Origin of the sequence: Corynebacterium sp. HMSC077D03 (assembly GCF_001808545.1) — a bacterium.
Classification (GTDB): Bacteria; Actinomycetota; Actinomycetes; order Mycobacteriales; family Mycobacteriaceae; genus Corynebacterium; species Corynebacterium simulans.
The window spans coordinates 249,721-296,645 of the sequence record NZ_KV793688.1; the positions used below are offsets into that span (position 1 = coordinate 249,721).

The following is a 46,925-nucleotide window of genomic DNA, read 5'->3' on the forward strand; positions in this document are numbered from 1 at the left end:
CAAGAAAGCCAACTGGCCCCGCCACCAGAAGCACCGCCGCATTCACCCGATACGGTAACTATCCACGCACCTGCGCCGGCTCCGCCACCACGGCGTCCAGCACCCGCACCAGTTCCAGGCCTGCCAAAGCTGCCGGAATTTCATATGCCACCGCCACCGCCGCCACCAGCGCCGCCGCGGATTCCCACAAAGGTTCCGATTCCGCCGGAGGTACAACAGGGAATCGATCAAATCCCGAAGCCGCCACCACTTCCACGCCCGGAGGAAATCTACATCCCGCTGCCCTAGGCCACCGTTTTCAGGCCTACGATGCCGCCGATGATTATCGCCAGCCCACACGGTGTGGGCGGTACCGACGGGATACGAACCACGGCGCTCTTCCGGTGGCACACCGAAGTTGACTGCGCGCCCGCAAACAAAAATGGCACACTGGTTTCCATGAAAATCGCATTCCTTGGAACCGGCCGAATGGGCAGCGAGCTTGCCCGCCACCTGCTTAAATCTCACGAGGTTACGGTGTGGAACCGCACCGCTGAGCGCGCGCAGCCTCTCGTCGAAGAAGGCGCCAGCTTGGCAGATACCCCTGAAGAGGCGGTGACAAACGCTGAGGTCATCATCACTTCCTTGTTTGGTCCTGATGATATTCGCGAGCGCATCATCGAGCCCGCGCTGATCCCCGCCGACGTTACCTGGATTGACACCACCACCGTTTCCCCGGAGGCCGCCCGCGAGTTTGCCGCTGCCGTGGATTCCTACGTTCACGCACCGGTCGTGGGTTCCCTGGGCCCAGCCCGAAACGGCGAGTTGGGCGTCTATGTGGGCACGCCTGACGACGACCGTCGCGAGCTCGCCATGGATATCGTCGAGCCATGGGCCGGTGAGAACAAGCTGATCGGCGTCGAGTCCGCAGCTACCGCCGCCCTAGGCAAGCTGCTGGCCAACCTCGCCCTGGCCGTAACGGCCGAGGGACTGCTAGAGGCACTGCAGCTTGGCGAATCCGAGGGCCTTGATTCCGAGGTCATCCTCGAAATGCTCGATATCACCGGCCTCGCGTTCATGAAGAACATGAAGGGCCCGTTCATCACGGGTGAGCGCAACACCACTCCGGGCGACTTCACTGTCGACGCCCTGTGCAAGGACGCCAAGCTCATAGAGGCTACTTCTTCTAAGCCGCTGCCAGCAGTGCACGCCGCCATCGAACGCTTTGAGGAACAGCAGTCCATGGGCCACGGCGACCAGGACTTCTCTTCTATCTTTGTATTCCGCAACAAGGGCTAGCACGAGCTAGCGGTTGCCGACGATTTCGCGCAGCACCCGCGCCAGCTGCGCGTTATCGCCTGTGTCCTGGCTATGAAAACGTGCAGCGATGAACCGCTCACGCAGTTCACTATCAACGGCTAGGCGCTCCACGTCCAAGGCAAACCCAGCATTATCCACAAGGAACGCGAAAAAGACGGTCTGCGTGCGGGTGTTTCCCTCGCGGAAGCTGTGCACAACGTTGAGTTCACCCCACACTTCCGCCAGCTTCGGGACGAACTCCTCAAGAGTCATATCGCACAACAGGTTATCGCGGGCAAGACCAGCAAAAATCTTGTTCGCGGCCTTGGTCAGCTCTGGACCCGCTGGGTAATAAGCATGACCGGCCTTCACCATGAACTGGTCAGTAGGAGCCGTACGCTCCTGCCCCGCCCATTCATAAACATCCTGGAAAAGGTGGCGATGGATGGCTTTGAAATGCTGATAATCAAAATTCCCCTCTAGGGGCTCATGCTGTAATTCCGAGATTCGCAGGAATACCAGTTTTTCTTCGAGTAATCGGAGCTCCTCAGCATCAGTTGCCCCCAATAGATTCTTCAGAACCGTTGTTCCTGGAATGAAGTAATCTTTCCAACCCCCGCTCATTTTCCCCTGCTTACTTAAATGCCGTCCGGCGAACTTGGGCTATTGCGTCCTCAGCAGACACCGTGCCAGCGGCTACGCGGCGGGCCAAGTCACGAACTTTCGGGTCACTAACGTCATGGCCGGCCAAACGCATTGCTGCGTCTCCCAAGGCCAACTTGTTATCCCTCGGTTTATCAATTTCGGTGTCTATGAACTCATTAGCGGGCTGTGGAGTAACCATTCTTTTTCTCCCCCAAAATAGCTGTTTGACGCTAAATTTTAGCAGCTCAAGGTACCAAAACCAAGGTCTTGAAAGCCTGCAAGCAGCAGAATTGATAGCCTTGCCGCATGCTGAACATCGATGCCACTTACGGACATACCACAGCCCTCGGCCATCTTGCCCGCGAGTTTGCCCCGGGCCGCATGTACGGCCTCAAGGGAGCTAACGGCTCAGGCAAGTCGACGCTGCTCGCCACTCTCGGTGGCGAGCTCGCGGCTCTCGAGGGCACCGTCCGTGTTGATGGGAAGGAGGTGGGAACGAGGGCGTCGGCAAGCGCGGTGCTCACCGTGGCCGACCCAATCTTCCTACCGGACCTCACCGTGGGCGAGCACATCGATCTCATCGCCCGGACCACTGGCGTTGACTTCGCTGAAATCATCGAATTGTGGGCGCTTGAGGAGCTCCTACCTCACCCCGCCACGCGTTTGTCCGCGGGCCAGCGCCAGCGCGTTTTCCTGGCCATCCAGCTCTACCAGCCCGCGCAAGTGCTGCTTATCGACGAACCCGAGCGCCACCTCGACGCCGAGTGGACGCAATTCCTCAGCAGCGAACTGCGCCACCTGGCGAAAGAAGGTCGCTGCATCATCGTGGCGTCCCACTCGCCTACCGTCACCGATGCGTGCGATGAGTTGGTGGAGCTATGATGCCTGACACCAACTCTCGTACTGGCATGACACGGGCCCTGTCGAAGTTCGGTGACGTCGTTGGAGCGATCACCATGTTTGGATGTCTCCTAGGCGTACTTTTTGGCGTATGGCAATACGCCGCCGACTATTTGCCTTTCGTCGTAATTCGCACCGACGTTGCTCCTCTACAGACAACGGGCGGCATCCTGGGATTGCTGGCGCTGATTGCGCTTCTGGAGGCGCTGTTCCCGCTGCGTGGGATGTCAGGCCCTCGGTGGGTTTACCACCTCCGCCCACAAGGACGCCTGCGGGGCATGGATTCAATTTCAGTTCTGCAGCTGCTCGGGGTCACTGCACTCGTGTTGCTGCTTTGCGTGTCCCTCGGCGCATCTCCTCTATTCGCACTGGCAGCGCCAGCATTACGCATGGCCGTGGGCTGGCGTTCCTTCACCGTTGCGTCACTGCTCGCTGCTGGCCGTTCCCGCCAGGTGAGCAGTTCAGGTGTGAACCTGCTCGACTCTGAGGTCAGCTCCGACGCCCTAGCCAGCCAAAGCATGTGGTTGAAACCGCAGATCGGTTCGTCCGCTTCTTTAGCTGGTCTTTTCGCGCGCCGTCTAGGCAGGCGTTGGTACATCGGCGTCGGCGCACTGGCAGTTGCTGGTTTGAGCCTCGGGTTCGCACCGCACCTGGGTTCGCTGGGCATTCTTGCATTTGCCACCGCTTGGTCCATGGTGGGTGCGGCCGTAAGCCGCGCAGGTTCCTTTGGGCGAATCGTGGAAGGGCCTTGGGCAGAGTGGGGTCTTCCTATGAGCGCTGCGATAGGCACAGCGATTATAGGAACGGTCTTTGTTGCCATCGTGTGGCAGCTTTCACTTGCTGCACTTGCAGTCATCGCGGTAGGCCTGGCGTGGGCCGGCTACACCAGGTCCCGCCCTGCCCGCGTGACGCAAATGAGCATGGTCGATACGGGCGGTTTCGGTGCTTCCTTTTCCCCTGAAGTGGTGGGCTACTTAAGCCGCGGTTGGAAAGGCCTCGCAGTAGTGGCAGTGGCACTTTTCTTGTAATTCCATTTCCTCACAAACTATGGACACCACGCACGCACGCTGCTAACCTTCCTTGCCATGAAGATCCGCTCTTAATTCGAAGCTCACATCAACACCTCTGACTCGAAGGCGGATCGATCCATGCCTATTTCTTTCGCTGACCTCACCATGGTGTGGCCTGACGGTAAACCCTGTTTCGCGAATCTCAATGGGACTTTTAGCGCTCAGTTCACCGGACTCGTTGGCACCAACGGCTCGGGCAAATCAACGCTGGCCAAGGTGCTGGCCGGGATACTCGAACCAACCTCAGGTACCGTCAGTGCCCCTAGCGTCGGGTACCTCGACCAAGACTTAGGCCTGAAAGTCTCCGATACTGTTGCCGACGTATTCCACGCCCGTGAAGTATTGGAGGCCATCGAGCAAATCGAAGCGGGACACTACACCGACGAGCTCGTCGAGGTCGTGGGCGAGCGTTGGGACCTCAAGGAAAAAATCAGTGCTGCGCTCGCGGCGTCGGAATTGCCCATTTCCTTGGATCGCACAATCGGTAGCCTATCGGGCGGCGAGGCCGTTACTGTCGCGCTTACTGCGCTCTTTTTCTCCGAACCTGACGTGATCATTTTGGATGAGCCTACAAACAACCTTGATGCGCAGTCCAAGGAACTTCTCCTTAGTTTGATCGCTGACTCGCCGGCCCAGGTTTTGGTCATTTCACACGACCGCGATCTACTTAATCACGCAGATTGCATCGCCGAGCTCTACCACGGCTCATTACGCATGTTTACTGGGAACTACGCCTCCTATGAGGAGGCTATTGACCACGAACAGGACACCGCGCTTGCCGACGTCCACCAGGCCAAGGCCGCCTTACGCAAAGAAGTCCGCCAGCGGTCAGCAATGCAAACGCGGCTAGCCCGGGATGAGCGTCGCGGAAAGAAGTACGCGGCTTCCAAACGCAAGCCTCCTATCGCATTGGGCCTGGACAAGAATCGCTCTCAAAACACAGCTGCCAAGCGCTCGCACGAAGCAGCCCAATCAGTGGCAAGCGCACAGCAGGAGTACAACAAAGCTCAGCTGCGGCTACGCGACGATTCTGCCGTCCATATCGAGCTTCCGAACACTCAACTGCCTAACGCAACCCAAGTTCTCCGCAGTGAGCTACTCAGCATCGTAGGCCCAGAGCGCGTCCGACTCGCAGGTCCCAACGGTTCCGGAAAGACAACGTTCCTCAACCGCGTGGCAAACGGCGACGTCGACTACGCACTAGCCTGTGGCTACTTGCGTCAGCGCATCACGCTTCCAGAACACTTGAGTATGTGGGAATTGGTAACCGCAGCCAATCCAAACGAAGATCCGCAGTTCCTCCGCAATCAGCTAGCTAAGTTGTTGTTCCAAAACGATAGCGTTCATGCCCCGCTCGGGCAGCTTTCAGGAGGCGAGCGCTTTCGTGCCGAATGTGCGAGAGTCTTGCTTTCTTCTCCAGCACCTAAATTCCTCCTTCTAGACGAACCTACGAATAACCTCGACATCCCCACTGTTGACTGGCTGGTAGATGTGCTCTCTGCCTATCGAGGTGCATTCATCTTAGTGAGCCACGACGAAGATTTTTGTTCGCGTCTTTCGATTAACCGCACTGTAGAACTCTAATCGCTTTGTATCGCTACAAGTAACACAATCTGTGCTATAGTCACTAATACAACGTTGTATTAGTTGAACCAACACAGAAAGGGGGTCGGCATGTTCCTCACCCTCAATCCAGAATCAGGTGTCCCGCTTTTTACGCAGCTTCACGACGCCATCGTTTCTGCCATCGCACATGGCGAACTACGAGACGGCGACAAGCTCGATCCAGTACGACGCGTCGCCGCAGACTTCGGCATTAATCCCGCCACCGTCAAGAAGGCTTATGACAAGCTCGTCGCCGAAGGCCTAGCCGAAACCGCTGGGCGCTCCGGCACGGTGGTTCGCCCTGGAGCCCGCACCGACGCACAAAACCAACAACTCGTTGAGGGCCTTCAGCGCGCAGCCTTGCTAGCCCGCGCACAGGGCTTCAACGATTCCGAAATCCGTTCCCACCTCGACGCAATTTTGAAGGATTTGCCATGATTTTCGCCCTCCTCATGGCGGCCATGACCCTCGCCGTCACTTGGACCATCGCCACCATCCCCGCCATCGCTTCCCTGCCGCTTGGTGTGAGCGTGCCGCAGGACAAGCGCCAAGACCCACAAGTTCAAGCCGCACTGCGTTCCTACCGCACCAAGGTCTGGATCTGCGGCATCCTCACTACTCTGCTCACCCTTGCCGCATGGAAGTGGCCTATCGTCGCCGCTTTCTCCTCGCTCATCGTGGTAGTCGGCGCCATGTTTAGCTACGTCACGGCACGTCGCCGCATCATCGATGCAAAGGCCGCTGGCAAGTGGTACGACGAGGTAGAAACAGCGATTTCCGCACGCATCACTCGCACCAGCTTTACGGAATCGCAACTCGCAGGTCTCAAGACCACTGTGCGCTTTCCATGGATTAGCGTGCTCGGCTCCTTACTCGTCACCGCTGTCGGCGCAATCGTTGTTGCGATGCGCTGGGACAACATCCCAGAAACCATCCCAACGCACTGGGGTGCCGGCTTGCAGCCCGACGCCTGGAGCGACAAGTCCGTCCCGAGCGTCTTTATAGGAACTTTTGTATCCCTCGGATTAATCGCACTCTTTGCCGTAATTTTCTGGGCAATGGCCGCCTTCCCGTCGCACTCCCGCAACGACCGCTCCATCAAAGGTCAGCTGCGCAACGATGCAATCCTGGCAGCTTCTAACGAAGGCATCGGCCTGCTGTTGCTGGCTATGTGCGTCCCCCTCACTATTGACCAAATCGCCGGTCCGCTCCCCGAATTCAGTGACTGGCTGCCCGTAGGATTCTACGGCCTGCTCCTCTGCAGCATCCTCGGAGTCATCGCGCTCTTGGTCCTCATCGCTCTCCGGGCGAGCCAGCTTGACGACGCCCTGCGTGGTGTCAGCTTCCCTGACGAGGGCAAGGAATCGCCAGATAACGACGAGCACTACAAGTGGGGAATGTTCTACTACAACCCCGACGACCCAGCAGTCCTCGTGGACAAGCGCTTCGGCGTGGGCGTTACCTTCAACTTCGCCACTTGGCAGGCGAAGGCATTCATGGCCTTCATCCTGCTAGTGACAGTTGTCCTCTGCGCCCTACCGGCACTGGCCTAATTCGCGGGAACGATGGCCTAATCCGCGAGCGCGTCGACCAAGGTCTTCGCAAGCTTCTTGGAAGATTGCGGGTTCTGACCGGTGTAGAGATTGCCATCTACCACGACGTGCGAGGGAAATGGCAGCAGGCCCTTGTCGTAGTCCAAGCCTCGCGCCACCAGCTCATCCTCCATCGGGCCATGGCCGCCGGGATAGAACACGAGGTCATAATCTTCCTCGTTCTGGTCATGGAGGTCAGCCGGGTTCTCCAGGACATCGGAGAGCTCCGCAAGGCGAGACTTCAGCTTCTTGGCCGAAAGCGGATCGGTTCCGCCGGAGATGCTCAAAGAGATTTCATCAACTACTGGCTTGACCCCGCGCGGGGTCGCCACGGTGATGTCATATCCGGCCTCAGTAAAGATGTCATAAGGAGCGATGAACTCCTCTGCCCAGAAGCCGGTGGGGGTGCTCCGTGCCGTCTTTAAGAGTCCAGACACGGGCACCACTTAGAACCATAAGTACGTGAGTCATGCCGCCGCATCGTACCGATTGTGTGCGTGTGAGAGCTTGGCTGCTCTACTACGCGAGCAGCCGCTCAACGGCACCGCGTGCATCTGCCACAACGGCTGGCACGCCCACACCGCCGGACCAGGCGCCGGTGGCCTCGATGCCGGGGACGTCGGCAAGCGCGGCGTGCGCTGCAGCGACTGTGTCCAGGTGGGTCTCGTCGTAGCGCGGGATGCCGCCGAACCAGCGTTGGGTGAAGATCTCGGAAACGCCGGCGGCGCGGCCATCGAAGCCGGTGATGTGCTGAAGATCGTCCAAGGCGTAATCAACCAGATCGTCTTCCTCCGCGCGGACGAGGGCGTCGTCGCCGAAACGGCCGAAGGAAGCACGCACCAGCGCGCCGCCGCGTTCAGCCAGGTGCGGCCACTTGCGCGAAGACAGCGTAAACGCTTTAGCGTGTACGTCCTCTTGATCCGTGCCCACCAAAATGCCGGTGTTATCCGGCAGGCGGTTGCCGTTCGGATCGGTATCGGAATCGAACTTGAAGCCGACGACCACAGAACCGGCCAGTTTGACCTTCTTCAGCGCGGCAGAAGCCGCAGGAGAAAGAGCCGGCAGAAGACGCGCGGTAGTGGGCGCCGGGGTGGCAAAAAGCACGCGGTCATAAAGGCCGGCCTCGTTCGGTGCGCCCTTGACGCGGAAGCCCTCGGACTCACGGGTCACGCCGGAGATAAAGGAATCGAGGTGAATATCGGCGCCGGACTTTTCCGCGAGCGCCTCGTAAACCTCAGCGTAGCCGCCGCGGAAAGTCTGGAAAGGCGCCCCCTTGCCCGGGGTGCGTGGGCGTGCCTGCTCCATTGCGCGGACGGCGTCGGAAAGCTTGACCGGGCCATCAGCTGCGAGCTTATCCAAGCTAGCGGCCAGCGCCGGGATCGTGGCGCGCAGGCCCAAGTCATCCGCAGTGCAGGAATAGACGCCACCCAGAAGGGCGGAGACCACGTGGTCCACCACGTCGTCACCAAACTGCTGACGGACCAGCTTGCCCACCGAAACATCGCCACCGATTTTCCACTCGAAAGGCTCTTCGTTGTCGATACGGCGCGCGGTCTCCGCAGAGACCAGCGGAGCGATGGACTCAGACGAGGACGGGATGCCCATCATGCCGCCGGAAGGCAGGGACTGCAGCTTGGAATCGACGTAGACCAGCGGGGATAGACCCGAAGGAGAAACAAAGGAATCCGCCAAGCCCAGCTTGGTGAAAAATTCCACTACCTCTTCGTTGCGGGCTAAGAAAGCCTCAGCGCCCATGTCTGTTGGGCCGTCATTAAACGGAACCGTGTAAAGCTTGCCGCCGATGCGGCCCTCAGCCTCATACACGTCCACCTTGTGCCCAGAGTCATGGGAAGCAATCTCCCACGCTGCTGTAAGGCCTGCCAAGCCAGCACCAATAATCGCGATCTTCATTAGCCCTCCTCGTGAATGATAGAGACGGCGCGGGTAACAGCCTCCGCCCCTGTGGTTGGCAAAACTCCGTGGCCAAGATTCCAGATATGCGTATCGATGTCGCCGGCTGCTTGGGCTGCCGCGACCTCGCCCTTGATGGTGCGCACCGCGCTGCGAATGGCGTCGTCGCCAGCAAAAAGCAGCGCCGGATCCAGGTTGCCCTGCAACACGCTGGCGTTAACACGGCCTGCAGCGGCATCCATGGGCACGCGGTAATCCACGCCCATGACCTCACTGCCAGCCTCCGACATCGCGCCGAGCAGCTCGCCCGTTCCCACGCCGAAGTGGATGCGCGGGATGCGGCCTTCCGCGGCCTTCAAAATCTCCGTGGAATAAGGAAGCACGAACTCGCGGTAGTCGCGCTCATTGAGGTAGCCCGCCCAGGAATCAAAAAGCTGCATCGCATCGATGCCCGCTTCCATCTGCAGTTGCAGGAAGTTGATGATGGTCGGCGTCAGGCGCTCCATCAGTGCGTGCCAGGTCTGCGGCTCCGCATGCATAAGGGCCTTTGTCTTCTCGTGGTTCTTGGAAGGACCACCCTCCACCAGGTAGCTGGCCAAGGTAAATGGGGCGCCGACGAAACCGATAAGCGCCTGGGTCTCGGTCAGCTCATCCAAGATGATGGCGATGCCATCGCGAACCTGCGGAACATCAGTGTCCAGGATGGGCAGCTTGGCGACGTCCTCTTTGGTGCGCACTGGCTGTTCCATCACTGGCCCGCGGCCAGGCACGATGTCCACGCCGACGCCAGCGGCCTTGAGCGGCACGACGATATCGCTGAACAAAATCGCGGCATCAACGTCGTGGCGGCGCACCGGCTGCAGGGTGATCTCAGCGAGCAGCTCCGGCATGAAGCACGAGTCGAGCATGTCGATGCCCTCCCGAACCTTGCGGTATTCCGGCAGGGAACGCCCTGCTTGACGCATGAACCACACGGGCGGACGGGACGGCGTGCGGCCAGCGGCGGCATCGATGAGAGGGGCGTTTCTAGTTCGTGACATGGTCTTCATTATGAATCAAAAGTTGGATTTAAATCTAGTTAGCTCTGCCTTGGACAGGCCCGCGAGCTAGAAGCGCGGATTACGCTCGCGCATAAACTGGTTCGAATCCGGGCGATAGAGCAACAACAACGCCACGGCCAGCACAACCGGGATGGCCACTAGGCCGAGCCCGCCCACGCCCAAGGCCATGGCGGCAATGTTGACAAACAAGCTAAAGGCAATCGCGATGGTGATGATCCGACGCGACCACTTGGAGCCATGCGGCAGTTGCGGCGCGCACAGCGCCATCACGAGCGCACACACGATGTTAGAAATAGCCACGAAGTTGCGGTTGCGGGACAAATAATCAGCAACCTGCTTTGAGGCAGCGACTTCTTCCGCGCCAGAGTCACCGAACATGCCAATCATGCCGGAAACCAGCATGATGATCGCCGCAATCACGAGCACCCAGTAGGCAAAGCGCAGCGACTTCGGCGCGCCGCCGGCACCCGCGGTGTCTACTTCGGACTGCTTGCTTCCAGCCTGCTTGCGGCCAGCGCGGTTGTAGTCCACCGGACCTGGGCGCGATGGGTCGCCCTTAGGCTGGCCACTTCCCTGGCCAGGGAACATGCTTGTCATCGGCGCGGCTCCTGCTCATCCTTGCCAGCCTTCGCATCCTGCTTTTGCTGTTGCTGCTTTTCCATCAGCTCTTTGCGCTCCTGTTCGCGGCGCTCGCGTTCCTTCTCGCGGCGTTCCTGCGCCAGCTCTTGCTCCAGCTTGCGCATCTGCTCCAGCTCGCCGGTGTAATCCAGCGTCTCTTCCTTAAGCGAGAAGATAAGGCCCATTACTGCTCCGACACCAACCAGGATTTGGTTGATGCCATCGCCGGCAATCAGCCAGTCCGGCGCCTCATTGCCCGCGGGCGTGGCGAGGAAGACGAGGAGCGTGCGGAAGGCAAAGAAGAGGGAGAACGCGAACCACAGGCGGCGTCCGGTTGCCGCGGCTTTGCCGCCCTTATTGAGTAAGTGCAGCATCACTGCGAGAACGACGATGATAACCAGCGAGAGCACGGAGGAAAATGCCACCGAGCCATAGCCGATTACCTCAATCAAGGAATCAGAGACCTTCTGACCAGAGTCCTGCGCGGCTTCCTCCGCCGTCTGGCGTGCCTGGGCAAAAAGCACCGAGCGATTCAGCAACGTCATCACCAGGTTCAAAATCTGGTGAATGACCTCCAAAGCCAGCGTGCCCGCCCACAGCTTCAGCATGAGGTTTACGGCCTCCGTGCGCTCCTTCGGAGCCTGCGGCGGCTTGGCATTACCTGTCTGCGGCGCCCCACGGTGCTGCGGCGCATGCTGCGGGTTTTGAGTCTCCGTTCGCTCCTTCGGAGCCTGCTGCGGCTGTGGAGGCTGCTGATTCTGAGGGGGCTGAGGGGAAGCCGGAAGTGTCACAAAATTCCTTATGTACTGTATATTCGCGAAAAATTGGCCAGTGGCCGCGGAAAGAAAGAAGCGGCTACTTCAGCAAACGAGCGGCGTCGGTGGCGAAGTAAGTAAGGATCTGATCCGCACCGGCGCGCTTGAATGCGGTCAAGGACTCCAGCATAACGGCCTCTCCATCAATCCAGCCATTTTGCGCAGCGGCCTTAATCATCGCGTACTCACCAGAAACCTGGTAAACCGCAACCGGCACGCTAGAGCGCTCAGCCGCAGCGGCCAGCACATCGAGGTATGGCAGGCCCGGCTTGACCATGACGAAGTCAGCACCTTCCTCAATGTCCAAGTCGATCTCCAAAAGGGACTCGCGGAAGTTGCGCGGATCCTGCTGGTAGGTGCGGCGATCTCCTTCTAGGGAGGAGCCCACGGCATCGCGGAACGGGCCAAAGAAGGCAGACGCGTATTTTGCGGAATAAGCCATGATGGCGACGTCTTCATGGCCGGCTTCGTCAAGCGCCTCACGGATGGCGGCAATCTGGCCATCCATCATGCCGGAAGGGCTAACCATGTGAACACCCGCGCGAGCCTGCGAGCGAGCCATGTCTTGGTACAGGCTGACGGTCTTATCGTTAAGTACGCGTCCGGATTCATCGAGCATGCCGCAGTGGCCGTGCGAAGTGAACTCATCCAGGCAAGTATCTGCCATAACGATAAGGTCATCGCCGAACTCCTGGCGCAGCTCCGCAATACCGCGGTTCAAGATGCCCTCCGGATCCCAGGCAACGGAGCCGGTGGCATCCTTGTCTTCCTCCCGCGGAACGCCAAAGAGGTCAACGCACTTAACGCCCGCATCGAGTGCTTCATGGGCAGCGCGCTTGAGGGAATCGAGCGTGTGCTGATAGACGCCCGGCATGGAAGTAATTTCCTGCGGCTTATCGATGCCGTCCATGATGAACATCGGCAGGATCAGATCCGCAGGTTGCACGGAAGTCTCCGCGACCAATTCGCGGAAAGCAGCAGACTGGCGCAGGCGGCGGGGACGGCGAACAAGGCTCATGAATATTTCTCCCTAGAGGTCTTTTTCTTTGCCTCGCCAGTCTACTCATACTTTAGTTGCAGACTAACCTTGCCCCGCTGCCAGACGGATGCGGCAGACTTAAGCAGACTTGGTCGCCTTCTTACGCGAGCGGCGCTTCTTCCGCGGTGCCGGCAGGTTGCCCGCAGCGCGCAGGGCGGCAACGTGTTCAGCCAGGGCGTCGATAAGCGCTGGCACCTCAGCAACCTCCGGGACCACGTCGACGCGCAGGCCCAGCTCTTCGGCGGCGGCCTTCGTGGAAGGGCCGATGCAGGCGATGATGGTGCGCGCGTGCGGCTTGCCGGCGATGCCGACTAGGTTGCGCACGGTAGAGCCCGAGGTAAAGGCCACGGCGTCGAAGCCGCCGGACTTGATCATGTCGCGGATCTCCGCCGAAGGAGGGGCGGCGCGCACGGTGCGATAAGCCACGACGTCATCAACGTCCCAGCCCAGCTCCTCCAGGCCGGTAACCAGGGCATCGCCCGCAATGTCCGCCCGCGGCAAAAGCACACGGCCCACAGCGTCGATGTCTTCGACATAGTTCGGGAAGACCTCGACCAAGCCCTCAGCGTTTTGCTTGCGCTTATTCGGCAGCAGCTCCGGGACCATGCCCTTGGCGCGGATGGCATCGGCGGTCTTGGTGCCAACGGCGGCCAAGTGAACGCCGGCGAAGTCGCGGGCATCCAGGCCCAGCTCCGCAATCTTGTTCCACACTGCAGAAACCGCATTCACGGAGGTAAACACGATCCATTTGTAGCGGCCTTCCACGATGCCCTTGATAGCGCGATCCATCTGCGCCGGGTTGCGAGGCGGCTCCACCGAGATAGTCGGCACAGACTGCGGGATGGCGCCATAGCCGGCCAAGCGCGCGGACATGGCAGCTGCCTGCTCCTTGGTGCGTGGCACCAGCACCCGCCAGCCATAGAGCGGACGATTCTCCCACCAGGAGTACTTGGAACGATCGTCAAAGCTGCGCCCCAAGGTCACCACGAGGTCGCCGGGCAACTCGGCGTCGAGCTTGCCCAAAGTTCCCAAGGTGGTCTCATGCGTGCGCTGCAGACGGGTGGTGCCGTGAACAGTCACGTAAGCCTCAATGTCCGCAGACATGCCGCGCTCGATGAGCTCCCGGGAGATCACCGAAAGGTCGGCGGCGGTTGCCTGCAGTACCAGCGGCTGGGTAGCGCTTGCCAGCGCATCCCAATCAGCGCCTTCAGTAATATCCGCCTCGGTATAAGTAGCGCCCAAAGCCAGACCAGCGAAGGAAGGAACGGTAGAAGGCAGGGACATGCCGGGTACTACCTGGAACTCCAGGCCTTCGGCGGCCACGGCCGAGATTTCTTCCTTGATGGACTCGCGATTGAGCGGATTACCGCTGACTAGGCGGATGACGTCAAGTCCATCGGCTTCTACCAAGCCTTCGCGCAGTTGCGCCACGATGTCTTCAGATTGCGGCGCATAAAATACCGCTGCCGTTGGCGGAGCAGGACGCGGCGGCTTGCGGCGCGCGCCAGCCTCCTTGGCCTCCGCACAGATGCGCGCGTACTCTTCTTCCGCGGCGTCGAGAAGCTCCTGCGGTACGGGAACTGCGCGCGCGACGACGTCGCGGATTCCGGAGGAAACCTCTTCATCGACGATTGCGATTGCGTTCGCCTCGAGAACCTCGCGGGCGCGGACGGTCAACAGGTCAGGATTGCCTGGGCCGGCGCCTACAAAAACGACTTTTCCCAGTTCAGACTGAGTGTCCGGCACAGCGTTGCTCATAAGGTTCTTTTCTACGTTTGGGCCTCAGGCACCACGCACGGACATGATCGTGCGCGGCGAAAACCCTGCGACCAGCGGGCGGTGTTCTTCACAGCGTATTAACGGCCAAAATCCCAGGCCAGAAGTCCTGGGATCAAATTAAGGGGGGCCGAATCATTGGAGGCCAATGATTGTGTGCTAGATACACCTTAAATTATCAAGGCCTAAACAAAAAATTAGTTACCCAGCAGCTCGGCTGCGCCACGGGAGAAAAGCTCCTCAGATACAGCGCTGCCCAGTGCCGCAGCATCGTTCAGGGAACCGGAAGCGGTGGCCAGAAGTTGGCGAGAGCCGTCAAGCGCGAATACGCCGCCACGAACGGTGAGCTTATCGCCGTCCACCTCGGAGGTAGCTGCTACCGGAGCGGTGCAGCCGGCCTCTAAGCGGGAGAGCACGGTGCGCTCGCCCAGTGCGGCCGCAGTTGCTTCCTCATCAATGAGGGTTTCGATGGCACAGGCAGCCGCAGAATCCTTGACAGCCTCGATGGCCAGCGCGCCCTGCGCCGGGGCCGGCATGAAGTCTGCAGGCGAGAAAACCTCGGTGGCACGGTCCTGATAATCGGCGCGCACCAACCCGGCATAGGCCAGCACCACGGCATCAAGCTCGCCGGAGGTTACCTTGCCCATGCGGGTATCGATGTTGCCGCGCAACGGCTGGATGTCCAGGTCCGGGCGCACCGCCTTGAGCTGGCTGATGCGCCGCGGCGCCGAGGTACCCACGCGCGCGCCCTCCGGCAGCTGCGCCAAGGTAAGTCCATCGCGCGCCACGAGCGCCTCGCGCACGTCTTGCCGTTCCGGGACGACGAGGAGGAAGCGTTCGTCCGCTGCCGTGGGCAGATCCTTGAAGGAGTGCACCGCGATATCGCATTCGCCGGCATACAGCGCCTCGCGCAGCGCCTGGGTAAATACGCCCACACCGATGCGCTCGACCGGCGCCATGTTGACGTCACCGTGAGTGGTGACGATGTGGAGCTCAGACGCAAAGCCCTTGGCCGCCAGCCAATCGCGCACGTGGCCGGACTGCGTCGTAGCGAGCTTGGAACCGCGGGTACCGATCTTGAACATATTTTTAAAAGTTTCCTCTAATTAGTGCTTTGTTCTTGGCTCTTTTTGACTTCGCTCAAGGCTGGCAGATCCTCGACGTCTACGGAGACGCCGCTGCCTTCTAACTGCAGACCGAACAGCTCCTGCAGCGCCCTTTCATGGCTGACCGATCCGGAGTTAGCAGCCAACTGCTTAGCTCGCACCGTCGGCTCGTGCAGTAGCTTGTCCACCACGCGTTTGAGGGCACGGGAGACATCATCCATCTGCTTTTCATCCAGTTCCGGGTGCTTTTGGTTCAGGCGGGCGACTTCGCATTCGACGAGGTCGGCAGCGCGGCGTCGCAAAGCGGATACTGCGGGAACGACGTCGCGCACGCGCTGTGCGGAAGCATAGGATTCAAGCTCCTCGTTGACGATGCGGCGAGCCTGCGCGTGCGGGCTCGTTCCTGCAGCGATGTCGGTGTCAGCGGCGTTGAGCGAGCGGCTCAGGCGCTCGATGTTAACCAGATCAACGTTATCGATGTCCGCCGCGGCATCATCGATGTCACGCGGCAGGGAAAGGTCGACGAGCATCAGGGCCTTGCCTTGTGCGCCGTGCTTGGCGACGTCGCTTTCAGTAATGGTGAAGTTCTGCGCGCCGGTGGCAGAAATCGCCATGTCTACCTGTCCTAAAGCCTGGGCACGCTCGCCAAAGTCAATGACCTCAGCGCGCACGCCCGCCTCATGCGCATGGGAGGCAAGGCGCTCGGCGCGCTCGCGGGTGCGGTTAGCGATGACCAGCTGGGCGCCTAATCGTCCCGCGTGGGTGGCGGCCAAAGAAGCCATGGCGCCCGCGCCCAGGATAAGCACGCGCTGGCCCTGCAGGTTCTCCTGCCCCATGCGCTGTAGCGCCTGGTCAAAGGCAAAGGAAACCATCGAGGAACCGGCCTCGTCGATGTTGGTCTCAGTGTGCACGCGCTTACCGGTGTGCAGTGCGGACTGCGCCAAAGCGTGCAGTCGTGCGCCGACCGTGCCCTGGTCCGAGGCCGATTGATAAGCCGCACGCACCTGGCCGATGATTTGTTGCTCGCCCATGACCATGGAATCAAGACCGGAGGTCACCGTCATCAGGTGCTCGGCCGCGGCATCGGCGTAGCGCACGTACAGGTAGCGGCGCAGGTCCTCCTCCGGAACCCCGGAAACCTCAGCCAGCACGTGCACCACGTCCTGGACACCGGTGTGGAAGGAATTGGTGACCGTGTAGACCTCCATTCGGTTACACGTGGAGATGATCATGGCCTCGGAAAGAGATTGTGCAGAAACCAGCTCCCCGCAAGCGGTGTTTTGCACCGCGTCATCCATGCTTAGTTTCTCCAGCAGCGCTACTGGTGCCGACTGGTGGGACATGCCCACGACGAGCACACTCATGCACAATCCTCCACTTTCAGATCAACCCTTTGATTGACATAAATCAACCAAAAGCCTAATAGTTTATCCGGCTTTTGCCGAACTAAGGCTGTGCTAATTAGGGGCTAATTAGGACTAATTAGGGCTAGCCGCAAGCTCGGCTGCGAGCTCTTCGTTGTCTACTTCCCAGCAGGAGAACTCTTCTCCGTCAATGACTACAACGGGCACACGGTCGCCGTATTCCATTGCCAATTCTTGGTCTTCATCAACGTTGCGGATATAAAAATCCGCTCCGGCGGCTTCTACTACTGGGGCAATTTGCTCCCGTACCCTAGCGCAAGAACCGCAGGTAGTACGAACCATCAACTCTACGACACGGCGCGACATATCCCTATTTGCTCCTGACTTTGGCGCTTTATAAAAAGACGCCATTGGTCGAAAGGTTTACTATGGACACGATAGTCCGCCTCCCCGTCGAAAGCTGCATGCGTACCCGTGTCCTCTGCGTCCCCCACCCCACCCGGAATGCCCGATTCTCCCCGCGACTTCCTCGCGAATTGGACCGCCAGCCGGGGAAATCTACGCAATTTTCTTGAGAACCAAGCATTAGCGCCGCTTGACGACGACGCACAAAAGACCGCTGGTGAGGCTGCTGCACGCGCTGCGGTGGATAGCATTTTCGGCCTCGACCTAGAGTCCTATCACTCGGGCGTGGATTCCGTGCAGGGTTCTTTTGAGTCCGCCGGCGCGAAGAAGATCACCCAGCCGGATCCGGATGTCCCACAAGACGCCGGGGCCGCGGCCTTCTTCGACGTGGACAACACGCTGATTCAGGGCTCTTCCCTGGTTGCTTTCGCCTTTGGGCTCTACCGCAAGCGCTACTTCAAGCTCCGGGAAATCCTGCCCATTGCGTGGAAGCAGTTGAAGTACCGCGTCTCGGGCAGTGAAAATGCCGACGATGTCGCCGCTGGCCGCGTGCAGGCCTTGGACTTTGTCAAAGGCCGCTCGGTAGAAGACATGGTGGCACTGTGCGAGGAAATCGTCGATGCTTCCCTGGCCCGCCGTGCATATCCGGGAACCAATCAGCTGGCGCAGCTGCACGTGGCCGCGGGCCAGCAGGTCTGGCTAGTAACCGCGACCCCGGTACAGCTGGCCCAGGTGCTGGCAAAGCGTTTTGGCTTCACTGGTGCGCTCGGCACCGTGCCTGAGGTAAAAGACGGCAAGTTCACCGGCCGCCTGCTGGGTGATATCCTGCACGGCCCTGGCAAGACCCATGCCGTCGCGGCACTGGCCACCATTGAAGGCCTCGACCTAGAGCGCTGCACCGCCTACTCGGACTCCGTCAACGACGTACCAATGTTGTCGATGGTTGGCACCGCCGTAGCGATTAACCCCGACTCCAAGCTACGCGACGTCGCCGAAGACAACGGCTGGCTCATCCGCGACTACCGGTCTGTGCGCAAAGCCGTGCGCGCCTACGGCCTTCCTGCCCTGGCCACCGCAGCCTTCTCTTATGGCGGCTGGCGCTGGATAAGAAAGTAGCGCCTTTGCGACAAAAAGGCCCCGGCTCCCTTTCGGGAAACCGAGGCCTAAATGTTTACTTGCCAAGCTTACGACGCTGAACGCGGGTGCGGCGCAGCATCTTGCGGTGCTTCTTCTTGGACATGCGCTTACGGCGCTTCTTGATGACAGAACCCATAGTAGGTTTCCTCACTTTCGAGATCAGTACGTACTAAACCTGCCAGCCACAGCCTGGAAATGGCCGCTAAGGTGCACTTCTCAGCAACCCCACGCTTTGCGAACAAGGCGTGGAAGACGCAGGACCGCTGGCACGAATGGTGACTATCTTACCCAGTCGGGGCCTACGTACCAAAAAAGACAGTGCCCACCACCGCAGACCAAGCTGGTCAGCAGAGGTGGACACTGTCGAAGGCGCGAGTATTTTAAGCTCCGTAAACGGAAGCCTCGAGGTACTCGTTAACCGCAGACTCGTGAACGCGGAAAGAGCGTCCAACGCGAACTGCCGGCATTTCGCCTGCGTGAACCAAACGGTAGACAGTCATCTTGGAGACTCGCATGATTTCTGCGACCTCGGCGATGGTCAAAAAGGTTCCCTTATCTTCATTAGCCATAGTTTATCTAACCCTTCAGCCCGTGACGCGCTGTAGGCTTCCCCTCCCACAGGACATTCACGCACGTGCTCGTACCAGCCTATCGTGAAACCTGTGACTAATGCGACCCAAGAGCCAAATTTTTTCCCAGGTGTCCCCCAGCTCTCGCCAAACTCCCCGCGCAACTGGTGTCACACGAGGATCGGCCGCTCTGATTTTTGGTCCACATTGGGGACACCCGTGCTGCTAGGAAGCCTTTAGCCAAGCTCCTTGGCACGCTGTGCGCATGCTTCTGCCGCGCGGTAGAACGCGCCACGCAAGCCGGACTCCTCCAACTCGCGCACTGCTGCCGCAGTCGTGCCGCCTGGGGAGGTAACGCCAGCACGCAACGCGAGCGGCTCACGGCCGGACTCGACGAGCATGGCACCGGCACCAGAAGCCGTCTGGGTGGCCAGCTTCGTCGCAACGTCACGGGTAAGACCCAGCTGCACGCCGGCGTCGACAAGCGCCTCAACAACAAGGAAGAAATAAGCCGGCGCGGAACCCGCCAACGCTGCGGCTGCATCGATGTCCTTTTCAGCAACGACTGCTACTTCACCGACGGCACCCAGAAGCTCCACAACGCCGTCGAATTGCTCCTCACTGACGTGGGTGCCCGCGGTAGCCGTGCTCATGCCCTTGCCCACCAACATCGGCGTATTCGGCATAACGCGCACAACCGGCACTCCGTCACCGGCAGCGGCCTCCAGCTTTTCTAACTGGATGCCAGCAGCCAGGGACACTGCGACAGCGCTTGTAGGAATCTCTGCTTCTGCGAAGACCTCTTCAATGGCATAAGGCTTCACGCAGCCAAAGACGAAGTCTGCATCCTTCACAGCCGCCCTGTTATCGCTCAAGGTCTTAACGCCGTAGGTCTTTTCCATATGCGCGCGACGATCCTCGCTGCGGTTAGTCACGACGATGTCCGCACCGTCATAGCCAGCGTTCACGAGGCCCGAAACGAGGGCCTCACCGATTTGTCCTCCACCAAGTACTGCAATTTTTGCCATGCCAACCACAGTGCCAGAAAGCCTGCGGCCAGGCCACCTTGTTACCCGCTCCTTTACACCTTGGGCTTAGTCTCCTCGCTGTCGATATACAAAAGCGCACCGCCTGCTTTAAGAGCTAAGCGGTGCGCTTTATAAGGTGCGATGAATTTTCGCCTACATAACGATGAGCAGCGGGCCGAAGGTCAGTACGAGACCAACGAAGGCAGCCAGCGCCATCGAGGCGCCATCACGATTGGTACGCAGCACGTGCACCAGAGCAACCATGAGAGCGGTTACAGCAACGGCCAAGATGGCAACGATGGAGCGGGAGAAGCTATCCCAGAGAATCTCGAAGCCCTTGAAGACGATTGCGCCGAGCACGATTCCTACGAGAGCAAGCAGCAAAACAGAGAACGGATTGAGCTTCTCATCATCTTCCTCGTAATCCGCATCAGACTCAGTCTCAAGCAAGTCCTTCTCCTGCGCCTTTACCGGAACGCTGTTGCCCATTTCCGCGCCAGCGCCCGCCGCAGTGGTACCAGCAGCCGCAGTGGTTGCCGCAGCAGCCTTAGGAGCCTTGCTGTCGTCCTTGGAATCAGCCTGCGCAGGCTTAGCATCTTCAGCGTCCTGCTTTGCCTCAGGCTTGTCCGTTACGCGCTTGATAACGCGGGTGTCATCGGTAGAAGGCTGGGAAGCCTTGTCCGCGGCCTGCTTTTCATCCTGCTCCTGCTTTGGGGCAGGGATGACTGGAGCGGTTTCGTCGATGGAGACATTCGAGTGCTTCGACTCGGCCGGAGTTGCCTTTACTTTTTCCAGGTTGCCGGTGAGCTCGGCAACCGAGACGCCACCGTCTTCCAAACTACGGCGGCGGCGACGGCGTGAACCGCCCTCAGAATCAGCACCAGCGCGCTCCTTCGAGTTACGGGCGAGGAGCTCCGCTACTGTCAACTGTTTTTCGTCAGCCACGTTTATTTCCTATTCCAGTCCCTTATCGGTTCGTCGCAGAATTACGCCTTCGCGGAGTGCCCAAGGGCAGATCTCCAGCTTCTCGATACCCAAGGCACGCATGCTTGCCTCAGCCACCAATGCGCCAGCGACGATTTGATGCGATCGGTTAGAACTTACCCCTTCGAGGTCTGCTCTGTCTGCTGCGGTCATGCGGGAGATGAATGAGATGAGCTGACGAAGGCCCGGTGCGGTCAGCATACGCTTTACATAAGGGCCCGCAGAAGACGGTGCGGCACCGGTAAGTCGCGCCAGCGTACGGAAGGTTTTTGAGGTACCCACAGCAAGCCCCGCGGTACCCATTGCACGCATCTGATCGGTCACTGGTACCAATTCCGCATCAATGTAGTCGCGGAGCATATTGACCTTGGCCTTCTCAGGCGGATCGGTGTCGAACCAATTGTGGGTCAAGCGGCCCGCGCCCAGGTCCAGAGAAAATGCCAAGTCGGGATGCTCATCAGTACCGGTGGAAAGCTCCAACGAGCCACCGCCGATGTCCAAGTTGGTGATGCGACCTGCAGACCAGCCGTACCAGCGGCGCACGGCCAGGAACGTCAGACGTGCTTCTTCCTCGCCAGAGAGGATCTCCAGACGTACACCCGTCTGCTTTTCCACCTGATCAAGCACGTACTCAGAGTTCGGGGCAGAACGCACTGCCGAGGTAGCAAAAGCAATGAACTCATGACAGCCCAACTTTTGCCCCAGCTCGTTTGCTTCAGCAACCGCCGAAATCAGCTTCTTCAAGCCTTTTTCGTGGATGTTGCCGTCCTTATCCAACTGCTCCACAAGACGCAGCGGAGTCTTCCAATCGCTCATCGGAGTCGGGCGTCCACCCGTAGCGGCGTCAACCGCAACGAGGTGAACAGTGTTGCTTCCGACGTCTAATACACCTAATCGCACACTCCTAGAGTAGTAGGTCTACCGTGGTTAGGTGTGAATCGCCCGAAATCTAGCTCAAAAAATAACCCAGATTCTCACACGGTTTATCTCGGTTTTCCCAGCTCTTCCCCCGCTGCCTCCTCGATCCTTGCAGGCCGCGAGGAGGCACCCGATTTCCCACGGGAATGGTTCGAATTCACCAATCCGGCGGACCCCCACCATGTCTTTTCAATCGATCTCACGTGGGTCGAATCGCACTACACGTGTCAGTTCGGCACCGCGGCTTGCCACGGCATCGATGCCAGCCAACCCGACGTCGGATGTTGCGTCCATGGCGCGTACATGGCTGATGAAACGGATCGGGAGCAGCTTTACGACGCCGTCGAGCGCATGCCAGACAAGTACTGGCAGCTACGCCCAGCTGGGGTAGATAAATACCTTTCCGCCGAAGACCCCACCGAGCTAGAACCCTGGCTCGTATGGGACGAGCTCGACGGGGACGACGGGGAACCAGAGCCAGCACTTAAAACGCCTATCGTCGATGGCGCCTGCATCTTTGCCAACCGCGCGGGTTGGGCCACCGGCGCGGGCTGCGCACTGCATCAGTGGGCAATGGCAGAAGGCGAAGAGCTGACCGTGGTCAAGCCGGAAGTGTGCTGGCAGCTGCCGCTGCGCCGCCATGAGGAATATGAAGAGCGCCCAGACGGCCAGGAAATTCTGCGCACCACCATCGGCGAATACGATCGCCGCGGTTGGGGCGACGGCGGAGAAGACTTCGATTGGTATTGCTCCGCTGATGCGGCCTGCCATACCTCGCCGGACCCCATGTGGCTCTCTCAGAAAACCGAGCTCATTGCCCTTATGGGCGAGGAATGCTACGAAATCCTGGCTGCTCACTGCTCCGCACGAGCCGAAGCAGCCAAGGCTGGCGTTAACCTCACGCGGCACCCGGCCAGCGTGAAGGCCAACGCTTACTAAGGCGCCTATTAAAGATCGAACTTGTAGCCCAGACCGCGCACCGTCACCAGGTGCTGCGGGCGGGAAGGCTCCGCCTCGATCTTCGAGCGCAGGCGCTTGACGTGCACGTCTAGGGTCTTGGTATCGCCCACATAGTCAGCGCCCCAAATACGATCAATCAGCTGGCCGCGGGTAAGAACGCGTCCTGCATTACGCAGCAGGTACTCCAGCAGGTCGAATTCCTTCAGCGGCATCGAGACTGCCTCGCCGTCGACAGTGACGGTGTGACGCTCAACGTCCATGCGTACGCGACCGCCCTCAAGAATCTGCTCGTCGAACTCCTCCTGCGGAGCCTCAGAAGCAGAGTCTTGGCCGCGGCGCAGAACCGCGCGAATACGCGCAATCAGCTCACGGGAAGAATAAGGCTTGGTCACATAATCGTCCGCACCCAGCTCGAGGCCGACGACCTTATCAATCTCCGAGTCACGCGCCGTGACCATGATGACTGGAACCGAGGACGTCGAACGCAGCTGCTTGCACACATCGGTGCCGGACATTCCCGGCAGCATGAGATCCAGAAGAACGATGTCGACGGAGTTCTTCGCAAACTCCTCGAGGGCGGTCGGACCATCCGGTGCGAGGATGACGTCAAAGCCCTCCTTGCGCAGAAGGAACGCTAGTGGATCGGCCAGCGACTCTTCATCTTCAACGATGAGGATGTTGGTCATTGTGCTTTGTCCTTTCGACGTGCGGCTACGCGAGCGACGGCACGAGGAAGCCCAGGCGCAGCTGAGCTGACGGCACCATCTACTTCATTATCCTGATTCTCTACGTTATCCGCTGCAGTTTCGTCTTTGTAAATAGGTAGCTCGATCGTGAAGGTCGAGCCCGTGCCCGGCCGCGACCACAGCTTGATGTTGCCACCGTGGTTGGCCACAACGTGCTTAACGATAGCCAGTCCCAGACCCGTGCCACCGGTCTGGCGCGAGCGAGCTTTATCCACGCGGAAGAAGCGCTCGAAGACTCGCTTTTGGTCCTCCGGGGCGATACCGATTCCGCGGTCAGTCACGCGCACGAGCACGATATCGGTACCGACGATCTTGAGGGTCACCGACACCGGCATCTCATCCGGCGAGTAATGGATTGCATTGGAGATGAGGTTGGAAATAGCGGTGATAAGCAGCGCCTTATCGCCCTTGACCTGCACTCCCACCGGCTTGCCGCGGGTAAGTTCATTCTGATGTGAATCGGCTGCCAGCTGATTGCGGGAGATTGCTTCATCCACCAATTCATCAAGATTTAGCGGCTCCATCTCCGGCAGCGCCTCCGCACCTTGAAGCTTGGAAAGCGCGATCAGCTCGTTGACCATATCCGCCATGCGGTTGGCTTCTTTTTGTAGTTTGCCACCGAAGTATTCCACGGTTTCAACGTCAGCCGGGTCATTGAGCAGAGCCTCCGCCAGCAATGCGATGCCGCCGACAGGGGTCTTAAGCTCGTGGGAGACATTCGCCACAAAGTCGCGGCGAGCGGCTTCCATGCGCACAGACTCCGATTCGTCGGTGCCGTAGACGATGACGAAGCGGTCGTCGTTAAGCGTCAGCGGCTTAACCACCGCCAGCACCTGAGTCACTCGGTTACCGGTACGGCGCTTCGGAATGGAAAGGTCAAGCGAGCGCGTTTCCTTGTCCGCGAAGACCTCCTCCGCGACCTTCCAGATATCCGGATTAACAGTGCGATCATGGACCAAAGACATCTCATGGGCTGAAGGATTAGAAAGGATGACCTCCTTCGAGCGCGAGAGAACCGTGATGCCTGTCGGCGCGCCTTGGATAGCCAAGTGCAAAACCTGGCTCACGGTAGTGACTCTGTTGGAATCAGCATCATTAGATTTGCGGAAACGCTCGATGCGCCCGCGCACCCAAGAGATCACCGGTAGAGCGAAGGCGCAAACCACCACGCCGGCTAGAAAAGCTAAAAGTAATTCCACGTATCTATTACCAGTTAAAACAAAACAATCCCCAGGGAGTATAGACCCCCGGGGAATTGTACGCAGTACTTCAAAAGCTCTTACTTGCCGCCCTGCGCCGCAACCGCTGCGGCGCCGGCAGCAGCAGCTTCCGGATCCAGGTAGGTGCCGCCTGGGTTCTGGACGCTGCCGTCTTCCGCAATCTCGTAGACCAGCGGAATGCCCGTAGGAATATTCAGGCCAGCGATGTCTTCGTCAGAGATGTTGTCCAGGTGCTTGACCAGCGCACGCAGGGAGTTGCCGTGTGCGGCGATGAGAACGACCTCGCCCTTCTTGGCGCGTGGGAGGATCTCCTCCTCGAAGTACGGAACGAGGCGCTCGACGACGTCCTTCAGGCATTCGGTGCGCGGGACCTGCTCCAGGTCCCCGTAGCGCGGGTCGGCGCTCTGGGAGTACTCGGAGGAATCTTCCAGCTCTGGCGGCGGGGTGCCGTAGGAACGGCGCCATGCCATGAACTGCTCTTCGCCGTACTTGTCCTTAGTCTCTGCCTTGTTCAGGCCCTGCAGAGCGCCGTAGTGGCGCTCGTTGAGGCGCCAATCGCGCACGACCGGGATCCAGTGACGGTCTGCCGCGTTAAGCGCAATGTTTGCGGTGCGGATAGCACGGCGCAGCAGTGAGGTGTAGAGAACCTCCGGCAGCAGGCCCTTTTCCTTCAGCAGCTCGCCGCCGCGCTTTGCTTCTGCCTCGCCCTTTGCGGTGAGGTCCACGTCGACCCAACCGGTGAACTGGTTGGATTCGTTCCACTGGGATTGTCCGTGTCGAAGAAGAATAAGCTTTCCTTGAGTCATGCCTTCAAGCATGCCAGTTTTTAATAGTCCGCGCTGCAACTTTTAGCCCTCAGAGGTAACCGAAAATTTCCTACAATGGGCTTTTACTGCTCAAGAAATCTAAATCACAATTAAATGGAAAACACTCGCCGAAAGCAGAAGCTGCCATGCACGTCATTCAGATAGCCCCACCCCACTTGGAAACCAACGATTCCCCTTCCCTAGCGCTGCGCGTATGCCACGAGGCGGACAGCGCATTGCTTAAATACCTCGCAGGCAACGATGATTTCTGCGAGTCCATGGACAGCTTGCTCAATAGTTTGCGTCCAAGTTCCCAGCGCCTTTCCTTCCTGCTCGCCGCCTGCGAGCAGGAAGGCCAGCTGCGCGCCCAGGAGGATGAGACCGACCTCGGTGCGCGCGGGTTCCTGCGAGTAAACATGCCGCTGACGGGTGAGACCACGCTGGCCTATTTGGCCCCCATCTTCGTCGATGACTACAGCGAAGAAGTTCTCGATGCGCTCTTGGATGCGGCCGCGGAGCTCATGGCACAGCACGGCCGCACCACCATTACATTGGATGTTGACTTTGCTATAGGCGGGCTTGACGACGACCCCCGCGCCGCCGCTTTCACAGGCCACGGCTTTGTACTCGGCATCGTGGAGCAGGCTTGCCAGCTTGAACTCGCCAAAGCCGAGCCAGCGCAGCTGCCTGCAGGCCTGCGCGCCGAGTACTTCGAGGGCCACCTCCTGCCCGAGCACCTCTCGGACCACACCGACTCTTTCCTTGAGATCCTCTCAATTGCTGACCTCGACGTCCCCACCGCCGAAGGCCCCATCGAGCGCGAGTGGACCGAAGAAATGCTGCAGGAAGCCGCAAAGCACCATGCTCGCTCCAAGACGGTCACGGCCAATGCGGTTCTCATCGATGAAGAAGGCATCGCCGCCCTCTCCGTGCTGCTCCTCGATCCCTCACACCCCGAAGTAGCCAAGCAAGAGCTGACCATCACCCACCGCCGCGCCCGTGGCCGTGGCTGGGGCATGCTGGTCAAGCAGGCGCTCTGGGGCGAAGCCGCTGCCCGCTACCCACGCTTAAAGCGTGTCACCACCTACAACGCGCTGAGCAACGAGCGCATGCTCGCCATCAACGCGAAGCTGGGCATTGAGCCGAAGTTCTGGTGGACTTCCTGGACGAAGTCACTCGCGAGTTAAGAATCCGAGCTCCCGACCATGGGAGCCTTCTTCTGCCAGCAGAAACAAAGGGATGCGAGCGCTACCACAATCACGGGTATCGCTACTGTCATTCGGCCGATATTCGTGACCGTCTCCGGCCAAGCGCTAAAGGCTACAGTCCACAATGGAGTATTCGCTAGGACATCTCCGCCCAACGTAAGCGAAATGATCGCAAACACGATGCTCAGAGCAAGCGTGAACGTGCTCCCGAATCGGGCATTTAATAGCAAGCTTGCCAAAGCGATAATGGTGCCCACTGCGATGCTGAGCACGAGGCGGCGAAGCTCATCGCCAAGCGCACCGCCAGCAATGAGCCCAGCAAGCAAGCTGCATGCTGACATTACAGCGACCACGCTGATTAACCAGTAGATCAAGGTGCTTCGGCACCCTCGATATTCGAGCAACATCAACGGCCAACTATCGCGCAGTGCAGCCCATCCCAGCACGGGTGCAAGCCCCGATCCGATGGGCAAAATGCCGAACACGAACAGGCCATGGACATAAGAGGCCGGGTACAGCAAAGCGGTAAATACCAGCAGCGTTGCGCTAAGGACCATGCAGGCCACTAGCGCTGGTGCCGTAGCCGCAAAGCAAAGCGCTAAAAATGGCCGTGGCCGTTGTGCACAATCCCTTGTAACCACAGCGGGCTTCCACCCCACCCCAGGTTCGTTTGCTGTCGCTTTCGAGCGTCGGACTAGCCGTGGGTGCCAGCTATCTGGTGCCCAGAGCGCTGCTGCAATTCCCACCAGAGCAAGAAGAACGCACAAAGCTAATGCGTTCCATGGTTTCTCAGCTGCCAAAGACGCACCCGGCTCAAGTGGAACGGAGTTTCGGTGAATGCCCATAATCGGCAATACAGCTCGCACCGGCCATGCTGGCGGGCACATCCACCAATTGTCGGCTTCCACGACGGGATTTAGAGCAAAGAATAGTTGCCAGATAACAAACACTACGAGTGTCACTACCAAGTTGGTCAGGCGTGCTACTGCTGCTGCCAATCCAGCAATACCAATCGAGCCGACAAAGCACAGCACACCGACAGCGAGAATGCGTGAGCTATTCTCGCGCGAATAGACGGCCAACCAACTTCCGCCGAAATTAATTACATGAAATACAGCGATGCTGAGGAGGACAACGAGGAGGCGGGCCAACCTTTCGGCATTCAAGAATCGCGTCCTTTGCACCTTCGGAAGCCCCGCCAAACGCATATGCGTCCCGCCAAACCGAGCACGCTTCTCCCGTGCCTCCGCAGCTGCAGCAAACATTGCAACAAGTGGAGCCGCCATCCCGGTGACATACATTGATTGCCACATGAGTACGCCCGTCGCATCGGTGGCAGGAGATGCAAGGCGAGAAAGGTTATATGTCAGAAGGACCAAAGGCACGGCTATCAAAGGCAACCACACCAACGAAGTACCGCGAGCGCGCAACAGCTCGGTATGAAGCTGACGCCTAAACATTGCGTCCCCCTGCGGTGAGGCGGAAGAACTCTTCTTCCAAGTTTCCTTCCGGAGCCAAATCACGCAGAGGCCCCGAATAAACGATTTCACCTTGTGCAAGCACAGAAATGTCATCTGCGAGATGAAGTACTTCCCCAAGTTGGTGAGAACTAACTAGAACCGTGCCGCCTCGCGCAGCCCAGTCACGCAGCAGCTCACGCAGCTCACTAATTCCTTGCGGGTCAAGGCCATTTTGCGGCTCATCAAGTACGAGCACTTCGGGGTCGCCGAGAATCGCTTGTCCTAGGGCCAACCTAGCTTTCATTCCGGTGGAAAAACTCTTGGCTTTCTTGCCACCGACGTCCACCAGCCCAACCACAGCAAGAGCCCGATCGGCCTCCTCCGCGGGCAGACCAAGCAATCTTGTGTGCACAAGGAGGTTATTCCGTGCGCTGAGGTGGCCGTAGAAAGCTGGCCCATTCAAGGACGCACCGACCGTGGGCAGCTTACCGATTGTTCCCGAATCTGCAGATGAAAGTCCCAACAAAATCGACATCAGGGTGGACTTTCCCGCGCCGTTTCGCCCAAGCAAAGCATGTACTCGTCCAGGAGTTACTGAAAGCGAGACGTCGTTGAGGACTCGCTGGTTCCCGAACGACTTGGTGACACGTGACAAGCTAAGTGATGAGGACATGAAAGAAGTATGTCGCCGTAGCTTCTTTCCTGTATCCCCCAGCAGAACCAACCTTGGCCGGAAGTTCTCCTACTGCAGTAGGACTTTTTGGCCTAGCAACACCAAAGCCACACGGTCCCTAGCTTGCAGCTTCGACATGAGCGAGGAAACGTGCGTCTTTACGGTGGTCTCAGCGAGGACGAGTTCTTGGGCAATTTCCCGGTTAGTCGCGCCACTAGTGATCAGCCGCAGCACTTCCAACTCGCGTCGAGTCACCAATGCAAGCCCTTGCCTTTGCGCTGCTGATAGTTCGGCTCGTCCAGCAATCGCTGCGCGATAGCCCTCCAAAACCGTTCCGGTCACTCCGCTTGCTAGGACGGCTTCTCCTGCATGAACCGCACGAACAGCGCCTAAAAGCACCTCCGGGTCTGAATCTTTGAGAAGAAAACCATGGACTCCCGCGAGCAACGCAGAACGAACCAGCTCCTCTTCATTAAACGTCGTTAGCATGATCACCCTAAGTGACGGGTTCCTTGCCAAGAGGGCACTTGCAGCAGCTATTCCATCCATCCCTGGCATCCGAATATCAAGAATCGCAATATCGAGCGAATGCGCAGCTGCAGCCTCGACGGCTGCTTGCCCATCACCGACCGCGGCAACGACCTTAATGTCCCCTGCGGCATTAAGAATGGTTTCCAACGCACTGCGCAGCAGCGGCTGGTCATCAGCAAGAAGTACTCGAATCATTATGTTGTCCTCTGCGGAAATTGTGCTTCCACTAGGAAGTGCCGAGCGTCTCCGGAGGTACGCACCCAGCCACCCAATGCTGTAGCCCTTTCGGCGATTCCCACCAAACCTACACCGGCTCCTGATGTCTCTCCTTGTGGTCTACCCCATGACTCAACACTCAGCGCAGCAGAATCAGAAAGTTTCAGGCGAACTGTCGCCCCTGTCCCTTGGTGGCGAAGCACATTAGTCAGTGCCTCCGTGATAATCCGGACCAAAGCCAATTGGGTTAGCGCAGGAAGAGTCACCGGGGTATTCGGTAAATCTGCGCTGATATCAAGGCCTGCAGCGCGAAAACCTTCCACGACCTTGGGAATATCGGATAGTTGGCGAGATGGCTCGCGCGTTGTCGGCGCCCGTAGCGAGGACACAATTGAACGCACCTCCGCGAGCGCTCCGTCCGCTTCAGTTCGGATAGTTCGCAATGCTTCCTCCGATGTCCCCGAAGCAACAAGACCAGCATTTGCTTGAACTTTGATGAGGGTCAACGAATGAGCTAGTACGTCATGTAGTTCACGCGCGATAAGAAGCCGCTCTTCTTCCTGAGCTTCACGCTGTCGCGCCTGCCGTTCCACCTCCTTGTCACGCAAACGCACCGCAACTACATAAACGAGTAACAAAAGTAGCCAGTGGAAAAGGAAAGTAAATAGAAAATCCGTTCCGCTTCGGTATCGCTCGGTCAGGTCTGGTTGCAGCTTCCACATGAACGGCGAAGCGAAAGTGCCAGCGAACGTTGCGCCGAGAATAGCCTTTGGAATCCACCGTTCTTCACATAAACGCGCAGAAGAATAAACAGCTAAAGGAGCAGCAACCAACCACGGAGAGAATCCAGAATTCGTCGGGAGCGCCAGCATCCAGGTAATTGCCCATGCCCCTAGACAGAAAATCATCCCTACCGGAGCAATGACAGGCCGCGACCGCCAAATGAGAAAGAACGGGACAAAGGCCCACGAAACCACAGCTTGCACGATGTGGATCTCCATAGGCAGCGGCCCCGGTACCAGGGTGTACAAGAGCGCCAGTAACACGGCCAAGCCCGCAAGCAGCACATCGCCTAAGCGGAGAGTGCGCAGAAAAGTCATGCCTTTAGACATCAAGTCTTTTCTCCCGCTACTTAGTAACCAATTGCCCGGCGCGCATGGCAATCCGGGACCTCGATGTGCAGGGCTTCCTCGTAGATCCGGGCAAGAACGTTGGCGGATTCAGCCCAGCTGAACTTCGCGGCGTGGCTGACGGCGGCTTCGCCCATGCTGATGCGCAGCGGGTCGTCGTCAAGCAAGTGCTCCAAGGCATCCGCCCAAGCCTCGGGTGAGTGGCCGTCGACGAGCTCGCCGGTCTTTCCATCTGCCACTGCGATGGGTAGGCCGCCCACGCGCGCAGCGATAACGGGGGTACCGGAGGCCTGTGCCTCCAAAGCCACCAACCCGAAGGACTCGTTGTAGCTGGGCACCGCCACCAGATCGGCCGCGCGGTAAATGGAGACCAACTCCTCCGGCGGACGCGGGCTTAGAAAGCGCACGTACTTGGAAAGCCCCAGCTTATGCACCAGGTTCTGGTAGTACTCCGGCGTCGAGTTTGCACCCGATGGGCCGCCGCAGAACAGCACGCGAATATTGCGATAAGGATCGCGCTCAATGAGCTCAGCGGTTGCGCGAATGAGAACCTCCGGGCCCTTGAACTTCTGCAGACGGCCCACGAAGGCCACGACCTTGGTGTGAATCGGAATGCCCAGCTCGCGGCGCGAACGCTCTGTGTTGCGGTTGGTGCCCGGAGTAAACAGCTCAACGTCAGCGCCGGGCGAGACCACCTTGATGCGGGAAGGGTCGGCGTCGTAATGCTCGACCAAATCCTGCGCCTCCTGCTTCGTATTCACAACGAGCAGGTCAGCGTTATCGACCAACTGCTGCTCGCAGATGCGGCGCGCTTCCGATTCACGCGCATCGTCCGCGGTGCGGTGGGCATTCTTTACCGCCGCCAAAGTATGCGCCGTGTGCACCAGCGGCACGCCCCACAGATCACGCAGCAGCCAGCCCACCTGGCCGGAGAGCCAGTAGTGCGTATGAATAAGGTCATATTCCAGCCCAAAGCATTTCACGAACTGCACCAGGCCACCGGCAAAGGCGATCATCTGCGTGGGAAGGTCTTCCTTATCAAGGCCCTCGTACGGGCCGGCCACGATGTTGATAACCCGGAGGCGCTCTTCAACCTCGACGATTTCCCCCTGGCTAGGCCGGGTAGCACGGGTAAAGACATCGACCTCTACTCCCTGCTTAGCCAGCTGCCGCGCGATACTAAGAACGTAGACATTCATGCCGCCGGCATCGCCGGAACCGGGCTGCTCGATAGGGGAGGTATGCAGAGAAATCATCGCGATGCGCATAGCTACACAGTCTAGCGTTCCCTATTCGTGGCTATACTGGCCCGTGCTAAAACTTACGTAACCGAAAGGTGCTGAATTCCCCATGTCGGCAATCGACAACAAGGAGTGGCTCCAGTTCTACCCAGAGTGGACACCACACCACCTTGACTACGGAGACACCACTCTCCTCGACATTTACGACAACAATCTGGCAATCAACCCGGATAAGCCCGCGACGTACTTCTTTGGCAAGACCCAGACTTTTGCTGAGCTCGACCGCCAAGTTCGCCGCGCGGCCGCCGGCCTCCGGGCATTTGGAGTGCGCCCAGGTGACAAAGTGGCCATCGTCGCCCCGAACTGCCCGCAGTACGTTGCGGCCTTCTACGCCATCCTGAAGCTCGGCGCTATCGCCGTGCTGCATAACCCGCTCTACACTGCGCACGAGCTGGAGGGTTTGTTCAAAGATCACGGCGCCCGCATCGCGATTGCCTGGGACAAGACGGCATCTACCCTGGAGAAGCTGCGCGGCACCACGAACCTTGAGACGGTCATCTCCATCAACATGATCGATGCGATGGCAACGACTCAGAAGATGGCGCTGAAGTACCTGCCATTTCTTAAGTCCAAGCGCGAGCAGCTTTCTACCCACGCAAAGAACACCGTGACCTGGGATAGCCTCATCGGCAACGCGATTGGCGGCGACGGCCGCGACGTCACGACGCCGGAGGACGTCACCAAGGACACCGTGGCGGTCATCATGTACACCTCCGGCACCACGGGGCAGCCAAAGGGCGCGCAGCTTTCCCACGGCAACTTCTTTGCCGTGATTCTGCAGGGCAAGCACTGGGTCCCTGGCCTGGGCGATAAGCCAGAGCGCATGCTGTGTGCGCTGCCTTTCTTCCATGCTTATGGCCTGGTCATGAACGTCATCCTGCAGCCGCTCATCGGTGGCGAGCTGGTCATCATCCCGAAGCCGGACATCTCCCTCATCATGGACTTGATGAAGAAGCACACCCCGACGTGGATTCCGGGCGTGCCGACCCTCTACGAGCGCATCGTGAAGGCAGCTGAGGAAGACAACATTGATATCAAGGGCGTGCGCGCGGCTTTCTCCGGCGCCTCCACCCTGCCTGTCGATACCGTGGAAAAGTGGGAAGAATATACCGGCGGCCTGCTGGTTGAAGGCTATGGCCTAACCGAGTGCTCCCCCATCATCGTGGGCAACCCGATGAGCACCGATCGCCGCCCAGGTTACGTGGGCATCCCGTTCCCGGATACCGAGATCCGCATCGCAAACCCGGACAACCTCGACGAAACCCAGCCCGACGGCGTCGAGGGCGAGGTCCTCGCCCGCGGCCACCAGGTATTCAAGGGCTACCTCAACAACCCTGAGGCCACCGAAGCTGCCTTCCACGACGGCTGGTTCCGCACCGGCGACATGGGCATCATGGAAGAAGACGGCTTCATCCGCCTGGTTTCGCGCATCAAGGAAATCATCATCACCGGCGGCTTCAACGTCTATCCAGGTGAGGTCGAAGAGGTACTGCGTACACACCCGGCGATTGACGACGTCGCGGTTGTCGGCCGCCCGCGCTCCGACGGCTCTGAGGACGTCGTGGCCTGCATCGACCTGGCCAACGGCGTAGCGCTCGACCCTGAAGGTTTGAAGGAATTCTGCCGCGAGCGGCTCACCCGCTACAAGGTGCCGCGCACCTTCTACCACTTCGAGGAACTGGCCAAGGATCAGATGGGCAAGATTCGCCGCCGCGAGGTCCAGGCCGATCTGCTCGAGCGCCTGGAAAAAGAGAAGGCTGGGCAGTAGCCGCTGCTTCCGGCTCGACTTCCCGGTCCCTTCCAAAAGCTCCCCTTCAAAAGCTCTTTTTGCTCAGCTCCCATCGCCGGGCAAAAAGAGCTTTTGGCCGTTTCCTGACGAGCTTCTACTCGACATACAACCCTTTGAAAGGGAACTTTTGCACGGGACCAAAAAGAGCAGCAACAGCCTGAAACGACTAATCCCTCAACCGCGTCATAACGCGGATCTGCAATAGGACCGGGTAAACATGGCCAATTATCCCGATCATTAGGAGGACTACCGCTGCCAGCCAGCCGTCGGCGGTAACCGCCCAAATCGCACTGGCTACATGAAGCAGCACCGACCACGAATGCCCAACCGCAGAGGCGCGGACGTGCCGCAGGATCGGACCTTTCTCATTGCCATCCGATTCGCGCTTTCGCATTGCGACTATGTGCCTGTTCCAACCGATTCGCCAGAGAAAGGCGTTGAAGCAATCCACGCCCCAACGTCGGCTGGCAGCACGTGAAAGAGAGAATCGGCGCCACAACGAGGCCGGAAGATAGCGCTCCAGTGAGCCACCGACGAACAGCGCAAAGCCAAACCCCATGAGCGTTACCGTGACAACAAACCCCACGGAATCAGCACCAACCGCGCCCGCCACTACAACGAGGCCGTAGATTCCCGCAGCCGTGAAAAGTAAAGCAACCACGAAACACTCACCGCTTCCCCGTCTCGGTTCCTGCAAGAACTATGAGTACAAATGTGAATTCTAGCGGACCACAAACACGGCGAGCTAAGGAGAAACGGCAACTACCCCATCGCAAAAGTTTGGCAGGCAGAAGTATTTAGTTCACAAAATGGTTATAATGTCCGAAACAAAACTGTTTGCCACCCCAAAGGAGTGACGTCATGTCGGATACCCAGCCATCTGCATACGAGTCCAAAGCCTGGCTTGCCAGCTACGCCGAGTGGACCAACCACCACCTCGACTACGGCGAACAGACCCTGCTTGATATCTACAACGAGAACCTTGCCAAGCACGGAACTTGGCCGGCTACCTGGTTCTTTGGACGCCAACAAAGCTACCACGAGCTAGATATCCAGGTTCGCGCCGCAGCGGCCGGGCTTAAGGCCTTTGGCATCCGCCCCGGCGATCGCGTGGCCATGGCGCTTCCTAACTGCCCACAGCACATCGCGGCCTTTTATGCGGTGCTCAAGTTGGGCGCAATCGTCGTCGAGCACAATCCGCTCTACACCGCCCACGAGCTCGAGGGCCTTTTCCAGGATCACGCCGCCCGCGTGGCCATTGTCTGGGACAAGATGACCGCCACCTTCGAGCAGCTGCGCGAAACCACCCCGCTTGAGACGATCATCTCCGTCAACATGACCGAGGCCATGCCGCGCAGCAAGCAGCTGCTCCTGCGCATTCCTATCCCACCCATCACGGAGCAGCGCGAGCAGCTCACCGCCCCAGCGCCCAACACCGTGCCGTGGAGCACCCTGACCGGCACCGCAATCGGCGGCGATGGCACCAAGCTTGCCGACGCCGAAATTCACCCCGAAGACACCGCCATCATCCTGTACACCTCCGGCACCACGGGTACACCGAAGGGCGCGGAAATCACCCACGCGAATATCTGCGCCAACGTGAAACAAGGTGTGGCCTGGGTGCCCGAGTTTGGCAATAAACCCGAGCGCATGCTGGCCGCTCTGCCAATGTTCCACATCTACGGCCTCACACTCCTCGCAGCACTCGGCGTCTACGTCGGCGGCGAGCTCGTACTCACCCCGGCACCAAAGATCCCGCTCATCATGGACATCATGAAAAAGCACCGGCCTACCTGGCTGCCTGGCGTGCCCACCTTGTATTCCAAGATCATCGAAGCTGCAGAAGCCAACAACGTCGACATCACCGGCGTACACAACTCGCTATCGGGCGCCGCCGCGCTGCCGCCGGAGACCGTTGAGAAGTGGGAGTCTTTGAGCGGCGGCCTATTGGTTGAAGGCTACGGCCTCACCGAGACTTCCCCGGTCCTTACCGGCAATCCGATGAACAATTCACGACGCCCCGGCTACATCGGCATCCCCTTCCCCGATACCGAAATCCGTATCGCTAACCCGGACAACCTTGACGAGACCATGCCAGACGGCGAGCCCGGCGAGCTGCTCGCGCGCGGCCCGCAGGTGTTCAAGGGCTACTTCAAGAACCCAGAAGCCACTGAAAAGGCCTTCCACGATGGCTGGTTCTGCACCGGCGATATGGCGGTCATGGAGTCCGATGGCTTCATCAAGATCGTCTCCCGCATCAAGGAGATGATCATCACCGGCGGCTTCAACGTCTACCCTGGTGAAGTCGAAAAGGTCATCGGCATGCACCCCGACGTCGTCGATGTCGCCGTGGTGGGCCGCCCGCGTGCAGACGGCTCCGAGGACGTCGTCGCCTGTGTCATCCTGCGTGACGGCGCCGCCCTCGACCCAGAAGGCATGAAGGACTTCGCGCGCCAAAACCTGACCCGTTACAAGGTGCCGCGCACCTTCTACCACTTCGAGCACCTTGCCGCAGACCAGCTAGGCAAGATTCGCCGCCGCGAAGTGCAGGCGGATCTGCTGCAGCGCCTAAAGTCCGGAAACCACAGCTAGCGGTTTAGGCCCGCCATAGCAGCCAGGGCTAAGCTTAAAAGCGATGCAGTTTTCTTCTTCTCAGCCCTGGCACCGCTTCTACGGCGAATGGACGCCCACCTCGTTGGACTACGGCAACGCCACGCTCCTTAGCCAACTGGCTGAGACCATCGCCGCGCACCCCGAGCGGGTGGCGCTGCGTTATATGGGCGAAGAACTTTCTTATGCGCAGCTCGACGCCGAGATCAACCGGGCCGCCAGCGCACTGAGCGCCCGCGGCGTGCAGCGCGGCGACTTCGTGGCCTTGGCGCTTGCTAACCGCCCCGCCCACGTCATTGCCTTTTATGCGGCACTGCGCTTGGGCGCTGCCGTGGTGGAGCACAATCCCCAGTTCACCACGCATGAACTGACCCCGATGGTGGCCCACCATGGCGCCCGCGTAGCCATCGCACAGGGGCCGGCGGTAGGCATCTTCCGCGAGTTGCCGCAGCTTGAGCACGTCATCGACGCCGACGCAGACTGGGAAGATTTCCTCGCCGAGGGTAAGAAGCAAACGCCACGGGCCGAAGTAAACAAAGACGATCTCGCACTCATCCTCTACACCTCCGGCACCACGGGCACCCCCAAGGGCGCCATGCTCTCTCATGGCAACCTCGCCGCCAACGCACTGCAAATGGCCCACTGGTGCCTACCGGAGGAGCACCCACAAGCGATGGCGGTTTTGCCGCTGTTCCACTCCTATGGCCTGACCATGTCGCTGACGGTAGGTGTGGTCACGGGGGCGTCGATTAGCCTCGTGCCTGCCCCGCGCCTAGAGCTTATCCTTGCGGCAATTGCGGCAGCCCCTCCCACCTGGCTGCCCGCGGTCCCTACGGTTTATCAGCGCATTGTGGACGCCGCACCGGAGCTTCCGAAGATCGCCCAAGCCATCTCCGGCGCCGCGACGCTGCCCTCTGCAACCATCGGCCAGTGGGAGACTCAGGCCCACGGCTTCCTCGTGGAAGGCTATGGGCTTACCGAGGCCGCGCCCGTTGTGACCTGCAATCCTTTGAACGAACACCGCCGCGCCGGCTGCATTGGCATCCCCATGCCGGATACGCAGGTACGCATCGACCCCGACACCGGGGAGCTACTCGTGCGCGGGCCACAGGTCTTTTCCGGCTACCTCCACAATCCGGAGGCCACCCGCACCGCTTTCCAGGACGGATGGCTGCGCACGGGCGACCTCGCCACTCAGGACGCCGATGGCTTTATCACCCTGCGCGCCCGCCTCAAAGAGACCATCATCACCGGCGGTTTCAACGTCTACCCCGGCGAGGTCGAAGAGGTGCTGCTTTCTCACCCTGCGCTTGCCGACGCCGCCGTTATCGGCCGCCCTCGCCCCGACGGCTCCGAAGACGTCGTAGCCTGCATCGTGCTCGCCAGCGCCCAACCCGGCGCGCCCGCGGATGCCGCGCAGCCCACGCAGGAAGAACTCCGCGAGTGGTGCCGTGGCCAGCTCGCCCGCTATAAGGTCCCGCGCGAGTTCATCGTGGTTCCAGACCTAGGCCGCGATGGCCTGGGCAAACTCCGCCGCCGCGCTGTGGCCGAGCGTTTTCTGTAATTCTTCCAGCCACCCCCAAAGTTGAGTAAAACCTCACATTTTGGGCGAATAAGGCTGCAAACTTACGCCTATGTAAGCTACCGTGTCGTCATCGCGTTTATTTTGTTATAGCTAACTATTCTTTAACGCGGTTTTACTTCCTCTCCTCTTTTTTCTTCCAACCAAAAAACTCCGAGGTAATAACCCGATGCATTTGTCATCCCTGACACCACTTCACCGCCTAACTGGCGCCACCATCCTCTTCGCCGGCCAGGGTTCTGCCTGGCAGAAGGCACTCGCACAGGCCGCCGCGCAGCCACAGGTTCGCACCCGCCTGGTCGAGCTCCTCGAATCCGCCCGCACCACCACCGCCCCAGTCGCGCGCCAAATCGCGTCAACCTGCCCCGGCGTCTTCGGCCGCCTGCAGGAACTTATAGACGGCGAGGACAACGTCCAGGACGCAGACGTCTTCCCCGCCTATTCCATCCCGGGAATCGTGCTCGGGCAGATCGCCGCAGTGGAGCATCTCGCGCAGCTGGGCCTGCGTCCGGAAAGAGCACTCGGCCACTCCCAAGGCTCCCTCGGAGTGCTGGCGCTGCACGACCCGCAGGAGGCGCTGAGCTTGGCACTAGTGATGGGAACGGCGGCGTCGGCAAGCCACGGCAGCGTCGACGCCCGCTCGCACATGCTGGCGCTGCGCGGACTCACGCGCGAGTTCGTGGAGGAACGCCTCCAAGCCGATGCCGTCATAGCCGTGGTCAACGGCCGCCGGGCCTTCGCGTTATCCGGTTCCCCGGACTACCTCGCAGCCACGCGCACCGCCTTGGAAGGCGCAGTGGATGAATACAACGCCACTCTCACAGAGCGGACCGTAGGCGGCGACGAGCTCGAGCTCCACGCCACCGAGCTTCCAGTGGCCCTTCCCTTCCACCATCCCAGCCTTCACGCCGCCGCCGAGCTCACCGAAGAATGGGCAGCTGCCTGCGGAATCACAGACCACGGCCTGGCGCGCGAAATTCTCGTCGAAGAACACGATTGGCCGAGCCTTATCCAGGCAAACATCGCTGAAAAGCAAGCACAAGGCTCGGAGTTTTTGCTCAGCCTCGACGCTTCCCTAACGCGCCTGAGTGAGCCGCTGGTCACCGGCAGCGGCAGCGTCATCGTAGAGATTGCTACGCCCGAGCAACGCGACGCCCTTGCCACACCGGGCACGGAGCTGCCCGAGCCGCTTGATTACCGCGACTTCGCGCCCCGCCTGGTGGAGCTTCCCGATGGCCGTTTCTATACCCAAACCCGATTCTCCGATCTCACGGGTCTCTCGCCCATCATGCTGGGCGGCATGACGCCAACGACCGCCGACGGCGAGATCGTGGCCGCCGCCGCAAACGCCGGCCACTGGACCGAGATGGCCGGCGGCGGAATGTACTCCGACGAGGTCTTCCGCACCCATCTTAAAGTGATGGAAGAACACTTGAACCCAGGCCGCACGGCACAGTTCAACACCATGTTCTTCGACCGTTACCTGTGGAACCTGCAATTCGGTCAAACCCGCATCGTGCCCAAGGCGCGTGCGGCTGGCGCCTCATTCAACGGCGTGTGCATTTCTGCCGGCATCCCAGAAGTCGAGGAAGCAGGCTCGCTACTGAACCAGCTCCACAGCGATGGCTTCCCCTATATCTCCTTCAAACCCGGCACCGCCCAGCAGATTCGCGACGTCCTGCGCATCGCCGCCGCCTACCCGGAACACCAGGTAATCATGCAGGTCGAGGACGGCCACGCCGGCGGCCACCACTCCTGGGTCAACCTCGATGACATGCTGCTCGAGACCTACGCCGCAATCCGTGAGCACAACAACGTAGTGCTCGCAGTGGGCGGTGGCATCTCTACTCCACAGCGCGCCGCCGACTATCTCACTGGCAAGTGGGCACTGCGCTACGGTCAGCTGCGCCTGCCTGTCGACGCCGTCTTCATCGGCACCGTCGCCATGGCCACCAAAGAGGCCAAGGCCACCGATTCGGTCAAGGAGCTGCTGGTAGACACCACCGGCATTTCGCCAGAAGACAACGGCGGCTGGGTCGGCCGCGGCACCGGCACCAATGGCGTGGCCTCCTCCCAATCCCACCTGTTGGCCGATATCCACGACCTCGACAACTCCTTCGCCGCGGCCTCGCGCCTTATCACTTCCCTGTCCACCGAGGACTACGCGGCCCACCGCGCAGAAATCATCGCCGCCCTTAACAAAACCTCGAAGCCTTACTTCGGCGACGTCGAGAAGATGACCTACGCCCAGTGGCTGGAGCGCTTCGTCGAGCTGGCCCACCCCTTCGTCGATCCCACCTGGGATGACCGCTTTTTCGACCTTCTCCACCGCGTGGAGGCGCGCCTCAACCCGGCGGATCACGGCGAGATCGACACCCTTTTCCCAAGCATCGATGACGTCCACGATGCCCCTGCCGCTTTAAAGCTTTTGCTGGAAACCTACCCGGAGGCGGCGTCGACAAGCGTGTCCCCACGGGACGCCGCCTGGTGGATCTCGCTGCACTACAAACATGTAAAACCCATGCCGTGGGTGCCTGCCATCGACGGCGATCTCAAGACGTGGTTTGGCAAAGACACGCTGTGGCAGGCGCAGGACCCGCGCTACACCGCCGACCAAGTGCGCATCATCCCGGGCCCCGTGTCGGTTGCCGGAATCACGCGCAAGGATGAGCCCGTGGCGGAGCTGCTCGCGCGCTTCGAGGCCGCCACCACCCAACAGTTGTGCGATACAGGCGAAGAGCCACAACGCCTCTTCTCCCGCTTGCACGCGGTTGCTGACGCCGCGGAATTCATCAAGGCTTCCCCCACCCTGGTCTGGCATGGCCACTTGATGGATAACCCGGCCTTCCACATGGATGCCTCCGCTTTTGAGCTACGCCAGGATGAGACCGGCCAATGGGAAATTGTTATTCACGCCGACTCCTACTGGGATAACCTGCCGGATAACCAGCGCCCCTTCTACGTCCGTGAGGTCACCGTGCCTGTGGACTTGCCGGCCGATGTGTCCACGGGCGGCTCGCCGGTGGTCTCCCACGAGCGCCTGCCCGATGCCGTCTACGCGCTCCTGCGCGGCCTCGCCGGCGTGGGCTCGGTGGCCGAGCAAGGCGACGTCATCGACGAGATGCCACGCATCGAAGAAGACAGCATCGACGCGGAGGCGCCTTTCGGCCGCGCGCACTACTCCTTCCACCTGCCTGCCTCTCTTTTGGAGGCGCACACCGCTGTCACCGGCGCGGGCCTGCCCGTGGCTGAGACGGCCCTGCCGGTGGGCACCCCCGATGTGCTAGTCGGCCCCTGCTGGCCGGCCATCTACACCGCGCTGGGCTCTGGCCTGCTGCCCGATGGCTACCCAGTCATCGAGGGCCTGCTCAACGCCGTGCACCTAGATCACCTCGTGGACCTGCGTGTTCCTCTCGCCCAGCTGGCCGACGGCCGCCGCATCGACGTCACCTCCCAGTGCACCTCCATCGAGGAATCCGCCTCCGGGCGAATCGTGACCGTGGAGCTCGAACTGCGCAACGGCCCCGACGTCCCGGAAAATGCGGGCGAAATCGTCGCTACGCAAGTCCAGCGCTTTGCCATCCGTGGGCGCGCGAGCGGCACCGCGGCACCTACGCCGACTCCGGAGTGGGGCGGCGGCAAATCCTCGACCAAGATCACCTCCACCCCGCGCTCCTTTATCGACCGCGCGGTAGTCACTGCCCCGCAGGATATGACCCCATTCGCGCTGGTCTCGGGCGATTACAACCCCATCCACACTTCTTATAACGCCGCCCAGCTCGTGGCTCTCGAGGCTCCGCTGGTTCATGGCATGTGGCTTTCTGCCACCGCGCAGCACCTCGCGGCCCGCCACGGGCAGGTGGTGGGCTGGACCTATTCCATGTACGGAATGGTTCAGTTGCACGACGTCATTGACATCGTCGTCGAGCGCGTCGGCCGCAAGGGCATCCACGCCGCGCTCGAAGTCACCTGCCGCATCGACGGCGAAGTAGTCTCCCGCGGGCAGGCGCTGCTTGCACAGCCGCGCACCGCCTACATCTATCCGGGTCAGGGCATCCAAGCCGAGGGTATGGGCAGCACGGACCGCGCCGCTTCCCCGGCCGCGCGGGAGATTTGGCGCCGCGCCGACCAGCACACCCGTGCGGCGCTGGGCTTTAGTATCCGACACGTCATCGATGACAACCCCACTTCCCTGCGCGTCAACGATGAAACCTTCGTCCACCCGCAGGGCGTGCTGCATCTCACCCAATTCACGCAGGTAGCACTGGCCGTGGTGGCTTATGCGCAGACTGCGCGCCTGCGCGAAAACGACGCCGTTGCCTCAAATGCGATGTACGCTGGCCACTCCCTCGGCGAGTACACAGCGCTGGCCTCGCTGGCCAATATCTTTGATCTCGAAGCGGTCATCGACATTGTCTACTCGCGCGGCTCCGCGATGGGAAGCCTCGTTCCACGCGACGCGGAGGGGAATTCCGAGTACGCCATGGCCGCGCTGCGTCCGAACATGATCGGCGTGAGCGGTGATGAGGTGGACGCCTACGTCGCCTCCATTGCGGAAGAAACCGGCGAGTTCCTAGAAATCGTCAACTACAACATCCGCGGTCAGCAGTACTCCGTGGCTGGAACCAAGGCCGGCCTGCGCGAGCTGGTCCGCCGCGCCAACGCTGTCAAGGAACGCGCAGCCGTGATGGTTCCGGGCATCGACGTCCCGTTCCACTCCCGCGTGCTGCGCGATGGCGTGGCCGCGTTTGCGGAGAAACTCGACGAGCTCCTTCCGGCTGAGCTCGACCTCGACGCGCTGGTCGGCCGCTACGTGCCGAACCTCGTGGCAGTGCCGTTCGAGCTGACCCAAGAATTCGTCGACACCGTGGCCCCGATGGCTCCTTCTGGCAAGCTCGACGGCCTCGACGCTTCCTCTCTCGAACCTCAGGCCCTCGCCCGCCTGCTGCTCATCGAGCTGCTGTCCTGGCAATTCGCCTCCCCGGTGCGCTGGATTGAGACCCAGGAACTGCTCTTCGACGAGGTCGATCAATTAATCGAGGTCGGCCTTGCCGCCTCCCCAACCCTGACCAACTTGGCCAAGCGCTCCCTGGCCGTGGCAGGCCGCGACCTGCCCGTATTCAACGTCGAGCGCGACCAAGACCAGGTCATACTCCAGGACGTCCAGGCAGCACCAGAGCCCGAGACCGCCCCAGAGACAGAGGAACCGACTGTCGAGGCCGCATCGGCCCCAGCCGCCCCAGCCACCCCAGCCACTGAATCCGCGCCAGCCCCGGCCGAGTTCGCTCCCGCAGGTCCTGCCCCGGCTGCGCCTTCCGCAGGTGCCGCCCCCGAGCTCACCTTCCGCGCGGCCGAGGCCATCATGGTGCTCTTTGCGTTCCAGAACAAGATCCGCATAGACCAGATCAACGACTCCGACACCATCGAGGAGCTCACCAACGGCGTTTCCTCGCGCCGCAACCAGCTCCTGATGGACATGTCCGCTGAGATCGGCGTGCCTGCAATCGACGGCGCGGCAGACGCGGACGTCGCCTCGCTGCGCGAAAAGGTCAACGCCGCCGCCCCTGGCTACGCGCCTTTCGGCAGCGTCCTTGGCGAAGCCGTCACCGCACGCCTGCGCCAGCTGCTCGGCGCTGCGGGCCTCAAGCCCGCCGCGGTGGCCGAGTACGTCACCGGCACTTGGGGCCTGCCTGAGTCTTGGGTCGCCCACGTCGAGGCCGAAATCCTGCTCGGCTCCCGCGACGAGGATTCCGTCCGCGGCGGCAGCCTGAACACGGTTCCGTCCAGCGCCACCAGCAAGTCCGCGGCGCACGAGCTTATCGACGCCGCCGTCCAGGGCGTCGCCAATGCGCACGGCGCCAGTGTCTCCAAGGGCGCTGCCGCAGGTGGAGCCTCCGGCGGGGTCGTGGATTCCGCCGCTCTCGAGGCCTACGCCGAGACCGTGACCGGTGAGAACGGCGTGCTCGCCACCGTGGCCCGCCAGGTCCTCACCCAGCTCGGCCACGTCGCCGAGCCTGCCGAGGCCACCGCCCCAGACACCGAGGTCATCGAGGCCGTCGAGGCCGAGCTCGGTTCCGGCTGGCTCAAGTCCGTCACCCCTTCTTTCGACGCGGCACACGCCGTGCTTTTCGACGACGCCTGGGCCACCGCCCGCGAGCGCCTCGCCCGCGTAGCACTCGGTGAGATCGTAGCCGACGACGAGCTCGCGCAGCCTGCCGTCTTCCAGGGCGCCGGCGCCACCGTGGCTGAACAGGCCCGTTGGTGGGCACGCTCGGGGAACACCGCTGTCGACTCTGCCCACTTCGAGCAGATAGCCGCAGCCGCCGAGTCCACCGAACGCGGCGCTTACGCCGACGACGTCGCCCTCGTCACCGGCGCCGCACCGGGCTCCATTGCCACCGCCGTGGTCGAGCGCCTCCTCGCAGGCGGCGCAACCGTCATCATGACGGCATCGCGAGTGACCCAATCCCGTAAGGAATTCGCCCGCCGCCTCTACGCCGAGCACGGCCGCCAGGGATCTGCCCTGTGGTTGGTTCCGGCCAACCTCACCAGCTTCCGCGACGTGGACTCCCTGGTGGAGTGGATCGGTTCCGAGCAGCGCGAATCCGTGGGCAACGAGGTGAAGATTCTCAAGCCAGCGCTCACCCCAACCTTGGCATTCCCATTCGCGGCACCGTCTGTTTCCGGCTCGCTTGCAGACGCCGGCTCCTCCACGGAGTCCCAGGCTCGCCTGCTGCTGTGGTCGGTCGAGCGCCTCATCGGCGGCCTCTCTGACCTCGCGGTCAAGGCCCCGAGCCCCACCCGGTGCCACGTAGTCCTGCCGGGCTCGCCCAACCGCGGCACCTTCGGCGGCGACGGCGCTTATGGCGAAGTCAAGGCCGCGCTCGACGCCATCCTGGCCAAGTGGAACGTCGAGGCTGGTTGGCCTGCCAGCGTCACCCTTGCGCAAGCCAAGATCGGCTGGGTTGCAGGCACTCACCTCATGGGCGGCAACGACGTCCTCGTTCCAGCCGCGCAGAAGGCCGGCATCCACGTCTGGTCGCCGGAGGAAATCTCCTCTGAGCTGCTAGACCTAGCTTCCGCCGAGTCCCGCGCCCGCGCCACCGAACGCCCGATCGAGGCAGACCTCACCGGCGGTCTCGAAGGCTTCTCGCTGACCTCCCTAGAGGTCGAGAAGCCTGCTGCGCAGTCCGCTGCAGAGAGTGCCGTCAAGAACACCACCGCCCGCATCAAGGCACTGCCTTCCCCGGCACGCCCGGTGCAGCCGCAGCTGGCTGAGGAACTTGGCGACATCACCACCGACCTCGACGACATGGTGGTCATCGCCGGTATCGGCGAGGTGAGCTCCTGGGGTTCCGGCCGCACCCGCTTCGAGGCCGAGTATGGCCTGCAGCGCGACGGCTCCTGCGAGCTGACCGCCGCCGGTGTCATCGAACTCGCGTGGATGACCGGCCTCATCGCATGGCACGAGGAGCCCACGCCGGGCTGGTTCGTCGGCGAGACTGACGAACAGATTGCAGAAGAGGACATCTACGAGCGCTTCCGCGACGAGGTCGTGGCCCGCGCCGGCGTCCGCGAGCTCACCGATAAGTACCACCTGGTTGACCGCGGCTCCATCGACCTGACCACGGTGTTCTTGGACCGCGACATCACCTTCAGCGTCAGCTCGGAAGCACTCGCCCGCGACATCGCCGAAGCCGACCCAGAGTTCACCAGCATCCGCGAGGCTGACGGCGAGTGGGAGGTCACCCGCCACAAGGGCGCCACCGCAAAGGTGCCGCGCAAGGCCACGCTGACCCGCACCGTGGCCGCGCAGATGCCGGACAACTTCGACGCCGCCCGCTGGGGCATCCCGGACCACATGCTGGACTCCCTCGACCGCATGGCCGTGTGGAACCTGGTCACCGCCGTCGATGCTTTTACCCAGGCAGGCTTTAGCCCCGCCGAGCTCCTGCAGGCCGTCCACCCAGGCCAGGTCGCCACCACGCAGGGAACCGGCATCGGCGGCATGGAGTCCCTGCACAAGGTCTTCGTCTCCCGCTTCTTGGGCGAGGACCGCCCCTCCGACATCCTGCAGGAAGCCCTACCCAACGTCATTGCAGCGCACACCATGCAGTCCTTGGTCGGCGGATACGGCTCGATGATCCACCCCATCGGCGCCTGCGCCACGGCCGCGGTGTCCATCGAGGAGGGCGTCGACAAGATTACGCTGGGTAAAGCTGACGTCGTGGTCGCCGGCGGCATCGATGACGTTCAGGTCGAGTCACTGCAGGGCTTTGGCGATATGAACGCCACGGCGCAGACCTCCGCCATGACCGCGCAGGGCATCGACGAGCGCTTCATCTCCCGCGCCAACGACCGCCGCCGCGGCGGCTTTCTCGAAGGCGAAGGCGGCGGCACGGTTCTGCTCGTGCGCGGTTCGCTGGCGGCCGAGCTCGGCCTGCCGGTGCTCGCCGTGGTCGCCCACGCCGCTTCCTACGGCGACGGCGCCCACACCTCCATTCCGGCTCCGGGCCTCGGCGCTCTGGGCGCCGGTCGTGGTCGAGAGAACTCTCGTCTCGCACGCTCGCTGCGCGGGCTGGGCCTTAGCCCGAACGACGTCACGGTGCTGTCCAAGCACGACACCTCCACCAACGCCAACGACCCGAACGAGTCCGAGCTGCACTCCATCTTGTGGCCAGCTATCGGGCGCGACGCGGATCAGCCGATGTTCGTCATCTCGCAAAAGACGCTCACCGGCCACTCCAAAGCCGGCGCCGCGCTCTTCCAGACCGGCGGGCTCATCGATGTCTTCCGTACCGGGCGCATCCCCGCCAACGTCTCGCTGGACTGTGTCGATCCCCTCATCGCACCGAAGGCGAAGAACCTGGTG

At 60.7% G+C, this 46,925-nt stretch carries 39 protein-coding genes and 1 pseudogene; 13 read left to right on the forward strand and 27 right to left on the reverse strand.

Features of this window, described 5'->3' with window-relative positions:
• Nucleotides 1-58: 58 nt before the first annotated feature.
• The gene (locus tag HMPREF2888_RS13100) at nucleotides 59-190 is read right to left on the reverse strand and encodes a hypothetical protein (RefSeq protein WP_268751111.1); all 132 of its coding nucleotides are present in this window, start codon (nucleotides 188-190) and stop codon (nucleotides 59-61) included.
• A gap of 248 nt (nucleotides 191-438) precedes the next feature.
• Between HMPREF2888_RS13100 and HMPREF2888_RS06360 the strand changes: the two genes are divergently transcribed.
• Nucleotides 439-1,278: an NAD(P)-dependent oxidoreductase gene (locus HMPREF2888_RS06360; RefSeq protein ID WP_049192228.1), complete on the forward strand. Its 840-nt coding sequence runs from the start codon at nucleotides 439-441 to the stop codon at nucleotides 1,276-1,278.
• A 6-nt stretch (nucleotides 1,279-1,284) separates the two neighbouring features.
• Here HMPREF2888_RS06360 and HMPREF2888_RS06365 read toward each other — a convergent pair whose 3' ends face one another.
• Together HMPREF2888_RS06365 and HMPREF2888_RS12980 are read right to left on the reverse strand one after the other, a co-directional pair.
• Nucleotides 1,285-1,902 (reverse strand): Fic/DOC family protein, encoded by a 618-nt coding sequence (locus tag HMPREF2888_RS06365; protein ID WP_049063784.1) that lies wholly within the window; start codon nucleotides 1,900-1,902, stop codon nucleotides 1,285-1,287.
• 10 nt (nucleotides 1,903-1,912) lie between these two features.
• Nucleotides 1,913-2,122, reverse strand: a complete 210-nt coding sequence (locus HMPREF2888_RS12980) for a hypothetical protein (RefSeq protein ID WP_049063782.1) — start codon at nucleotides 2,120-2,122, stop codon at nucleotides 1,913-1,915.
• A gap of 107 nt (nucleotides 2,123-2,229) precedes the next feature.
• On the opposite strand from HMPREF2888_RS12980, the gene HMPREF2888_RS06375 reads away from it, so the two are divergent.
• The 5 genes from HMPREF2888_RS06375 (at nucleotide 2,230) to HMPREF2888_RS06395 (ending at nucleotide 7,051) form a co-directional block, all read left to right on the forward strand.
• Entirely contained in the window at nucleotides 2,230-2,805 is a 576-nt protein-coding gene (locus HMPREF2888_RS06375; RefSeq protein ID WP_061920381.1) for an ABC transporter ATP-binding protein, read from the forward strand.
• Nucleotides 2,805-3,851, forward strand: a complete 1,047-nt coding sequence (locus tag HMPREF2888_RS06380) for an ABC transporter permease (RefSeq protein ID WP_235590993.1) — start codon at nucleotides 2,805-2,807, stop codon at nucleotides 3,849-3,851. Before HMPREF2888_RS06375 ends, HMPREF2888_RS06380 begins: the two co-directional genes overlap by 1 nt.
• Nucleotides 3,852-3,971: 120 nt before the next feature.
• Nucleotides 3,972-5,477: an ABC-F family ATP-binding cassette domain-containing protein gene (locus HMPREF2888_RS06385; protein ID WP_061920378.1), complete on the forward strand. Its 1,506-nt coding sequence runs from the start codon at nucleotides 3,972-3,974 to the stop codon at nucleotides 5,475-5,477.
• Nucleotides 5,478-5,567: 90 nt separating this feature from the next.
• Entirely contained in the window at nucleotides 5,568-5,936 is a 369-nt protein-coding gene (locus tag HMPREF2888_RS06390) for a GntR family transcriptional regulator (RefSeq protein ID WP_061920376.1), read from the forward strand.
• The gene (locus HMPREF2888_RS06395; RefSeq protein WP_061920374.1) at nucleotides 5,933-7,051 is read left to right on the forward strand and encodes a DUF5808 domain-containing protein; all 1,119 of its coding nucleotides are present in this window, start codon (nucleotides 5,933-5,935) and stop codon (nucleotides 7,049-7,051) included. Before HMPREF2888_RS06390 ends, HMPREF2888_RS06395 begins: the two co-directional genes overlap by 4 nt.
• A gap of 17 nt (nucleotides 7,052-7,068) precedes the next feature.
• Here the strand turns inward: HMPREF2888_RS06395 and HMPREF2888_RS06400 are convergent.
• The 10 genes and pseudogenes from HMPREF2888_RS06400 to HMPREF2888_RS06445 form a co-directional block, all read right to left on the reverse strand.
• Nucleotides 7,069-7,561, reverse strand: a pseudogene (locus HMPREF2888_RS06400) (type 1 glutamine amidotransferase domain-containing protein).
• Nucleotides 7,562-7,609: 48 nt separating this feature from the next.
• A complete protein-coding gene (locus tag HMPREF2888_RS06405; protein WP_061920370.1) occupies nucleotides 7,610-9,001 on the reverse strand; it encodes a protoporphyrinogen oxidase in 1,392 nt (463 codons plus the stop codon).
• Nucleotides 9,001-10,041: a uroporphyrinogen decarboxylase gene (hemE, locus tag HMPREF2888_RS06410; protein WP_061920368.1), complete on the reverse strand. Its 1,041-nt coding sequence runs from the start codon at nucleotides 10,039-10,041 to the stop codon at nucleotides 9,001-9,003. Before hemE ends, HMPREF2888_RS06405 begins: the two co-directional genes overlap by 1 nt.
• A 66-nt stretch (nucleotides 10,042-10,107) precedes the next feature.
• Complete coding sequence (locus HMPREF2888_RS06415; protein ID WP_061920366.1) at nucleotides 10,108-10,659, reverse strand: hypothetical protein; 552 nt, start codon at nucleotides 10,657-10,659, stop codon at nucleotides 10,108-10,110.
• Entirely contained in the window at nucleotides 10,656-11,471 is an 816-nt protein-coding gene (locus HMPREF2888_RS06420) for an MFS transporter (protein ID WP_235590992.1), read from the reverse strand. Before HMPREF2888_RS06420 ends, HMPREF2888_RS06415 begins: the two co-directional genes overlap by 4 nt.
• A gap of 64 nt (nucleotides 11,472-11,535) precedes the next feature.
• Nucleotides 11,536-12,513 (reverse strand): porphobilinogen synthase, encoded by a 978-nt coding sequence (gene hemB, locus HMPREF2888_RS06425; RefSeq protein WP_061920364.1) that lies wholly within the window; start codon nucleotides 12,511-12,513, stop codon nucleotides 11,536-11,538.
• A 99-nt stretch (nucleotides 12,514-12,612) separates the two neighbouring features.
• The gene (locus HMPREF2888_RS06430) at nucleotides 12,613-14,292 is read right to left on the reverse strand and encodes a bifunctional uroporphyrinogen-III C-methyltransferase/uroporphyrinogen-III synthase (protein WP_061920362.1); all 1,680 of its coding nucleotides are present in this window, start codon (nucleotides 14,290-14,292) and stop codon (nucleotides 12,613-12,615) included.
• 215 nt (nucleotides 14,293-14,507) lie between these two features.
• Entirely contained in the window at nucleotides 14,508-15,395 is an 888-nt protein-coding gene (gene hemC / locus HMPREF2888_RS06435) for a hydroxymethylbilane synthase (protein ID WP_061920360.1), read from the reverse strand.
• Between the two features lie 17 nt (nucleotides 15,396-15,412).
• Nucleotides 15,413-16,780 carry a glutamyl-tRNA reductase gene (locus tag HMPREF2888_RS06440; protein WP_061920358.1) on the reverse strand — a complete coding sequence of 456 codons (1,368 nt, stop codon included), beginning with the start codon at nucleotides 16,778-16,780 and terminating at the stop codon, nucleotides 15,413-15,415.
• A 114-nt stretch (nucleotides 16,781-16,894) separates the two neighbouring features.
• Nucleotides 16,895-17,146, reverse strand: coding sequence for a glutaredoxin family protein (locus HMPREF2888_RS06445; protein ID WP_061920356.1), 252 nt, complete (start codon nucleotides 17,144-17,146; stop codon nucleotides 16,895-16,897).
• A 138-nt stretch (nucleotides 17,147-17,284) separates the two neighbouring features.
• Here HMPREF2888_RS06445 and HMPREF2888_RS06450 point away from each other — a divergent pair, with 138 nt between their 5' ends.
• Nucleotides 17,285-18,301, forward strand: a complete 1,017-nt coding sequence (locus HMPREF2888_RS06450; RefSeq protein WP_061920387.1) for an HAD-IB family hydrolase — start codon at nucleotides 17,285-17,287, stop codon at nucleotides 18,299-18,301.
• A 55-nt stretch (nucleotides 18,302-18,356) separates the two neighbouring features.
• Here the strand turns inward: HMPREF2888_RS06450 and HMPREF2888_RS12490 are convergent, their stop codons facing one another.
• From HMPREF2888_RS12490 to HMPREF2888_RS06470, 5 genes are all read right to left on the reverse strand, one after another.
• On the reverse strand, nucleotides 18,357-18,458 hold the full coding sequence (locus HMPREF2888_RS12490) for a 30S ribosomal protein bS22 (RefSeq protein WP_003855542.1): 102 nt from the start codon (nucleotides 18,456-18,458) through the stop codon (nucleotides 18,357-18,359).
• Nucleotides 18,459-18,702: 244 nt separating this feature from the next.
• On the reverse strand, nucleotides 18,703-18,891 hold the full coding sequence (locus HMPREF2888_RS06455; protein WP_005527601.1) for a helix-turn-helix domain-containing protein: 189 nt from the start codon (nucleotides 18,889-18,891) through the stop codon (nucleotides 18,703-18,705).
• A gap of 236 nt (nucleotides 18,892-19,127) precedes the next feature.
• Nucleotides 19,128-19,919, reverse strand: a complete 792-nt coding sequence (proC, locus tag HMPREF2888_RS06460) for a pyrroline-5-carboxylate reductase (protein WP_061920354.1) — start codon at nucleotides 19,917-19,919, stop codon at nucleotides 19,128-19,130.
• Nucleotides 19,920-20,072: 153 nt separating this feature from the next.
• The gene (locus HMPREF2888_RS06465) at nucleotides 20,073-20,864 is read right to left on the reverse strand and encodes a Yip1 family protein (RefSeq protein ID WP_061920352.1); all 792 of its coding nucleotides are present in this window, start codon (nucleotides 20,862-20,864) and stop codon (nucleotides 20,073-20,075) included.
• Between the two features lie 9 nt (nucleotides 20,865-20,873).
• On the reverse strand, nucleotides 20,874-21,803 hold the full coding sequence (locus HMPREF2888_RS06470; protein WP_083296621.1) for a Ppx/GppA family phosphatase: 930 nt from the start codon (nucleotides 21,801-21,803) through the stop codon (nucleotides 20,874-20,876).
• Nucleotides 21,804-21,836: 33 nt separating this feature from the next.
• Here HMPREF2888_RS06470 and HMPREF2888_RS06475 point away from each other — a divergent pair, with 33 nt between their 5' ends.
• Nucleotides 21,837-22,760, forward strand: a complete 924-nt coding sequence (locus tag HMPREF2888_RS06475) for a DUF3109 family protein (protein ID WP_061920348.1) — start codon at nucleotides 21,837-21,839, stop codon at nucleotides 22,758-22,760.
• An 8-nt stretch (nucleotides 22,761-22,768) separates the two neighbouring features.
• On the opposite strand, the gene HMPREF2888_RS06480 is transcribed toward HMPREF2888_RS06475, so the two are convergent.
• The 3 genes from HMPREF2888_RS06480 to HMPREF2888_RS06490 all read right to left on the reverse strand — a co-directional run bounded on the left by HMPREF2888_RS06480 (nucleotide 22,769) and on the right by HMPREF2888_RS06490 (nucleotide 25,553).
• On the reverse strand, nucleotides 22,769-23,467 hold the full coding sequence (locus HMPREF2888_RS06480; RefSeq protein ID WP_061920346.1) for a response regulator transcription factor: 699 nt from the start codon (nucleotides 23,465-23,467) through the stop codon (nucleotides 22,769-22,771).
• Nucleotides 23,464-24,726, reverse strand: coding sequence for a sensor histidine kinase (locus HMPREF2888_RS06485; protein WP_070432520.1), 1,263 nt, complete (start codon nucleotides 24,724-24,726; stop codon nucleotides 23,464-23,466). Before HMPREF2888_RS06485 ends, HMPREF2888_RS06480 begins: the two co-directional genes overlap by 4 nt.
• An 80-nt stretch (nucleotides 24,727-24,806) precedes the next feature.
• Nucleotides 24,807-25,553 (reverse strand): phosphoglyceromutase, encoded by a 747-nt coding sequence (locus HMPREF2888_RS06490; RefSeq protein WP_061920385.1) that lies wholly within the window; start codon nucleotides 25,551-25,553, stop codon nucleotides 24,807-24,809.
• Nucleotides 25,554-25,699: 146 nt separating this feature from the next.
• Here HMPREF2888_RS06490 and HMPREF2888_RS06495 point away from each other — a divergent pair, with 146 nt between their 5' ends.
• On the forward strand, nucleotides 25,700-26,740 hold the full coding sequence (locus HMPREF2888_RS06495; RefSeq protein ID WP_061920342.1) for a hypothetical protein: 1,041 nt from the start codon (nucleotides 25,700-25,702) through the stop codon (nucleotides 26,738-26,740).
• Here HMPREF2888_RS06495 and HMPREF2888_RS06500 read toward each other — a convergent pair.
• The 5 genes from HMPREF2888_RS06500 to mshA all read right to left on the reverse strand — a co-directional run bounded on the left by HMPREF2888_RS06500 (nucleotide 26,737) and on the right by mshA (nucleotide 32,039).
• Nucleotides 26,737-27,927, reverse strand: coding sequence for an ABC-2 family transporter permease (locus HMPREF2888_RS06500; protein WP_141741015.1), 1,191 nt, complete (start codon nucleotides 27,925-27,927; stop codon nucleotides 26,737-26,739). The genes HMPREF2888_RS06495 and HMPREF2888_RS06500 overlap by 4 nt on opposite strands.
• Nucleotides 27,928-28,213: 286 nt before the next feature.
• Nucleotides 28,214-28,894, reverse strand: coding sequence for an ATP-binding cassette domain-containing protein (locus HMPREF2888_RS06505; protein WP_061920338.1), 681 nt, complete (start codon nucleotides 28,892-28,894; stop codon nucleotides 28,214-28,216).
• Between the two features lie 69 nt (nucleotides 28,895-28,963).
• The gene (locus HMPREF2888_RS06510) at nucleotides 28,964-29,620 is read right to left on the reverse strand and encodes a response regulator (protein WP_061920336.1); all 657 of its coding nucleotides are present in this window, start codon (nucleotides 29,618-29,620) and stop codon (nucleotides 28,964-28,966) included.
• Entirely contained in the window at nucleotides 29,620-30,753 is a 1,134-nt protein-coding gene (locus HMPREF2888_RS06515; protein ID WP_082778540.1) for a sensor histidine kinase, read from the reverse strand. Before HMPREF2888_RS06515 ends, HMPREF2888_RS06510 begins: the two co-directional genes overlap by 1 nt.
• Nucleotides 30,754-30,773: 20 nt before the next feature.
• Entirely contained in the window at nucleotides 30,774-32,039 is a 1,266-nt protein-coding gene (gene mshA / locus HMPREF2888_RS06520; protein WP_061920335.1) for a D-inositol-3-phosphate glycosyltransferase, read from the reverse strand.
• 82 nt (nucleotides 32,040-32,121) lie between these two features.
• Here mshA and HMPREF2888_RS06525 point away from each other — a divergent pair, with 82 nt between their 5' ends.
• Nucleotides 32,122-33,840, forward strand: a complete 1,719-nt coding sequence (locus HMPREF2888_RS06525) for a long-chain-fatty-acid--CoA ligase (RefSeq protein ID WP_061920333.1) — start codon at nucleotides 32,122-32,124, stop codon at nucleotides 33,838-33,840.
• 187 nt (nucleotides 33,841-34,027) lie between these two features.
• Here HMPREF2888_RS06525 and HMPREF2888_RS06530 read toward each other — a convergent pair whose 3' ends face one another.
• Nucleotides 34,028-34,522, reverse strand: coding sequence for a glycosyl-4,4'-diaponeurosporenoate acyltransferase CrtO family protein (locus HMPREF2888_RS06530; protein ID WP_061920332.1), 495 nt, complete (start codon nucleotides 34,520-34,522; stop codon nucleotides 34,028-34,030).
• A 200-nt stretch (nucleotides 34,523-34,722) separates the two neighbouring features.
• Between HMPREF2888_RS06530 and HMPREF2888_RS06535 the strand changes: the two genes are divergently transcribed.
• The 3 genes from HMPREF2888_RS06535 to HMPREF2888_RS06545 form a co-directional block, all read left to right on the forward strand.
• Nucleotides 34,723-36,453 carry a long-chain-fatty-acid--CoA ligase gene (locus HMPREF2888_RS06535; RefSeq protein ID WP_061920329.1) on the forward strand — a complete coding sequence of 577 codons (1,731 nt, stop codon included), beginning with the start codon at nucleotides 34,723-34,725 and terminating at the stop codon, nucleotides 36,451-36,453.
• A 43-nt stretch (nucleotides 36,454-36,496) separates the two neighbouring features.
• Nucleotides 36,497-38,035 (forward strand): AMP-binding protein, encoded by a 1,539-nt coding sequence (locus HMPREF2888_RS06540; RefSeq protein WP_061920327.1) that lies wholly within the window; start codon nucleotides 36,497-36,499, stop codon nucleotides 38,033-38,035.
• Between the two features lie 187 nt (nucleotides 38,036-38,222).
• Nucleotides 38,223-46,925, forward strand: an 8,703-nt coding sequence (locus tag HMPREF2888_RS06545; protein WP_070518531.1) for a type I polyketide synthase, incomplete at its 3' end; no start/stop codon positions are given.

Bases quoted from the DNA above. Each gene is read 5' to 3' on its own strand.
- HMPREF2888_RS06360 (WP_049192228.1), top strand. From the start codon at position 439: ATGAAAATCGCATTCCTTGGAACCGGCCGAATGGGCAGCGAGCTTGCC.
- HMPREF2888_RS06365 (WP_049063784.1), bottom strand. From the start codon at position 1,902: ATGAGCGGGGGTTGGAAAGATTACTTCATTCCAGGAACAACGGTTCTG.
- HMPREF2888_RS12980 (WP_049063782.1), bottom strand. From the start codon at position 2,122: ATGGTTACTCCACAGCCCGCTAATGAGTTCATAGACACCGAAATTGAT.
- HMPREF2888_RS06375 (WP_061920381.1), top strand. From the start codon at position 2,230: ATGCTGAACATCGATGCCACTTACGGACATACCACAGCCCTCGGCCAT.
- HMPREF2888_RS06380 (WP_235590993.1), top strand. From the start codon at position 2,805: ATGCCTGACACCAACTCTCGTACTGGCATGACACGGGCCCTGTCGAAG.
- HMPREF2888_RS06385 (WP_061920378.1), top strand. From the start codon at position 3,972: ATGCCTATTTCTTTCGCTGACCTCACCATGGTGTGGCCTGACGGTAAA.
- HMPREF2888_RS06390 (WP_061920376.1), top strand. From the start codon at position 5,568: ATGTTCCTCACCCTCAATCCAGAATCAGGTGTCCCGCTTTTTACGCAG.
- HMPREF2888_RS06395 (WP_061920374.1), top strand. From the start codon at position 5,933: ATGATTTTCGCCCTCCTCATGGCGGCCATGACCCTCGCCGTCACTTGG.
- HMPREF2888_RS06405 (WP_061920370.1), bottom strand. From the start codon at position 9,001: ATGAAGATCGCGATTATTGGTGCTGGCTTGGCAGGCCTTACAGCAGCG.
- hemE (WP_061920368.1), bottom strand. From the start codon at position 10,041: ATGTCACGAACTAGAAACGCCCCTCTCATCGATGCCGCCGCTGGCCGC.
- HMPREF2888_RS06415 (WP_061920366.1), bottom strand. From the start codon at position 10,659: ATGACAAGCATGTTCCCTGGCCAGGGAAGTGGCCAGCCTAAGGGCGAC.
- hemB (WP_061920364.1), bottom strand. From the start codon at position 12,513: ATGAGCCTTGTTCGCCGTCCCCGCCGCCTGCGCCAGTCTGCTGCTTTC.
- HMPREF2888_RS06430 (WP_061920362.1), bottom strand. From the start codon at position 14,292: ATGAGCAACGCTGTGCCGGACACTCAGTCTGAACTGGGAAAAGTCGTT.
- hemC (WP_061920360.1), bottom strand. From the start codon at position 15,395: ATGTTCAAGATCGGTACCCGCGGTTCCAAGCTCGCTACGACGCAGTCC.
- HMPREF2888_RS06440 (WP_061920358.1), bottom strand. From the start codon at position 16,780: ATGAGTGTGCTCGTCGTGGGCATGTCCCACCAGTCGGCACCAGTAGCG.
- HMPREF2888_RS06445 (WP_061920356.1), bottom strand. From the start codon at position 17,146: ATGTCGCGCCGTGTCGTAGAGTTGATGGTTCGTACTACCTGCGGTTCT.
- HMPREF2888_RS06450 (WP_061920387.1), top strand. From the start codon at position 17,285: ATGCCCGATTCTCCCCGCGACTTCCTCGCGAATTGGACCGCCAGCCGG.
- HMPREF2888_RS12490 (WP_003855542.1), bottom strand. From the start codon at position 18,458: ATGGGTTCTGTCATCAAGAAGCGCCGTAAGCGCATGTCCAAGAAGAAG.
- HMPREF2888_RS06455 (WP_005527601.1), bottom strand. From the start codon at position 18,891: ATGGCTAATGAAGATAAGGGAACCTTTTTGACCATCGCCGAGGTCGCA.
- proC (WP_061920354.1), bottom strand. From the start codon at position 19,919: ATGGCAAAAATTGCAGTACTTGGTGGAGGACAAATCGGTGAGGCCCTC.
- HMPREF2888_RS06480 (WP_061920346.1), bottom strand. From the start codon at position 23,467: ATGACCAACATCCTCATCGTTGAAGATGAAGAGTCGCTGGCCGATCCA.
- HMPREF2888_RS06490 (WP_061920385.1), bottom strand. From the start codon at position 25,553: ATGACTCAAGGAAAGCTTATTCTTCTTCGACACGGACAATCCCAGTGG.
- HMPREF2888_RS06495 (WP_061920342.1), top strand. From the start codon at position 25,700: ATGCACGTCATTCAGATAGCCCCACCCCACTTGGAAACCAACGATTCC.
- HMPREF2888_RS06505 (WP_061920338.1), bottom strand. From the start codon at position 28,894: ATGTCCTCATCACTTAGCTTGTCACGTGTCACCAAGTCGTTCGGGAAC.
- HMPREF2888_RS06510 (WP_061920336.1), bottom strand. From the start codon at position 29,620: ATGATTCGAGTACTTCTTGCTGATGACCAGCCGCTGCTGCGCAGTGCG.
- HMPREF2888_RS06515 (WP_082778540.1), bottom strand. From the start codon at position 30,753: ATGTCTAAAGGCATGACTTTTCTGCGCACTCTCCGCTTAGGCGATGTG.
- mshA (WP_061920335.1), bottom strand. From the start codon at position 32,039: ATGCGCATCGCGATGATTTCTCTGCATACCTCCCCTATCGAGCAGCCC.
- HMPREF2888_RS06525 (WP_061920333.1), top strand. From the start codon at position 32,122: ATGTCGGCAATCGACAACAAGGAGTGGCTCCAGTTCTACCCAGAGTGG.
- HMPREF2888_RS06535 (WP_061920329.1), top strand. From the start codon at position 34,723: ATGTCGGATACCCAGCCATCTGCATACGAGTCCAAAGCCTGGCTTGCC.
- HMPREF2888_RS06540 (WP_061920327.1), top strand. From the start codon at position 36,497: ATGCAGTTTTCTTCTTCTCAGCCCTGGCACCGCTTCTACGGCGAATGG.